Source organism: Staphylococcus microti, assembly GCF_000934465.1.
GTDB lineage: Bacteria > Bacillota > Bacilli > Staphylococcales > Staphylococcaceae > Staphylococcus > Staphylococcus microti.
Window position 1 is genome coordinate 1 of the sequence record NZ_JXWY01000019.1, and the last position, 57,671, is coordinate 57,671.

Sequence of the window (57,671 nt, forward strand, 5' to 3'; positions counted from 1 at the left end):
GATGTGAAATGATGATTAATGTAAATTTATGAAAACGTGTAATATCAAGCGTTATCAAGTGTTGTGAATTGATGAAAACCCCACGTTTTAAAATAACAAATTAATGAATTAAAAAACATATTGGTTGAAAAAGGTCAAAGATGGTCATATAATATAGTCAAAGATGGTCAAAAGGGGTGATATGATGCACAATATGTCAGATATCATAGAACAATATATTAAACAGCTGTTCGAGGAGGCAGAAGCGGATGTTGTAGAAATACAGCGTGCGAACATTGCCGAACGCTTTGATTGCGTACCATCTCAGCTCAACTATGTGATTAAGACACGTTTTACGAATGAACATGGTTATGAAATAGAAAGTAAACGTGGTGGTGGAGGTTACATTCGCATCACGAAGATAGAGACGAAAGATCATGCGAATTATATTAAACACTTGATGTCACTGATCGGTACATCGCTTTCGCAACAACAAGCGTACTATATTATTGATGGGCTATTAGAAAATGGCTTAATCAGTGAACGTGAAGCAAAAATGATTGCTGCAGTTGTTGATCGAGAGACGTTGAAAATGGATGTTGCCGCACGAGACATCATTCGTGCCAATATATTGAAACGCTTGTTACCAGTGATCAATTATTATTAGAGATGAGAAGGTGATGCGTCATGTATCGTCAAGAAAAAAAACAAAAATTGAAGCAAGGTCAGCCGGAAAAAACAATGGATATTCATTTGTATCAAGACCCGATTCACGGTCAATCAGATGAGCAATGGCATGAAGGCGATGATGTTGAAGGAACGTTTGTCATTCAACAAATCTTACAACATCTCGCTGCGAAACATGGACTCAATGTTGATAAAATGATGTATCGTGAAGAGAAACGCTGTCCAACATGTCAGATGACGTTGAAAGATATTGCACATGTCGGGAAGTTTGGTTGTCACGATTGCTACGACACATTTCGTGATGATGTTGCTGACATCGTCCGTCGTGTGCAAGGTGGACATCTTGAACATTCGGGTAAATATCCAAAGTCATCACATACAAAGCGTGCTTTGAAACGTCAAATTGAAGAAAAGCGTGCGTATTTAGAGACGCTCGTTGCACAACAAGCTTTTGAAGAAGCGGCTGTCGTACGCGATGAAATTCAAGCGTTGGAAGCGACGCAACAAAGTGAGGTGTCGAAACACCATGACGCATGAACATGATGCACCGTTGCAAAATGAGCAACAGCAAGAAGAGACACAACCAGTCGTGATGTCCTCACGCATTCGCTTAGCACGCAATCTGGAAAACTATGTGCATCCGCTGATGTTCCCGAATGAAGAAGAGGGGCATCGTGTAGTAAATGAAGTACAAGATGCTCTGACGGATTTACGCGTGCAACGACTTGCAGATATTGATCAGCAAAGTGCGTATAAGCTCGTGGCGAAGCATTTGATTAGTCCAGAATTGACGAAGCAACCGGCAGCAGCTGTTTTGTTGAATGACGATGAATCCGTGAGTGTAATGGTGAATGAGGAAGATCACGTACGTATTCAAGTGATGGGATCTGACTTATCGCTCGACACATTGTATCAACGTGCGTCTGATATTGATGATCAACTCGATGCAGAAGTGGCGATTAGTTATGATGAAACGCTTGGTTATTTGACGACATGTCCAACGAATATTGGAACGGGGATGCGCGCGAGTGTGATGTTACATTTGCCAGGACTTTCGATTATGAAACGCATGAACCGTATTGCACAGTCGATTAACCGCTTTGGTTTTACGATTCGTGGTATTTACGGCGAGGGATCACAAGTATATGGTCATGTGTATCAAGTATCGAACCAATTGACGCTCGGTAAGTCTGAACAAGAGATTATTGACGCACTCACTGAATTGGTGACACAAATTATTAATGAAGAACTGGATGTGCGTCAACGTTTGTTAGCACATAAAGAAACGGAGACGTTAGATCGAATTTATCGTTCGCTCGGTATTTTGAAATATAGTCGTCGCATTTCAGTAGAAGAAGCGTCGTATCGTTTGAGCGATATTAAGTTAGGTGTCGATTTAGGTGTGCTGGACATGCCGGCATTTGATTTTAATGCATTGATGATTGCAATCCAATCACCATTTTTAATAGATGACGAAACAACACAATCAATCGAATCAAAAAGAGCAGATATTTTAAGACAGAAATTATAAAAATTGGAGGTTGACTTATGTTATTTGGTAGATTAACAGAACGTGCCCAACGTGTGTTGGCGCATGCACAAGAAGAAGCAATTCGATTCAATCATTCGAATATTGGAACGGAACATTTATTATTAGGTTTGATGAAAGAACCTGAAGGCATTGCCGCTAAAGTATTAGAAAGCTTTGATATTACAGAAGAAAAAGTGGTCAATGAAGTTGAAAAATTGATCGGTCACGGTCAAGAACATATCGGCACATTACATTACACACCACGTGCGAAAAAAGTCATTGAATTGTCAATGGATGAAGCGCGTAAATTGCAACATAACTTTGTAGGAACAGAACATATTTTACTCGGGTTAATTCGTGAAAATGAAGGCGTTGCAGCACGTGTTTTTGCGAACTTAGACTTAAATATTACGAAAGCACGCGCACAAGTTGTGAAAGCATTGGGTAGCCCTGAAATGGCATCAAACAATGGTCAAGTGTCACAATCTAACAATACGCCGACATTAGACAGCTTAGCACGTGATTTAACAGTTATTGCGAAAGATGGTACGTTAGATCCAGTTGTTGGACGTAGCAAAGAAATTACACGTGTAATCGAAGTGTTAAGCCGTCGTACGAAAAACAACCCAGTCCTTATCGGGGAACCAGGTGTTGGTAAAACAGCGATTGCAGAAGGTTTAGCGCAAGCCATTGTGAACAACGAAGTGCCTGAAACATTGAAAGGCAAACGTGTGATGTCATTAGATATGGGAACAGTGGTTGCCGGTACGAAATATCGTGGTGAATTTGAAGAACGCTTGAAAAAAGTAATGGAAGAAATTCATCAAGCAGGTAACGTGATTCTCTTTATCGACGAATTGCACACATTGATTGGTGCAGGTGGCGCAGAAGGTGCGATTGATGCGTCTAACATTTTGAAACCAGCGTTAGCACGTGGTGAACTGCAATGTATTGGTGCGACAACTTTAGATGAATACCGCAAGCATATTGAAAAAGATGCAGCGCTTGAACGTCGTTTCCAACCGGTTCAAGTGGATGAGCCAAGTGTTGAAGATACCATTGCGATTTTAAAAGGTTTAAGAGATCGCTATGAAGCACATCACCGCATTAACATTTCTGATGAAGCGGTTGAAGCTGCGGCGAAGTTAAGTGATCGTTACGTCCAAGATCGTTTCTTGCCTGACAAAGCGATTGACTTGATTGATGAAGCGAGCTCAAAAGTGCGTTTGAGACATCATACGACACCAACGAACTTGAAAGAATTAGAGCAACAAATTGAACAAGTGAAAAAAGAAAAAGATGCTGCAGTACATGCGCAAGAATTTGAAAATGCGGCGAACTTACGTGATAAACAAACAAAATTGGAGTCACAATATGAAACGGCGAAAAATGAATGGAAAAACAACCAAGATGATCGTCAAACAACACTTGTCGCGGATGATATTTCTGAAGTGATTGCAGGTTGGACAGGTATTCCATTAACACGCTTGAATGAAACGGAGTCTGATCGTTTATTGAATCTTGAAGAGACGTTGCATGAACGTGTTATCGGTCAAAAAGATGCTGTGACGTCAATTTCTAAAGCAGTACGTCGTGCGCGTGCGGGCCTTAAAGATCCAAAACGTCCAATCGGTAGCTTTATCTTCTTAGGACCAACAGGTGTTGGTAAAACAGAACTGGCACGTGCACTTGCTGAATCAATGTTTGGCGAAGAAGATGCGATGATTCGTGTCGACATGAGTGAATACATGGAGAAACATGCGGTGAGTCGTTTAGTCGGAGCGCCTCCAGGATATGTGGGTCATGATGATGGTGGACAATTAACTGAAAAAGTACGTCGTAAACCATACTCAGTGATTTTATTTGATGAAATTGAAAAAGCACATCCAGATATTTTCAACGTCTTGTTACAAGTGCTTGATGACGGGCATTTAACAGATACGAAAGGTCGTCGTGTAGACTTTAGAAATACGGTGATTATTATGACATCAAACGTTGGGGCACAAGAATTACAAGATCAACGTTTTGCAGGATTTGGTGGCAAATCAGAAGGCAGCGACTATGAGACAATTCGCAATACGATGATGAAGAGTCTTAAGAATGCATTCCGCCCAGAATTTTTAAACCGTGTCGATGATATTATCGTATTCCATAAATTAGATAAAGAAGAATTGAAAGAAATCGTTACGAAAATGGTGGATCAATTAACAAAACGTTTATCAGAACAAAACATTCACGTTCAAGTGACGGAAGCAGCGAAAGAAAAAATCGCATCAGAAGGTTATGACCCTGAATATGGTGCGCGTCCGCTTGTACGTGCCATCCAAAAAACAGTCGAGGATAGCTTGAGTGAGTTGATTCTTGAAGGTGCAGAGTTGGATGGTAAAGACGTAACGGTTGATTACGATGGCGAAGAATTCCAATATAACGTGACAGAACGTAAGGAAGAAGAACCAACAGCATAATGCATGATGAAGAGTGAGACATGATAGGATAGGACAATATGAAATGTGCCCTAGGAAACTGAAAAATGGTATTCCCAAGGCAGGATTTACGGCAGAACAACCACGATTTCGGCAAAATTTGGGAGCACTACAGAAATCTTATGCACAAGCATTGATTTCGTCGTAGTGCCCCCGGCAAGGCTGATTAGATATGTATCAAGATTGTAAAACAATGATACATATCAAACAGCTACTGCCAATAATGTTAATTGACATTGTAGTGAATACACCGAAAACAAGTTTTAATCTGCTCGAATCCTAAGCGTTTTGTCCTAACCGCGTGTCTCATTTTTTTGTTGTTTTTTGATAGGGTTGTACTTCATAATTAAGTGGAATGATGATGATTGACAGTATAGAATAGATGAGATGGAGGTGTGTCGACATGGCGAAGAAGAAAGTGACTTTTGAATGTACCGCGTGTGGCTATCAAACGCCAAAATGGATGGGGAAATGCCCTAACTGTGGTGCGTGGAATAGCATGGAAGAGACGATTGAACAGAAAGCGACGAGTCCGAAACACGGTGTGCGCACACAATCAACAGCGAAAGTTCAGAAGTTGAATGATGTGAAACAAGAACAAGCACCACGCATTTTGACGAATAGTCGAGAATTGAACCGCGTATTAGGGGGCGGCATCGTCCAAGGTTCACTCGTGTTAATCGGTGGCGACCCGGGAATCGGGAAGTCGACTTTATTGCTACAAATGTGTGCCTCATTGTCTAAAGAACGAAAAATTTTATATATTACGGGTGAAGAATCGCTTAATCAAACGAAACTACGTGCCGATCGTTTAGAAGAAGATGCAAGTGCGTTGAATGTGTTTGCGGAAACAAACTTGGAAGTGATTCATGATGCGGTGAAGAAGTTAGAGCCAGAGTTGATTGTTGTCGACTCGATTCAAACGATTTTCCATCCTGAAATTACGTCAGCGCCGGGCTCTGTGTCGCAAGTGCGCGAAAGTACACAAAGCTTAATGCATATTGCGAAACAGATGAACATCGCCACGTTTATCGTTGGGCACGTAACGAAAGAAGGGCAAATCGCAGGACCACGTTTGCTCGAACATATGGTAGACACTGTACTTTATTTTGAAGGGGACGAACATCATGCGTACCGTATTTTGCGTGCGGTGAAAAACCGTTTTGGCTCAACGAATGAAATGGGTATTTTTGAAATGAAACAATCCGGCTTGCAAAGTGTTGTTAACCCGTCAGAGATGTTTTTAGAAGAACGTTCCTCTAACGTACCCGGTTCAACGATTGTTGCGACGATGGAAGGTTCTCGCCCATTATTGATTGAAGTACAGGCATTGGTGACACCGACGACGTTTAACAATCCGCGACGTATGGCGACAGGTATTGATCACAACCGTTTGAGCTTGTTAATGGCGGTGTTGGAGAAGAAGGAAGGCTATTTACTTCAACAACAAGATGCGTATATCAAAGTAGCGGGCGGTGTGAAATTAACAGAGCCAGCGGTGGACTTAGGTATTATTATTGCAACTGCGACGAGTTTTAAAGATCGTGCTGTCGATGGTTTGGATTGCTTTATCGGTGAGGTCGGACTGACTGGCGAAGTGCGACGTGTGTCACGTATTGAACAACGTGTACAAGAAGCGGCGAAGTTAGGTTTTAAACGTGTCATTATTCCACAAACGAATATTGGCGGTTGGACTTTTCCAGAAGGTATTGAAGTGATTGGTGTGACATCCGTGCATGACGCATTGAAACATGCATTGAAGGCATCATAGAATAGAAAGTGGCTCTTGTATAGATGTGCGTTTGGCACGACTGATGTTTGTGTTGCTTTAAACGTGAGTCTCTTATACGATTTGAGTGTTATAAAGTGAAAAGGTGGCGACGGTAATGACGGGTTATCATGTGATTATCCCAGCGGCAGGTAAAGGAACGCGAATGGGGCGTACATACAATAAATTATTTATTGAAATTGAACAACAGACAATTATTGAACATACCGTGCGTGTCTTCCAACAAGATCCGGCGTGCGAAGGGATTTATCTTGCTGTGCAACCGGAAGACCGTGAACGTTTAATGACGTTGCTTGCACGCTTTGATAAAGTGAAAAAGTTTGTTACAGGTGGTCGAGAACGTCAAGAAAGTATTCATAAAGTCATTGATGATTTAGACTTGGCGGCAAATGAAGTTGTACTTGTACATGACGGCGCACGTCCTTTCGTGACGCAATCAACCATTCGTACGCTTGCAGATGCTATTAATCAGCATGGTGCGGCTGTTGTTGGTGTAAAAGCGAAAGATACGATTAAAGTTGTGCGTGACCAATTTGTTACAGAAACGTTGGATCGACAATACCTTTGGCAAGTACAGACGCCACAAGGAGCGACATATGAAGTGCTTAAAGGAGCGTATGATAAGGCACAGGCAAATGACATTGTCGGTACGGATGATGCTTCGTTACTGGAGTATGCAGGACATTCGGTGTTTATGGTAGAAGGCAATTACGATAATATTAAAGTAACGACGGAAGAAGATTTAACAAATGCACAAGCGATTATTGAAAAAAGGAGAGAAACAGATCATGTTTAGAGTAGGCTTAGGTTACGATGTTCATGCGTTTGATGAGACCCGCCCACTGATTATTGGTGGTATTGAAGTGCCCCATACACACGGCTTAAAAGGGCATAGTGACGCAGATGTATTGTTACATGCGATTACAGATGCTATGTTAGGCGCATGCGCACTTGGAGATATTGGTAAATTATTCCCAGACACAGATAGTCAATTTAAAGATGCCGATTCTAAAATTTTGTTAAAAGAAGCGTATGAAGAAGTAAAAGCGCTCGGCTATGTCATTAATAATGTAGATGCGACGATTATTGCAGAACGTCCAAAATTCCGCCCGCACATTGATACGATGCGCCAAGTGATTGCAGATTTATTTGATATAGGTATCGAATGGGTTAATGTGAAAGCAACGACGAGCGAGAAATTAGGCTTTACAGGCCGCCAAGAAGGTATCGCAGCACAAGCGATTGTATCAGTCGTTCAAACACAAAGTTAAGTACTTGAGAGCGAAGCGTCAGCAGATGACTGAATATCGGCGCTTTTTCCAAATGGAGTCTAGAGGAACGAAGTCAATTTTTTAAAATTTGATTTCTGTCCCACTCTCTCACATGCTATAATATAACAATTGAAGATAAAAACAGGAGTGAATACGATGAGTGAACGAGTAAGAGTAAGATATGCGCCAAGTCCAACAGGATATTTGCATATCGGGAACGCACGTACAGCATTATTTAACTATTTATTCGCGAAACATTACGGTGGCGATTTTGTAATTCGTATTGAAGATACAGATTCAAAGCGTAATTTAGAAGACGGCGAATCATCACAATTTAACAACTTGCAATGGCTTGGTCTTGATTGGGATGAGTCTGTAGATAAAGACAAAGGTTACGGACCTTACCGTCAATCAGAACGTGGTCATATTTACCAACCATTAATTGACCAGTTATTAGCAGAAGATAAAGCGTACAAGTGTTATATGACGGAAGAAGAGTTAGAGGCTGAACGTCAAGAGCAAATCGCACGTGGCGAAATGCCAAGATACGGTGGCAAGCATGCACATTTAACAGATGAAGAACGCGCACAATTTGAAGCGGAAGGTCGCAAACCATCTATTCGTTTCCGTGTCCCTCAAGATCGTACGTACAAATTCGATGACATGGTAAAAGGCGAAGTGTCATTTGAATCAGACAATTTCGGTGACTGGGTTATCGTGAAAAAAGATGGTGTGCCAACGTATAACTTTGCCGTTGCGGTAGATGACCATTATATGGAAATTACAGACGTGATTCGTGGGGACGACCACATTTCGAACACACCAAAACAATTGATGATCTATGAAACATTTGGTTGGGAACCACCGCGTTTCGGTCATATGACGTTAATCGTTAACGAACAACGTAAGAAGTTAAGTAAACGTGACGGTCAAATTTTACAATTTATCGAGCAGTATCGTGATCTTGGCTACTTACCTGAAGCGATTTTTAACTTTATCGCATTGTTAGGTTGGTCTCCAGAAGGCGAAGAAGAGATTTTCTCTAAACAAGAGTTTATTGACATCTTTACTGAAAAACGTCTATCAAAATCACCGGCATTTTTCGATAAACAAAAGCTTGAGTGGATTAACAACCAATACATGAAAGAAAAAGATGCTGAAACGGTATTTGAAATGACATTGCCACATATGATTAAAGCAGGGTTATTACCGGAATCACCATCTGAAGCGGATCTTGAATGGGGACGTAAATTAGTAGCTTTATATCAAGAACAAATGAGCTATGCGGGTGAAATTGTGCCGCTTTCTGAATTGTTCTTCCGTGATGAAAAAGCGTTAGATGAAGCAGCTCAAGAAGTGTTAGACGGCGAACAAGTGCCTGAATTAATGCGCGTATTGAGTGGCAAGTTAGAAGCGTTGGAATCATTCAAAGCAGAAGATATTAAAAAAGAAATCAAAGCGGTACAAAAAGAAACGGGTATTAAAGGGAAACAACTCTTTATGCCAATCCGTGTTGCTGTAACAGGACAAATGCATGGTCCAGAATTACCGAACACAATGGAAGTACTCGGTAAAGATAAAGTATTGACACGCATTCAAAAGTTACTGTAATTCGTGTTAAGTATTTAACTTGATATCAGCGGTCAAATCGACTACTATTAAAGTGAATTTGGAATAAAGGATTAGTAAGCTACTACAAGTGTCTCAGAGAGTGTACGGTTGCTGCGAGTACACCACATGTATAGTCGAATGCACCTTTAGGATAACAGTATTATACAACCAATGAGTGAATATACGTAGCATGTGGATGTTGGCGTATATTAATGAGAGTGGAACCGTGCAACAGCACCTCTGACAATTTAATGTTAGAGGTGCTGTTTTTACGAGGCGACAACAAAACCTTGAGAAGAGAGGGAGAACATAAATGTTACGACGTATGATGGATGATGTAAAAATGGTATTTGAGCAAGATCCGGCTGCACGCTCATCTTTTGAAGTCATTACGACATATGCAGGGTTACATGCTGTATGGAGTCATTTGATCGCGCACAAATTGTATCAAAAGAAGCACTACATTTTAGCACGTATTATTTCACAAGTATCACGCTTTTTTACAGGGATTGAAATACATCCCGGTGCCAAGATTGGTCGTCGTTTATTTATCGACCACGGGATGGGCGTGGTTATCGGTGAGACATGTACGATTGGCGACAATGTTACGATCTACCAAGGTGTTACATTAGGTGGGACGGGTAAAGAAAAAGGGAAGCGTCACCCGGACATTGGCGATAACGTACTGATTGCAGCAGGCTCAAAAGTACTTGGTAACATCAAAGTGCATTCTAATGTCAATATCGGTGCGAACTCAGTTGTATTACGAGATGTCCCAAGCTACACGACGGTTGTCGGTATTCCAGGACGTATTGTGAAACAAGATGGTAAACGTATCGGTAAAACATTCGACCACTTGAACTTACCGGATCCAATTTTTGAACAAATTAAGCAGCTTGAAAAACAACTCGAACAAACGAAAAACGGGGAGATTAAAGATGATTACATTATATAATACATTAACGCGTCAAAAAGAGCCGTTTAAACCGATTGAACCGGGCAAGGTAAAGATGTATGTATGCGGCCCTACTGTTTACAACTATATTCATATCGGTAATGCGCGCCCAGCAATCAATTATGACGTAGTGAGACGTTATTTAGAGTATAAAGGTTTTGAAGTTGATTACGTATCGAACTTCACAGATGTTGATGATAAATTAATTAAACGTGCACAAGAATTAGGCGAAACAGTGCCTGAAATTGCGGAGCGTTATATTAAAGCGTTCCACGAAGATACGGGTGCGTTGAACGTTAAACCAGCGACGTCAAATCCACGTGTGATGGATCATATGGACGAGATTATTGCCTTTATTAAAAAGTTAGTGGATGAAGGGTATGCGTATGAAAGTGGCGGCGATGTGTATTTCAGAACACGTAAGTTTGACGAGTATGGCAAGTTGAGCCATCAGTCGCTCGATGATTTGAAAGTGGGCGCACGTATTGAACAAGGTGAAAACAAAGAAGATGCGTTGGACTTCACACTTTGGAAAAAAGCAAAACCGGGTGAAATTAGTTGGGATAGTCCTTTTGGTGAAGGACGTCCGGGCTGGCACATTGAATGTTCTGTTATGGCATTTGAAAAATTAGGCCCAACGATTGATATTCATGCAGGTGGTAGTGACCTACAATTCCCACATCATGAAAATGAAATTGCACAATCAGAGTGTCACAACCATGCCCCATTTGCGAATTACTGGATGCATAACGGCTTTATTAATATTGATAATGAGAAGATGAGTAAATCACTCGGTAACTTTATTTTAGTTCATGATATTATTAAAGAAGTTGACCCAGATGTGTTGCGTTTCTTCATGATTAGTGTGCATTATCGCAGTCCAATCAACTACAACTTAGAGCTTGTCGAAGCGGCGAAAAGTGGTTTGACACGTATTCGCAATAGTTACGATGCATTGCTTGCGCGTGAAGCGGTTGTGACGGACCTTGTCGTGGCACAAGATTATATCGATCAAATTGATGCGATTTTAGCGCAGTTTGAAAAAGTAATGGACGATGACTTCAATACAGCAAATGCGATTACAGCTTGGTACGATTTAGCAAAACTAGCAAACAAATATTTGTTAGAAGATAATACGGCAACAGCTGTGATAGTACGCTTTAAAGAAGTGTTCCAAATCTTTAGCGATGTCTTAGGTGTACCGTTACAATCGGCACAAGCAGATGCATTGCTAGATGCAGAAGTAGAAGCGTTAATTGAAGAACGTAATGAAGCGCGTAAAAATAAAGACTTTGCACGTGCAGATGAGATCCGCGACCAACTCAAAGCACAAAACATTTTATTAGAAGATACGCCTCAAGGTGTGAGATTTAAACGTGTCTAAGCCAATTGATTTTAAATTGCTAAGCCCTTTAACGCTTGCATATATGGGCGATGCAGTGCTTGACCAGTTTGTACGTGGGCATATTATTTTAAAGCACCAAAGTAAACCGAACCGTTTGCATCAAGAAGCCAAACGGTTCGTTTCTGCTAAAAGTCAAGCACAGACGTTAGAAGAATTACTCGCAGATGATTGGTTTACAGAAAGCGAGTTAGCAATTATTAAGCGTGGTCGCAACGCAAAAAGTCATACAAAAGCAAAAAACACAGATATTCAAACGTATCGCAAAAGTTCAGGACTTGAAGCGCTTATTGGCTATTTACACTTAGCACAGGAAACAGATCGAATCATAGAGTTATTGTATGAAATTGTAAATCGTGTAGAAAAGAGGTGTTAATCGATGGAATCAGAAGTGATTGTAGGGCGTCATGCCGTTCGTGAAGCGATTACGAGTGGTCATGCTGTGAATAAGGTCATGATCCAAGAAGGAATTAAAAAGCAGCAAATTGACGATATTTTAAAACATGCGAAAGATTTAAAACTCGTCGTTCAAACTGTGCCAAAATCGAAATTAGATCAAATTTCAACAGCACCGCATCAAGGTGTTGCTGCTTATATCGCACCGTACGAGTATGAAACGCTAGAACATTTTTTAGAACAACAAGCGAATAAGGAATCACTTTCAACTGTCTTAATTTTGGATGGCTTGGAAGATCCACACAATTTAGGATCAATTCTTAGAACAGCAGATGCAACGGGTGTAGATGGTATCATCATTCCAAAACGTCGCTCGGTGGCACTTACACAAACCGTTGCTAAGGCGTCAACAGGTGCGATTCAACACGTACCAGTCATTCGAGTGACGAACTTGTCGCAAACGATTGATGTGTTAAAAGATCAAGGTTATTGGGTCGCAGGAACAGAGGCAAACAATGCGACAGACTATCGTCAAATGCAAGCCGATATGCCGCTTGCTATCGTGATAGGCAGTGAAGGGCAAGGGATGAGTCGCCGTGTGAAAGAGAAATGTGATTTTTATATTAAGATCCCAATGGTTGGGCATGTGAACAGTTTGAATGCGTCAGTAGCAGCCAGCCTCATGATGTATGAGGTGTTGAGAAAGCGTCAACCTATCGGCGGTGACAAGTAACCGATGAAAGATTATTACGTGATTATTGACGGTTATAACATGATTGGACAGTCACCAGAATTAAGTCGTCTTGCCAAGGAAAACTTGGAAGAGGCAAGGGAGCAACTGTTGATAGAAATTGCGAACTATAACGCACTCGTTAAAGGACGTATTATTTGTGTGTTCGATGCGTATGAGCAAGGGACGCCACAAGCAGAAACAGTCTATCACGGTGTGCATGTCATCTTTACGAAAGAAGGCGAAACGGCAGACAGCTTTATCGAACGTTATGTCTACAATATTTACAACAAGCACATTACGCATATTACAGTTGTAACGAGCGATATGAGTGAGCAACACGCCATCTTTGGGACAGGTGCATATCGCATTTCATCACGTGAGATGTGGCGTCATTTGAAAGAAAACAAAACGGCTGTGTCTAAGACAATTTCATCGTTTGAAGCGCAAAAACCGCGCACACGTATGCACTTGTCGGAAGAAGTTTTGACAGAGTTTGAGAAAATAAGACGTGGTGAATGGCAATAATTGAGAAGTCTCGATTTGCTTTTTGAAGGAGATGTTCATACGATGAATGAGCAATCTTTTATTAAAGCGAGGCGATCTCGATGCGTTACATTGAATCCGACACACCCAACACATGTCCCCCGTCTCAACAGCCCTCAACAGCACAGATACATTTGCTAGAGCATCAGCTCAACGATATCCGACAACGTGCGACACATTGTTTCAACGATTATAGTGTGCATGAATATGACCGTGAAGATCTTGTGCAAGAAACAGTATTCGCGTTGTATAACAAATTGCGCGCTGGCGTTGATTATGAACGTGGTCCCATTGAGCATTATATTAATCGGACGATACGTCGTCGCAAGCTGGACTATCGACGCAAAAAGGTAAATCGACAGCGCATTTTTGAAACATACGTACAAAAGATGATGTATCAAAATCAATACAATCATCAAGTGCACGGCGATCCAATTGATTCAGCCCTTCGCAGTGGCATGCTTTTAGAAGTGTTCAACGAGGTACTAGCAACGATGACGCCAATGGAACGGGAAGTATGTCAGTATTTATATCAAGAATGGAAACCAGCAGAAATCGCACAAGCCATGGCGGTAGATTCCAAAAAAGTTTACAACGCTATTTATCGCGTGCGTCAAAAGTTGAAAGCAGCATTACAATCGAATGTTGATTGACAATTGAACATGACCTTATGTATAGTTAATGAGTATTATAGGATTAAGGTGAGTTAAAGTGAAAAAAGTACCGCTTAGTTGTGAGAAATGTGGCAGCCGTAACTACCATGTTCCGAAATCTGCGAACCGAACAGATCGGTTAGCGTTGAAGAAGTTTTGTGCGGCATGTCAAACACATACACTTCATAAAGAATCCAAATAATTGGAGGTAAAGACGAGAATGGCTAAAAAAGAGAGCTTCTTCCAAGGTGTTAAGTCAGAAATGGAAAAGACAAGTTGGCCAACAGGTCCCGAACTTGTGAAATATACGTCAATCGTAGTATTTACAGTAGTATTCTTCTTGCTATTTTTCTACGGTTTAGATATTGGTATTGGTCAAATAATTGAAATGATAAAATAGTGAGTGAGGAGATGTCAGCATGTCTGAAGATTTAGGTGCGAAACATTGGTATGCAGTTCATACCTATTCAGGATATGAAAACAAAGTAAAACAGAACTTAGAAAAACGTGTCGAGTCTATGAACATGACAGAACAAATTTTCCGCGTTGTGATTCCTGAAGAAGAGGAAACACAAGTGAAAGATGGTAAAGCGAAAAAATCAATGAAGAAAACATTCCCTGGCTATGTATTAGTCGAGTTAGTGATGACAGATGAGTCATGGTACGTTGTGCGTAATACACCGGGTGTGACAGGCTTTGTTGGTTCAGCAGGTGCAGGTTCTAAGCCGAATCCATTATTGCCTGAAGAAGCACGTTTTATCTTGAAACAAATGGGCATGAAAGAAAAAACAATCGATGTTGAAGTTGAACTTGGTGAACAAGTACGCGTAACTTCTGGACCATTCGCGAACCAAGTGGGCGAAGTGGAAAGTATCGAAGCAGATAAATTCAAATTGACAGTATTAGTAGACATGTTTGGACGTGAAACACCTGTTGAAGTTGAATTTGATCAAATTGAAAAACTTTAGTCCGGTGTAAAAAGGAAATAAAGTTTTGTGTTGTAATCTAATAATCTAAATGCTATAATAACGAAGTCGCGCATTTATAGCGCTACATTTCGTCACGAAATGTTAAGAGTGGGAGGGCAAAAAAATGAGCCCTGTGACCACATCACGATATCAAGGAGGTGCACATCGTGGCTAAAAAAGTAGAAAAAGTAGTTAAGTTACAAATTCCAGCAGGTAAAGCAAACCCAGCACCACCAGTTGGTCCTGCACTAGGTCAAGCCGGTGTGAACATTATGGCTTTCACAAAGGAATTTAATGCACGTACGCAAGAACAAGTAGGTTTAATCATTCCAGTAGAAATTTATGTATATGAAGACCGTTCATTTACATTCATTACAAAAACACCACCTGCAGCTGTATTACTTAAAAAAGCAGCAGGCGTTGAAAAAGGTTCTGGTGAGCCTAACAAAACAAAAGTTGCTACTGTAACAAAAGACCAAGTACGTGAAATTGCTAACACTAAAATGCCAGACTTAAACGCTGCTGACGAAGAAGCGGCTATGCGTATCGTAGAAGGTACTGCACGTAGTATGGGTATTGTTGTTGAGTAATTAAATTAACGTCAACACGCAATGAAACGAACAAATGATAAATTTTGTAGTGAACGCAGATAGACCCCTTTGTTATATGAGATGACATCGAAAAAAGCGTGCCAACGCATTGGGCTATCTGCGCTCAACTTGCTATTATGGCAAGTAAACGTGGGAGGACATTCCGATAACACCACTAAAGGAGGACAATAATAATGGCTAAAAAAGGTAAAAAGTATCAAGAAGCAGTTAGCAAAATTGATCGCCAAGCATTCTACGCGATTGAAGAAGCGATTAAATTAGCTCAAGAAACTTCAGTTGCTAACTTCGATGCTTCAGTTGAAGTAGCATTCCGTTTAGGAATTGATACACGTAAAAACGACCAACAAATCCGTGGCGCAGTTGTATTACCGCACGGTACTGGTAAATCACAACGTGTATTAGTATTCGCTAAAGGCGACAAAATTGCAGAAGCAGAAGCAGCAGGCGCTGACTACGTAGGCGACGCTGAATACGTGAATAAAATCCAACAAGGTTGGTTTGACTTTGACGTAGTTGTTGCGACACCTGACATGATGGGTGAAGTTGGTAAATTAGGTCGTGTATTAGGACCTAAAGGTTTAATGCCTAACCCTAAAACAGGTACTGTAACAATGGACGTTACAAAAGCTGTTGAAGAAATCAAAGCTGGTAAAGTTGAATACCGTGCTGAAAAAGCAGGTATCGTACACGCGTCTATCGGTAAAGTATCATTCGATACTGACAAACTTGTAGACAACTTCAAAACATTATTAGATGTTTTAACAAAAGCGAAACCAGCTTCAGCTAAGGGTACTTACTTCAAGTCTGTTTCAGTAACGACTACAATGGGCCCTGGTATCAAAGTAGATACTGCAACTTTTAAACTTTAATTTGACGATATGAGCGTAAAATGATCAACTGGTTATTTTACGCTTTGTCATAAACAACTTTAAAATAACTGTTGACTATTACAGTGAAAACAGTTATATTTAGTTTTGTTGAATATTTTACCTAAGACAGTAGGAGCATCTAAGTGCTTAATATTTCATCCTACCGAGGCTAAATTGACTTGAACGTGTAAACATTCAAGCACTTTTTGCCCAGGGTAAAAAGTGCTTTTTTTATTCGAGAGACATCTTGGATATATAAAAGCATAAAAATTATCTATGGAGGTGTCTAAATGTCTGGAATCATTGAAGCGAAAAAACAACAAGTTGACGTAATCGCAGAGCAACTTAAAACTTCTGTTTCTACAGTAGTTGTTGACTACCGTGGTTTAACAGTAGCTGAAGTGACAGAATTACGTAAGCAATTACGTGAAGCAGGCGTACAATACAAAGTTTACAAAAACACATTGTTACGTCGTGCGGCTGAACAAGCTGGTATCGAAGGTTTAGATGAATTTTTCACTGGCCCAACTGCAGTTGCATTCACAACTGACGATGTTGTAGCGCCAGCTAAAGTTATCGCTGGATTCGCTAAAGAACACGAAGCTTTAGAAATTAAGACAGGTGTCATGGAAGGTAGCGTAATCACTGCTGAAGAAGTTAAGACAGTTGGTTCTTTACCATCACACGACGGTCTTGTATCAATGCTTCTTTCTGTATTACAAGCGCCAATCCGCAACTTCGCTTATGCAGTTAAAGCTGTTGGTGAAAACAAAGAAGAAAACGCAGAGTAATTGATAAATTAAATTTAAACATTTAAAAATTGGAGGAATATTAACATGGCTAATCAAGAGCAAATCATTGAAGCAATTAAAGAAATGTCGGTTTTAGAATTAAACGACTTAGTTAAAGCAATCGAAGAAGAATTTGGTGTAACTGCAGCAGCACCAGTTGCAGCAGCAGGTGCAGCAGGTGGAGACGCAGCAGCAGAAAAATCTGAATTTGACGTTGAGTTAACTTCAGCTGGATCTTCAAAAATCAAAGTTGTTAAAGCAGTTAAAGAAGCAACTGGTTTAGGATTAAAAGATGCAAAAGAATTAGTTGACGGTGCACCAAGCATCATCAAAGAAGCATTACCTAAAGACGAAGCTGAAAAACTTAAAGAAGCTTTAGAAGAAGTTGGCGCTTCAGTAGAATTAAAATAATTCATTGATAAGTGAAAACCCGCTATTTCATGAAAATAGCGGGTTTTTGAATATGTATAAGGATTTGTTGAGAAACTTATTGCTGTACACATGATAAGCGATTTGCTCAATGTCTCCTAAAACAATTTATATGTAGATAAGGTGTGAGAGTCAATGAGTCATTATTATGACGCACATCCTGATGCACAATCTGATGAAAAAGACATCATCTATACGTGTTATCAACAACAACTAAACTTAACGACAGATGCAGGGGTTTTCTCAAGAGATCAAGTTGATTTCGGATCGGATTTATTAATTCGTACTTTTTTGAGTGAGCGCCCACCTGGTCAGTCTAAACGCATAGCGGATGTTGGTTGTGGCTATGGTCCAATCGGATTATTGCTTGCGAAAGTAGCACCGCATGATCAAGTTACCATGCTTGATGTGAATCATCGCGCGCTTGAACTTGCCCGCAAAAACGCTAAGCGTAATCATATTGATAATGTCACGATTCAAGAAAGTGATGGTTTGACTGAAGTGTCGAATGCGTCACAAGATTATATTTTAACGAATCCGCCAATCCGTGCAGGGAAACAAGTGGTACATCAAATGTTGGAAGATGCGTACGACAAGTTAGTAGAAGATGGCGCTCTGTACGTTGTCATTCAAAAGAAACAAGGCATGCCTTCAGCTAAGAAAAAGATGGCGGCAGTTTTTGGCAATGCGGAATCAATTAAAAATAGTAAAGGTTATCACATATTAAAGAGCGTTAAATGTTGATTTCAAATGATATGTATGGTAAAGTAATAAGATGAAAAATTTATGTTCAACAAGTGTGTACTTTTACGGGTAAAGTTTCATTGTAACATTGAAAAATAGCGTGATTAGAACAGAAAATGGTGTCATCAAGTATATGCTACCGTTTTCTTTTTGTCTTGATATGCAATGTTATTGTAAAGTACGACACAATATTTGAGGGGTGAATCTGTTTGGCAGGTCAATTTGTCCAATATGGAAGACATCGTAAACGTAGAAACTACGCAAGAATCTCTGAAGTACTAGAGTTACCAAACTTAATTGAGATTCAAACAAAATCATACGACTGGTTCTTAAAAGAAGGTCTTTTAGAGATGTTCAGAGATATCTCGCCAATCGAAGACTTTACAGGCAACTTGTCTTTAGAGTTCGTTGATTACAGACTAGGCGAACCTAAGTATGATTTAGAAGAGTCTAAAAACCGTGATGCGACGTATGCAGCACCATTACGTGTGAAAGTTCGTTTAATCATTAAAGAAACAGGCGAAGTGAAAGATCAAGAAGTCTTTATGGGTGATTTCCCATTAATGACAGAAACTGGTACTTTCGTTATCAATGGTGCAGAACGTGTAATCGTATCACAATTAGTCCGTTCACCATCTGTATACTTCAACGAAAAATTAGATAAAAATGGTCGTGTGAACTATGATGCGACAGTAATTCCTAACCGTGGTGCATGGTTGGAATACGAAACAGACGCTAAAGATATTGTTTATGTGCGTATCGATAGAACGAGAAAACTCCCATTAACAGTATTATTACGTGCTTTAGGTTATTCAACAGATCAAGAGATTATCGACTTGATTGGAGATAACGAATATTTACGTAATACTTTAGAAAAAGACAGCACAGAAAATACAGATCAAGCATTATTAGAAATTTATGAGCGTTTACGTCCAGGTGAACCACCAACACTTGAAAATGCGAAGAGCTTGTTATACTCACGTTTCTTCGATGCAAAACGCTATGACTTAGCGAGTGTTGGTCGTTATAAAGCGAACAAAAAGTTACATTTAAAACACCGTTTATTCAATCAAAAATTAGCGGAACCAATCGTTAACACAGAAACTGGTGAAATTGTTGCAGAAGAAGGAACAGTTCTAGATCGTCGCAAGTTAGACGAGATTATGGACGTTCTTGAATCAAATGCAAATGCACAAGTGTATGAATTGCCAGATAGCATTGTTGACGAACCGGTTGAAATTCAATCAATCAAAGTATACGTACCGAATGATGAAGAAGGTCGTACGACAACTGTCATTGGTAATGCATTCCCGGATTCAGAAGTGAAATGCATCACACCAGCTGACATTGTTGCGTCAATGTCATACTTCTTCAACTTATTACACGGTATCGGCTTTACGGATGATATCGACCATCTTGGTAACCGTCGTTTACGTTCTGTTGGTGAGTTATTACAAAACCAATTCCGTATCGGTTTATCACGTATGGAACGTGTTGTGCGTGAAAGAATGTCAATTCAAGATACTGAATCAATCACACCACAACAATTAATCAATATCCGTCCAGTTATTGCGTCAATTAAAGAGTTCTTCGGTAGCTCTCAATTATCACAATTCATGGACCAAGCGAACCCACTTGCTGAGTTGACACACAAACGTCGTCTATCAGCATTAGGACCTGGTGGTTTAACGCGTGAACGTGCACAAATGGAAGTGCGTGACGTTCACTACTCACACTATGGCCGTATGTGTCCGATTGAAACACCTGAGGGACCAAACATTGGTTTGATCAACTCATTATCTAGTTATGCGCGTGTCAATGAGTTTGGTTTCATTGAAACACCATATCGTAAAGTTGATATTGAGACGAATACAATTACAGATCAAATCGACTATTTAACAGCGGATGAAGAAGATAGTTATGTTGTGGCACAAGCGAACTCTCGCTTAGATGAAAATGGCCGTTTCATTGATGATGAAATCGTATGTCGTTTCCGTGGTAACAACACAACAATGGCGAAAGAGAAAATGGACTACATGGACGTATCGCCGAAGCAAGTTGTTTCAGCAGCGACAGCATGTATCCCATTCCTAGAAAACGATGACTCGAACCGTGCCTTAATGGGTGCGAACATGCAACGTCAAGCGGTACCATTGTTAAACCCTGAATCACCATTCGTTGGTACAGGTATGGAACACGTGGCAGCACGTGACTCTGGTGCAGCAGTGATTGCGAAACACCGTGGTCGTGTAGAGCACGTTCAATCTAAAGAAATCTTAGTAAGACGTTTGATTGAAGAGAATGGTCAAGAGTATGAAGGCGAACTCGATCGTTATCCATTAGCGAAGTTCAAACGTTCTAACTCAGGTACTTGTTACAACCAACGCCCAATCATTCAAGCTGGCGATGTTGTTGAGAAAGGTGAAATTTTAGCTGATGGTCCTTCAATGGAACTTGGTGAAATGGCACTTGGACGTAACGTTGTTGTTGGCTTCATGACATGGGACGGTTATAACTACGAGGATGCCGTTATTATGAGCGAACGTCTTGTGAAAGACGATGTGTATACCTCTATTCACATCGAAGAATATGAGTCAGAAGCACGCGATACGAAGCTTGGACCGGAAGAAATCACACGTGACATTCCAAACGTATCTGAAAATGCACTGAAAAACTTAGACGACCGAGGTATTGTATACGTTGGTGCAGAAGTTAAAGATGGCGATATTCTTGTTGGTAAAGTAACGCCTAAAGGTGTAACAGAGCTTACAGCAGAAGAACGCTTGTTGCATGCGATCTTTGGTGAGAAAGCCCGCGAAGTGCGTGACACGTCATTACGTGTACCACACGGTGCTGGCGGTATCGTTTTAGATGTTAAAGTGTTCAATCGTGAAGAAGGCGATGACTCACTTTCTCCAGGTGTTAACCAATTAGTACGTGTTTACATCGTTCAAAAACGTAAAATTCATGTAGGGGACAAAATGTGTGGTCGTCACGGTAACAAAGGTGTCATCTCTAAAATTGTTCCTGAAGAAGATATGCCGTACTTACCAGACGGTCGTCCAATCGATATCATGTTGAACCCACTGGGTGTACCATCTCGTATGAACATCGGACAAGTATTAGAGCTACACTTAGGTATGGCTGCTAAGAACTTGGGCATTCACGTTGCATCTCCAGTATTTGATGGTGCGAATGATGATGATGTTTGGTCAACAATTGAAGAAGCTGGTATGGCACGTGACGGTAAAACCGTTCTTTACGATGGACGTACAGGTGAACCATTTGATAACCGTATTTCTGTCGGTGTTATGTACATGTTGAAACTTGCGCACATGGTAGACGATAAACTTCACGCACGTTCAACTGGACCATACTCACTTGTTACACAACAACCACTTGGTGGTAAAGCACAATTCGGTGGTCAAAGATTTGGTGAGATGGAGGTATGGGCACTTGAAGCATACGGTGCTGCGTACACATTACAAGAAATCTTGACTTACAAATCAGATGATACTGTTGGTCGTGTTAAAACGTACGAAGCGATTGTTAAAGGTGAAAACATCGCAAGACCAAGCGTTCCTGAATCATTCCGCGTATTGATGAAAGAACTTCAAAGTTTAGGTTTAGACGTCAAAGTGATGGATGAGCAAGATCAAGAAATTGATATGAGCGATATGGAAGACGATGACGCACCTGATCACAAACTTAACGCACAACAACCAGCAGCAGCTCAAGAATCACCAGTAGAAACGAACGAATAATCACTAACTATCAAATAGACTGGCAAAGGTTGAGGTACAGTTCAGTACCCAACCTCTCTGCCATAACGATAAAAGTAAGACGTTGTTATCAATCAATTTGCATAGCTAATTTAAACTAAAGGAGGTAGGCTCCTTGATTGATGTAAATAAATTCCATTACATGAAAATAGGGCTCGCTTCACCAGAAAAAATCCGCAAATGGTCAAAAGGTGAAGTTAAAAAACCAGAAACAATTAACTATCGTACGCTAAAACCAGAAAAAGATGGTTTGTTCTGTGAAAGAATCTTCGGACCAACAAAAGACTGGGAATGTAGTTGTGGTAAGTACAAACGTGTACGCTACAAAGGCATGGTATGTGACCGATGTGGTGTAGAAGTCACGAAATCAAAAGTACGTCGTGAACGTATGGGTCATATCGAATTGGCGGCACCTGTATCACATATTTGGTACTTCAAAGGTATCCCAAGTCGTATGGGCTTATTATTAGATATGTCACCACGTTCTTTAGAAGAAGTTATCTACTTTGCGTCATATGTTGTTGTAGATCCAGGTCCAACTGGCTTAGAAAAGAAAACATTACTTTCTGAAGCAGAATATCGTGACTATTACAGCAAGTTCCCTGGTCAATTCACAGCTAAGATGGGTGCAGAAGGTATTAAAGACCTATTAGAAGAAATTGACTTAGACGAAGAGCTTAAGTTACTACGTGATGAGTTAGAATCTGCAACAGGTCAACGCTTAACACGTGCGATTAAACGTTTAGAAGTTGTTGAATCATTCCGTAACTCAGGTAACAATCCGGCGTGGATGATTTTAGATGTACTACCAATCATTCCACCAGAAATTCGTCCAATGGTACAACTTGATGGGGGTCGTTTCGCTACAAGTGACTTGAACGACTTATACCGTCGTGTTATCAACCGTAACAACCGTTTAAAACGTTTATTAGACCTTGGTGCACCTGGCATCATCGTACAAAACGAAAAACGTATGTTACAAGAAGCTGTTGACGCATTAATCGACAACGGTCGTCGTGGTCGTCCAGTGACTGGACCAGGTAACCGTCCACTTAAATCATTGTCACATATGCTAAAAGGGAAGCAAGGACGTTTCCGTCAAAACTTACTTGGTAAACGTGTTGACTACTCAGGTCGTTCGGTTATCGCGGTAGGACCTAACTTGAAAATGTATCAATGTGGTTTACCGAAAGAAATGGCGCTTGAATTATTCAAACCTTTCGTTATGAAAGAATTAGTGCAACGTGAAATTGCGACAAACATTAAAAATGCGAAGAGCAAAATTGAGCGTATGGATGACGAAGTATGGGATGTTTTAGAAGATGTTATCATTGAACACCCAGTATTACTTAACCGTGCACCAACGCTTCACAGATTAGGTATCCAAGCATTCGAACCAACACTTGTCGAAGGTCGTGCGATTCGTCTACACCCACTCGTTACAACAGCTTATAACGCTGACTTTGACGGTGACCAAATGGCGGTTCACGTACCATTATCTAAAGAAGCACAAGCAGAAGCACGTATGTTAATGCTTGCGGCTCAGAACATCTTGAACCCTAAAGACGGTAAGCCAGTCGTTACACCATCTCAAGATATGGTACTTGGTAACTACTACTTAACTTTAGAGCGTAAAGATGCAGTGAATACTGGTATGTTGTTTAACGATACGAATGAAGTATTAAAAGCATATGCGAATGGTTATGTGCATTTACACACACGTATCGGTGTGCAAGCAGCATCATTCAACAACCCAACATTTACTGAAGAACAAAATCGTAAAATCTTAACAACATCTGTTGGTAAAGTAATTTTCAATGAAATCATTCCAGATTCATTTGCATTCATTAACGAACCAACAGCAACAAACTTAGAGAAAAACACACCAGATAAATATTTTGTTGATCCAACTGAACTTGGTGAAGGTGGCTTAGCAGCATACTTTGAAGAAGCAGAGCTGGTTCCACCATTCAACAAAAAATTCTTAGGAAACATCATCGCTGAAGTGTTCAACCGTTTCAGCATTACAGATACGTCAATGATGCTTGACTTGATGAAAGACTTAGGATTCAAGTATTCATCAAAAGCCGGTATTACAGTAGGTGTTGCTGACATCGTTGTATTACCAGACAAACAAGAAATTCTTGACGAGTCAGAAAAACTTGTTGAACGTGTACAAAAACAATTTAGCCGTGGTTTATTAACAGAAGAAGAACGTTATAACGCGGTTATTGAAATTTGGACACAAGCGAAAGATAGAATTCAAGAGAAACTGATGAAATCTCTTGATAAAACAAACCCAATCTTTATGATGAGTGACTCAGGTGCCCGTGGTAACGCATCTAACTTTACGCAACTTGCCGGTATGCGTGGTCTGATGGCCGCTCCATCTGGTAAAATCATCGAGTTACCAATCACATCATCATTCCGTGAAGGTTTAACAGTGTTAGAGTACTTCATCTCAACACACGGTGCGCGTAAAGGTCTTGCCGATACAGCACTTAAGACTGCCGACTCAGGTTACTTAACACGTCGTCTCGTTGACGTTGCACAAGATGTTATCGTCCGTGAAGAAGACTGTGGTACTGACCGTGGTTTACTCGTTTCAGATATCAAAGAAGGTACAGAAATGATTGAACCATTTATCGAGCGTATTGAAGGTCGTTACTCTAAAGAAACGATTCGTCATCCAGAGACAGATAAAGTTATTATTCGTCCAGACGAATTAATCACTGCAGAAATCGCTAAAGAAATTACGGATGCAGGCATTGAAGAAATGTATATCCGTTCAGCATTTACATGTAACACACGTCACGGTGTATGTGAAAAATGTTACGGTAAAAACTTGGCAACAGGTGAAAAAGTTGAAGTGGGTGAAGCAGTTGGTACAATTGCAGCCCAATCAATCGGTGAACCAGGTACACAGTTAACAATGCGTACGTTCCATACAGGTGGGGTAGCCGGTAGCGATATTACACAAGGTTTACCACGTATCCAAGAGATCTTTGAAGCACGTAATCCAAAAGGTCAAGCTGTGATTACTGAAATCGAAGGTGTGGTAGACAACATTACAGTTGGTAAAGATAGACAACAAGAAATTGTGATTAAAGGTGCCAACGAAACACGTTCTTACCTTGCATCAGGTACTTCACGCTTAAAAGTAGAAATCGGTCAATCAGTTGAACGTGGTGAAGTGTTAACTGAAGGTTCAATCGAGCCGAAAAACTACTTAGCGATTGCAGGTTTAACTGCAACGGAAGCTTACTTGCTGAAAGAAGTACAAAAAGTTTACCGTATGCAAGGGGTAGAAATCGATGACAAACACGTTGAAGTAATGGTACGTCAAATGTTACGTAAAGTACGTATTATTGAAGCTGGCGATACGAAGTTATTACCAGGTTCATTAGTAGACATCCATCACTTTACAGATGCCAACCGTGACGCATTCAAAGAGCGCAAACGCCCAGCGACTGCGAAACCAGTATTACTTGGTATCACAAAAGCATCACTTGAGACAGAAAGTTTCTTATCTGCTGCATCATTCCAAGAAACAACACGTGTACTTACAGATGCTGCAATCAAAGGTAAACGAGATGACTTACTCGGCTTGAAAGAGAACGTTATTATCGGTAAATTGATTCCAGCTGGTACAGGTATGAAACGTTACAGTGATGTGTCAATCGAGAAAGAAGAAACAAAAGAGAACTTAGAAACTCAATTGATTACAGAGTAGTCATAATGATATAGAGTATGGGGCATGTGATTGTCCCATCTCTTTTCTTTGTTTTCATCAAAGTGTTAACGCCACTTTAAGGGAAGAAACTTAGTTTTGTATTAAAAGCAATTGTGCGTACTGCATAACAATAAATTCATATGTTTATTGATGATAAGTGTTGACGAACTGTTTAGAGAAATGATAATATAGTAAAGGTTGATGCAAGCAGTACTTTGGAGGATATGCAAATGTCTAATGAAAAAGTCACACGCTTAAGTTTAGACGAACAAGCTCATGTTGTCGGGCTCAAAGAGACGCTTAAAGCGCTCAAGAAAGATCGAGTCGCACAGCTGATTGTCGCTGAAGATGTGAATATACATCTATTAGCACGCGTGTTAAGCTTTGCCAATCAAAATATGATACCTATGACGTTCTTTTCAAGCCGTCAAGCGCTTGGAGAATACGTTGGTATAAAGGTAAAGGCAACGGTTGTTGCTTTACTCAAATGAGATTAGTAAGTGTATGCTTACTAAATTTTATTTAACTTAAAAATGAACCACCTGGATGTGTGGAATTAAGAGAACAAGAGAGGAGGACAATCAATGCCTACTATTAACCAATTAGTACGTAAACCAAGACAGAGCAAAACTAAAAAATCAGACTCACCTGCTTTAAATAGAGGTTTCAACAGTCAGAAAAAACAATTCACTAAATTGAACTCACCACAAAAACGTGGTGTATGTACTCGTGTGGGTACTATGACACCTAAGAAACCAAACTCTGCGTTACGTAAATATGCGCGTGTGCGTTTATCAAACAACATTGAAATCAACGCATACATCCCTGGTATCGGACATAACTTACAAGAACACAGTGTTGTACTTGTACGTGGTGGTCGTGTAAAAGACTTACCTGGTGTGCGTTACCATATCGTACGTGGTGCATTAGACACTTCTGGTGTTGAAGGTCGTATGCAAAGCCGTTCATTATACGGAACTAAAAAACCTAAAAAATAAGTTTGAGCGACTTGTGACTCAAACAGACTATAAAACAATTATAATAGGAAGGGAGGACTTGTATTATGCCTCGTAAAGGATCAGTACCTAAAAGAGATGTGTTACCAGATCCAATTCACAACTCTAAATTAGTTACAAAATTAATCAACAAAATTATGTTAGATGGTAAGCGTGGGACTGCTCAACGTATTCTTTACTCTGCATTCGACTTAGTTCAAGAACGTTCAGGTCGCGATGCAATGGAAGTATTCGATGAAGCAATCAACAACATTATGCCAGTACTTGAAGTTAAAGCACGCCGTGTAGGTGGTTCAAACTACCAAGTACCTGTAGAAGTTCGTCCAGAGCGTCGTACTACATTAGGTTTACGTTGGTTAGTAAACTATGCGCGTCTTCGTGGTGAAAAAACTATGGAGGAACGTTTAGCTAACGAAATCTTAGACGCAGCCAACAACACTGGTGGTGCCGTTAAGAAACGTGAAGACACACACAAAATGGCTGAAGCGAACAAAGCATTCGCTCACTACCGCTGGTAAGATAAACGCTAATCCCCTGAGCACATATCGTATAAACATCTATCGACACGCTGCATAGCTGTTTGATTGTTTGGTTTATGCATGCTTAGGGTAAAGCTATATCTGACTATATAATCCATTATTCTGGAAGGAGAAAGAATACCCATGGCAAGAGACTTTTCGTTGAAGAACACGCGTAATATCGGTATCATGGCTCACATTGATGCTGGTAAAACGACGACTACTGAACGTATTCTTTATTACACTGGCCGTATTCATAAAATTGGTGAAACACATGAAGGTGCTTCACAAATGGACTGGATGGAACAAGAGCAAGACCGTGGTATCACAATCACATCAGCTGCAACAACAGCTGCATGGAATGGTCACCGCGTAAACATCATCGATACACCTGGACACGTAGACTTCACTGTAGAGGTTGAACGTTCATTACGTGTACTTGATGGTGCGGTAACAGTACTTGATGCACAATCAGGTGTAGAACCTCAAACTGAAACAGTTTGGCGTCAAGCTACAACTTATGGTGTACCACGTATCGTATTTGTAAACAAAATGGACAAAATGGGTGCAAACTTCGACTACGCAGTAAGCACTTTACATGAGCGTTTACAAGCGAACGCAGCACCTATCCAATTACCAATTGGTGCTGAAGATGAATTTGAAGCAATCATTGACTTAGTTCAAATGAAATGTTTCAAATACAACAACGACTTAGGTACGGAAATCGAAGAAATCGAAATCCCTGCTGATTACCAAGAGCGTGCTGAAGAAGCGCGTGAAGCGTTAATCGAAGCCGTTGCTGAAACAAACGATGATTTAATGGAAAAATACTTAGGTGGAGAAGAATTAACTGTTGAAGAGCTTAAAGACGCAATCCGTCAAGCTACTACAGACGTTGAATTCTACCCAGTATTATGTGGTACAGCATTCAAAAACAAAGGTGTTCAATTAATGTTGGACGCTGTTATTGACTACTTACCATCACCATTAGATGTTAAACCAATCGTTGGTCACCGTGCTGACAACCCTGAAGAAGAAGTAATCGCTAAAGCTGACGATGACGCTGAATTCGCTGCATTAGCATTCAAAGTTATGACTGACCCTTATGTTGGTAAATTAACATTCTTCCGTGTGTACGCAGGTACATTAACTTCAGGTTCTTATGTTAAAAACTCAACAAAAGACAAACGTGAACGTGTAGGTCGTATCTTACAAATGCACGCAAACTCACGTGAAGAAATCAGCACTGTATACTCAGGTGATATCGCTGCTGCAGTAGGTCTTAAAGACACTGCAACTGGTGACACGCTTTGTGGTGAGAAAAATGACATCATCCTTGAGTCAATGGAATTCCCAGAGCCTGTTATCCACTTATCAGTTGAGCCTAAATCAAAAGCTGACCAAGATAAAATGGCACAAGCTTTACAAAAATTACAAGAAGAAGACCCAACATTTAAAGCACACACAGATGAAGAAACTGGTCAAGTTATCATCGGTGGTATGGGTGAGCTTCACCTTGACATCATTGTTGACCGTATGAAGAAAGAATTTAATGTAGAAGCTAACGTTGGTGCGCCAATGGTATCTTACCGTGAAACGTTCAAACAAGCTGCTGCAGTACAAGGTAAATTCTCTCGTCAATCTGGTGGTCGTGGTCAATACGGTGATGTTCACATCGAATTCACACCTAACGAAACTGGTGAAGGTTTCGAATTCGAAAACGCTATCGTTGGTGGTGTTGTTCCTCGTGAATACATCCCATCAGTTGAACAAGGTCTTAAAGACGCAATGGAAAACGGTGTCTTAGCTGGATATCCATTAATCGATGTAAAAGCAAAATTATTTGATGGTTCATACCATGATGTCGATTCATCTGAAATGGCCTTCAAAATTGCTGCATCTTTAGCACTTAAAGAAGCTGCTAAAAAATGTGAACCAGTTCTTTTAGAACCAATGATGAAAGTTACAATCGAAATGCCTGAAGAATACCTAGGCGATATCATGGGTGACGTAACAGCACGCCGTGGTCGTGTAGATGGTATGGAAGCACGCGGTAACGCACAAGTTGTTAACGCTTATGTTCCACTTTCAGAAATGTTCGGTTATGCAACATCATTACGTTCTAACACGCAAGGTCGCGGTACTTACACAATGTACTTCGATCACTATGCAGAAGTACCGAAATCAATTTCTGAGGAAATCATTAAAAAGAACAAAGGTGAATAATTCACTGCGTGATTAATCCCTTGTTTATAAATTGATTTTTTCAGCAAAATGCTTTATAAAGGTAATAAAGAAAATATGTCTCATGTTGGTGAGTAACTTTCATGAGATATATTTAAAAATTTAATTCTTAATTTGAATAGGAGAGATTTTATAATGGCAAAAGAAAAATTTGATCGCTCAAAAACACATGCCAATATTGGTACTATCGGTCACGTTGACCATGGTAAAACAACTTTAACAGCTGCTATCGCAACTGTATTAGCAAAACACGGTGACAGTGAAGCACAATCATACGACATGATTGACAACGCACCTGAAGAAAAAGAACGTGGTATTACAATCAATACTTCACACATCGAATACCAAACTGACAAACGTCACTATGCACACGTTGACTGCCCAGGTCACGCTGACTATGTTAAAAACATGATCACTGGTGCTGCACAAATGGACGGTGGTATCTTAGTAGTATCTGCTGCTGACGGTCCAATGCCACAAACTCGTGAGCACATCTTATTATCACGTAACGTTGGTGTACCAGCATTAGTAGTATTCTTAAACAAAGTTGACATGGTTGACGACGAAGAATTATTAGAATTAGTAGAAATGGAAGTTCGTGACTTATTATCTGAATACGACTTCCCAGGCGATGACGTACCTGTAATCGCTGGTTCAGCATTAAAAGCTTTAGAAGGCGATGCTGCATACGAAGAAAAAATCTTAGAATTAATGAACGCTGTTGACGAGTACATTCCAACTCCAGAACGTGACTCTGACAAACCATTCATGATGCCAGTTGAGGACGTATTCTCAATCACTGGTCGTGGTACAGTAGCTACTGGCCGTGTTGAACGTGGTCAAATCAAAGTTGGTGAAGAAGTTGAAATCATCGGTTTAACTGAAGAATCAGCTAAAACAACTGTTACTGGTGTAGAAATGTTCCGTAAGTTATTAGACTACGCTGAAGCTGGTGACAACATTGGTGCATTATTACGTGGTGTTTCACGTGAAGATGTACAACGTGGTCAAGTATTAGCAGCTCCAGGTTCTATTACACCACACACAAAATTTAAAGCGGAAGTTTACGTATTATCAAAAGACGAAGGTGGACGTCACACTCCTTTCTTCTCTAACTACCGCCCACAATTCTATTTCCGTACTACTGACGTAACTGGTGTTGTTAACTTACCAGAAGGTACTGAAATGGTTATGCCTGGCGATAACGTTGAAATGGAAGTTGAATTAATTTCTCCAATCGCTATCGAAGACGGTACTCGTTTCTCAATCCGTGAAGGTGGACGTACTGTAGGATCAGGCGTTGTAACTGAAATCCACGAATAAGATTAACTCTTATCTTTGAGATAGAAAAAGCTAGCACATTTGTGCTAGCTTTTTTGAATACTGTTTTTAGTAAGATTAAACATCTCAAAACTTATGATAAGAGCAGGTATATTTGTTATAAGTAGGTTTCTAATATGTATGCAGAAGTGAGTTGCCTAAAAAAAGGACTTATGTTACATTAAAAATATAGAAGGGACATGCGGTAACATGCCCCAGAGCCCGTTAAAAAGACGGTGACTAATTATAATAGTGCAAAGACCATCACACTTCAGCCAAAGTTAGTGATGGTTATTTTTTTATTGCAGAGAAAAATTTTAAAAGCCCTTAAACTTCTTTCGATGAGGTTTAAGGGCTTTTAACCGTTTAAATAACGCCTTCTAATTCTAATATTTTCATAAATGTACTCACAGTATATTTCATGGCGGCCACATCAATATCAAAGTTTGGACTATGATGTGGCCAGTCTGTTTGCTTTTCTGGGTTACCACAACCGGTAAAGAAAAAGGCACCTGGTAAAGCATGTAAGTAATACGAAAAGTCTTCACCAATCATCATTAAATCAGCGTCATGATAGCGGAAGTTCAAAGCGTTTGCAGCAGTTTTTACAATGTCTGCAGAAGTTTCGTGATTATATACAGGCAAGTAACCGTTAATGTAATCTAAGTCATAAGTAATGTCATTCGCTAGTGCCAATCCTTGTAACAATTTATCTAGTTTTTGATGAATATGTTGCTGAACGGACGGGTCAAATGTACGAACGGTGCCACGACAATGTGCTGTATCTGGGATAACGTTATCGGCATCGCCAGCTTCAATTTTACCGAACGAGATGACGGCTTGCTTCACTGGATCAAGTGTACGTGACACAATTTTTTGTGTGCTTAGAATGAACTCTGCCATAATGACGATCGGATCGATGGTTTCATGAGGTTTCGCACCATGTCCGCCTTTGCCATAGATGGTAATATTAAATTCATCAGGTTGTGCCATCATTGCACCAGGACGTGTGTGAATTGTCCCTGTTGGATAGCCACTCCACAAATGGTTGCCATACACTTTATCTACCCCAGCGAGCGCATTGTCAGCAATCATTCCTTGTGCACCGCCCGGCATTTCTTCTTCGCCATATTGAAAGATTAGTACGACTGCGCCTTTTAATTGTGCTTGATGTTCATGTAGGAGTTCGGCGACTATTAATAAAATCGCTGTATGACCATCATGACCGCACGCATGCATGACACCGGGTACTTTTGAGCGATAAGAAACATCTTTCATATCTTCAATGGGTAATGCATCAAAGTCCGCACGTAACGCGATAGTTGGCCCTTTTTCAGTATCTCCAATGGTTGCGACAATCCCGTTTTGACCGACACGTTCCCGAATTGTAAAGTCTAGTCGCTTTAATCGCTCAAGAATATAAGCATGTGTTTGCTTTTCTTGAAATGAGCGTTCTGGATATTGGTGTAAGTGACGGCGTATCGTAATGGTTTCTTGTTCTTTCTCGCCTGCACGTTGGAACCAATCAGTCATGGGGGTTCACTCCTTCGTAAAGATTATGATAATATTATACACTTGCTTTTCAGTTTGTTCAAAATACGTTATGATAAAAGAGTATTAGCAAATAGGAAAGGGGAATGAATCGTGGTACAAATGCTACACGACTTTCTAGAAGAAAATATTAACTATTTGAAAGACAACGGTTTATACAACGAGATCGACACAATTGAAGGGGCTAACGGTCCAAAAATTAAAATTGCAGGTAAAGAATATATCAACTTGTCATCAAACAACTATTTAGGCCTTGCGACAGATGCAGATTTAAAAGCAGCAGCGAAAGAAGCGATTGACTCACATGGTGTAGGTGCTGGTGCGGTGCGTACAATTAACGGTACCCTTGATTTACACGATGAGTTAGAAAAAACATTAGCAGAATTCAAAGGCACAGAAGCAGCAATTGTGTATCAATCAGGCTTTAACTGTAATATGGCTGCGATTTCAGCAGTTATGAACAAAAATGATGCGATTTTATCAGATGAATTAAACCACGCATCTATTATTGATGGTTGTCGTTTATCAAAAGCGAAAATCATTCGAGTAAACCATTCAGATATGGATGATTTACGTAAAAAAGCAAAAGAAGCTGTTGAATCAGGTCAGTACAACAAAGTGATGTATATTACTGACGGTGTATTCAGTATGGATGGCGACGTTGCGAAATTACCTGAGATTGTTGAAATTTGTGAAGAATACGGCATTATGGTTTATGTCGATGATGCACATGGTTCAGGTGTTATGGGTAAAGGCGCAGGGACTGTGAAACATTTCGGCTTACAAGATAAGGTTGATTTCCAAATTGGTACATTATCAAAAGCAATCGGTGTTGTGGGTGGTTATGTAGCAGGTTCTCAAAAATTAATCGACTGGTTAAAAGTACAATCACGTCCATTCTTATTCTCAACATCATTGGCTCCTGGCGATACAAAAGCCATCACGACAGCTGTTAAAAAATTAATGGCGTCTACAGAGTTGCATGATAAATTATGGGATAACGCGAACTATTTGAAAGAAGGCTTAAACAAGCTAGGCTTTAATACAGGCGAATCTGAAACACCGATTACACCTGTGATTATTGGTGATGAGAAGAAAACACAAGCTTTCAGTAAACGTTTGATGGAAGAAGGCGTTTATGTGAAATCTATCGTATTCCCAACAGTACCACGTGGCACAGGTCGTGTACGTAATATGCCAACTGCTGCACATACAAAAGAAATGTTGGATGAAGCATTAGCGGTATATGAACGTGTAGGTAAAGAACTCGATATTATTTCATAATTGAATAGATAATATTTTAAGCGCAGTCACCGTGTATGGGGGACTGCGTTTTTTAGGTTGTGCTAAATGTTAAATTTGGTTCATATTATATTGATGAATTTTGGTTAATATTTATAGGTAGTTTTTTAATCTTTTCTCCGTGGATGTTAACAATGGTTGTCTTAGCTTTGGTCTATGCTGTAGAGAAGAACGATGAATAGTAAGGTGCATGATTCTTATGGTTGTATAACAAATACTATTTTATATGTATGCTCTGTGTGTACAAGAAAGCGCTTCGATGTTATAATACGGTTGGATAAGTTAATAATGAGCATAACAAAAGAACATTTGTGTTTATCAGAGAGACAGTTAGGAGATGTAATCATTTATGAAAAGAATATTTATCACTGGTGCGTTAGGACAAATCGGAACAGAACTTGTTGCCAAATGTCGTGAAATTTATGGGAACGACAATGTATTAGCAACAGATATTCGCGAGCCAGAAGCAGGTTCTGTTGTTGCAGAAGGTCCATTTGAGATTTTAGATGTCACAGACGCAGAAAAAATGGAGCAGTTGATTGCTGACTTCAAACCAGACACAATGATGCATATGGCAGCTTTATTATCAGCGACTGCAGAACAAAAGCCATTACTCGCATGGAACTTAAACATGGGTGGCTTAGTAAATGCGTTAGAAGCTGCACGTAAATATGATTTACAATTCTTCACACCAAGCTCAATCGGTGCATTTGGTCCGAATACACCTAAGAAAAATACACCTCAAGTTACAATCCAACGTCCGAACACAATGTACGGTGTGAACAAAGTATCAGGAGAATTATTATGTGATTATTACTTCACTAAATTTGGTGTAGATACGCGTAGTGTACGTTTCCCTGGACTTATTTCTTATATTAAAGAACCAGGTGGCGGTACAACAGACTATGCGGTAGACATTTATTTCCAAGCAGTTCGTGAAGGCAAGTACACAAGCTACATCGATCGTGGTACGTTTATGGACATGATGTTTATGGACGATGCGATTGACGCGATTATTAAGTTGATGGAAGCGGACGGTGGCAAGTTGATCAACCGTAACGCATATAACTTAAGTGCCATGAGCATTGACCCAGAAATGGTAACAGCAGCGATTCAAGAACATGATCCGAACTTTACAGTAGATTATGATGTTGATCCTGTACGTCAAGGTATTGCAGAAAGTTGGCCTGATAGCATCGATACAAGCTGTGCACGTGCTGAGTGGGGCTTTGATCCGAAATACGACTTAGCAGCGATGACAACACGCATGCTGGAAGGTATTAAAGAAAAAGATAGTCAAAAAGCGTAATATATAAGCAAGTGAGACAGCGTATTGCATAATGAGCAGTGTAGCCGTCTCACTTTTTTTACACATAATTGAGGTTTAAGAATATATTAAATTTTCGCAAAACTCATTGAATTATGATGGTCGAATTGTTATAATGCTTTTATTACATTTACAATATACATAATTACAGGGGGCATTTATTATGACAGATTTAGTGAAATTAGAACAACGCCAATCGTTAAAAGAGAAACCAGATCAATCTTCTTTAACATTTGGTGAAGTATTTACAGATTATATGTTGAGCTTTGAATATACAGAAGGTCAAGGTTGGCATGATTTGAAAATCGTACCGTATGCGCCGATTGAAATCTCGCCAGCTGCACAAAGTGTACACTATGGTCAATCTGTATTTGAAGGATTAAAAGCATATAAACATAACGGAGAAGTCGTTTTATTCAGACCAGAAGAGAATTTCAAACGTATTAATGTGTCATTAGAGCGTTTAAAAATGCCACGAATTGATGAAGATTTATTATTAGAAGGTTTGAAACAATTAGTAGACGTAGACCGTGATTGGGTACCAGAAGGAGAAGGTCAATCATTATACATTCGTCCGGTTGTTTTTGCGACAGAAGGTATTTTAGGAGTAGCCCCGTCTAAAAATTACCGCTTATTAATTATTTTATCACCATCAGGTTCATACTATGGTGGAGATTCATTACGCCCTACGAAAATCTATGTTGAAGATGAATACGTGCGTGCAGTGCGTGGTGGTGTAGGTTTTGCGAAAGTTGCGGGTAACTATGCAGCAAGTTTATTAGCACAAGCGAACGCAAATGCACTCGGTTTTGACCAAGTATTATGGTTAGACGGTGTAGAACAAAAGTATATTGAAGAAGTAGGTAGTATGAACATCTTCTTCGTTATCAATGGAAAAGTTGTGACACCATCATTAAACGGTAGTATCTTGCCAGGTATTACACGTAAAACGGTTCTTGCATTAGCTGAAACGCTTGGTTATGAAGTGGAAGAGCGTCGTGTATCTATTGATGAATTATTTGAACACTATGAAAAAGGCGAATTAGAAGAAGTATTCGGTACAGGGACAGCAGCCGTTATTTCGCCAGTGGGTGAATTACAATTCAAAGATCAAAAAATGGTCATCAACAACAATGAAACTGGTAAGGTCACTCAAGCGTTGTACGATAACTACACAGGTATCCAAAGTGGCAAGTTAGACGATCCACATAACTGGCGTTTAGTCGTGCCACATTACGAAAGATAAGTTTGAAATGAGCAGTTAAATAGAAAGCGTTATATCCTCACATCATAGAAGTGTTATAATTTGGTGTGGGGTTATTATATTTTTGGAAAATAATGCAGTGTATTATGGTGGGTTTAGGTGTAAAGTTTTACTGGGTATAGGATTAGGAATAAAGCAAGGCAAGGGATATGGGAAACGTATTTGAAGTACTTAAAGATAAAAAATATTGCAAAGAAAAAACGAATGATATTCATTAAAGGAGATTACACATGAAGAAGGATATGAAAGAAAAAATTGTACAAATGCTTAAGGAACAATGGATAGAAGATATTTTGAACACCACTGAATTAGAGACACTTGAAAAACAGAATAAGTACTACTTAAAAACATTGAAAAATATAGAAATGATTGCCCTAGTAGACGATGTAGAAGTTGCACAGGATGCTGAGCCGATTGTAGAGAAAAAAGCAAACACAGACGAATATATCTTTGTACGTCATTTGTTAGGTGGCGAAGGATTGAATTCAGAGACAGGTCAGAAAGTATTTGTTCCGGAATCTGTTGTTAGAAACGAACAGCTTGAACAAGGGAATAAATTTATTTTTGAAGAAAATGGCAATGGTTATAATAGACACAGTTATCGTAAAATCAGTTCAGAAGTATTCGATACAACAGAAGCTTTTGAGATTGTTGGATATGATTATGCGATTGTCGATTATGATGATAGCATTCATAGATATGTTTGTAAGCGACATTTTGATGAAGGTCAGTTAACGAGTATCCCGACATGTCTATTGAATGAAAAAGATGTGATCAAGTTTAATATTAATGAAGAAGATATTATTAGCATTGCACATACGCCGAACCATGCGACAGCACGTATTAGATGGAAATACGATTCAGATGAAATTATGCCAACGCCTATTAAAAGAAAATCGTCTTATTATAAAGAGAGCCATGAACAAGACGAATTGGACGATACAGAAAAAGAATTATTTAAAGGCATTGAAGTAGGTATTATCGGTGCCAGTCAATTTATTAACAACTATATAGAAGAAGTGGAACAACGTGGCGGTAAGGTTCATCACACAGAATCAGACACACAGTTACAAGTAGAAACATTAGTGAGCAAATCAGATATTATCGTGATTCCTATTTTAACGGTAAGTCACGCTAAAGCAGAACAAGCCAAAGCGAGAGCGAAGAAAGAAGAGAAACCATTTATTATCTTGAAAAATAGTGGTAGAAGTAGTTTTGTCAGTGAATTGAGAGAACATTTACATTTAATTGAACCAAAAGAAGCGGAATAAATATAAGCGTAGAAAAGCGTCTGGACATGATAGAAATGTTCAGGCGCTTTGTTCTGGTGAATAAAATGACGGCGAATAGATGTTGAATATTGTTAGAGGCGTAAGAAATGGTCGGTTTGTATTTAAATGGATTGGGATTTATTCGGAAAAATAATGGTATGATAAATATAGTTCATATGATTTAAGAGGAGATATTAAGTTGCCAAGATAATTGTAATTTAAAAGGAGGAGTAGTAACAATGGAATCGAAACTTGATTTAATAATGGGGAGCATGTCAGTAGCAATGGCAATATTTGTTTATATACTGACGCCTGAACATATTGGGCTTCCAATAGTAATGTTTGTATCAGGTATGTCACTTATTTTAATTGGTATCAAAAATAAATCAAAAACTAAGACAAGTAAATGCGATGATAAATCTGAAGAAAAATGAATTTTGGACTACAGAAGTTGCCGAATCAATTCTAATATTTATTGAATAAATGTATGTGAAAGTGAATGAAACGACAGAAACAGGTGACGAAAATGGCGATAAAATGGTTATTATTTGATAAAGACGGGACGTTAATTCAATTTGATCAAAGCTGGGTCAAACTTGGTATTCAATTAGTCGATGATGTGTGTACGTATTTTGAAATTATGCAACATGATGCGGTGTATGATGCAATCGGTATTGAAGGGAATGCATTTCGACCGGGAAGTGTGATGGCATCGGGATCGCTTGAAGAAATGGCATGTATATTTGATCAATATACAGAAGTTCAAACGTATGAATGGGTATGTGCACGTAGCCAACAGTTGATTGATACACGTGTGCCTGAAAGTGTATTGTACGATGGTGTGCGAGAGACTTTAGTTACATTGAAAAAACGAGGCTATCAACTCGCAATTGTTACAGGTGATAATGCGCATGGTGTGTCACACTTTTTAGAACAGACGGTTTTTCAAGATATGTTCGGCTGTGTCATTTCTACAAATGGAGACAATTATGAAAAGCCTGATCCATGTCTTTTGGCACCACTATGGTCACGTGGTGTGACAGGTGATGAAATGGTAATGATTGGTGATACAGACTTAGATATGCAGACTGGGCGTCAGGCGCAATGTGCCAAGACGATAGGCGTGCGTACTGGATTAGGGCAAGAAGCGACTTTTGAAGAAGCGGATATTATATTAGACGATGTGACGCAAATATTGAATTATTTGAGTGAATAGCTAAATTATTGTTATAGCATATACTTTATTCTGCTATAATAATTGCATATGTATGATTCGAATGAGCTTTATGATAGAGAAATGAAAGCTTATACGTATATGTGCAGTAACTGAGTGATAGCAAATTATACATTGTTGCCATCCTGTCAATTATCTATAATCATTGACGTATATTATATTGAATAATGAAGAAAGAGTGAGTTTTATTGAAAAAGGGGTTTCCTTATCTTAATTGGCTTAAAATACTAAGTATGGCACTTTTTGTTGGCGCACTTGTTTATGCACCAGTTCTTTATCGCTTTTTAGAACATGGTGTTGTCTATAGTGGAAGATATGATGGTATTAAACAAATGATACCATTTCAAATGTTCTTGTATGAGCGAATGGCTAATTTCTCATCTTTTTATGACGTTGGTTTTGGTTTAGGTGGGGACTACTTTACAGATCTTGCCTATTACTATACGACTTCTCCATTGATGTATATTAACTTTTTCTGCATCAAAGTTATGGAAATACTCGGACTCGTTGACCCATCAAGCATTAATTTTTGGGCAGGAAACCAGCTTGTTATTGCCTATTTTAAATGTGTGCTTACTTTCATAGCCGCATATGGCATGTTAAAAATGTTTCAACTAGAAAAGCCCTATCGTTTTGTAGGTGCGATGCTTTATAGTGCGTCAACGATATTTTACTTTTTCAATTTTATATGGTCGTTTTTTGGAGATGTCATGCTTTATTTGCCGCTATCTATTTGGGGCATGGAACGTTTCTTTAAAAAACGTAAAATTGGATTATTTATTGTTGCGATTTCATTAACATTGTTTTCAAATTTTTATTTCAGTTATTATGAAGTAATTGCCTTAAGTGTTTATTTAATCTACCGTATGATAGATACCCATCCGGATGATATTGTGACACGTTGGAAAAAATTATGGCTACTATGTCCTGCCGTATTGATGAGTTTGTGTATTGCTTCATTTGGTTTTTTTACAGGCGTTCGTTCGTTTTTAAATAATGATCGTCAATTGATTGATTTTAAGGTACCGTTACTTGTTGATTTTTCGCAAAGGTTTCATATCTTTACAAATAGTTATGATTTTACAATTACTTTTATCGTATTAGTGGCACTTTTTTCATTTAAGCTTTATCGTCACTATTATTATCGCTTATTTGCAATATTTACATTGATTTTATTGTTAGCGTCACTTTCACAAATAACTGATAGCTTCTTTAATGGATTTTCATTTCCAGAAAGGCGCTGGGGTTACTTGTTAGTCCTATCGACCAGTGTCCTTATCGCATTATGGTTGAAATATCTGACAGAGTTAACATGGCGTAATTACTTGGTATCATTGGCACCACTTGTCCCACTAGCAATTGCAACGGTTATGTTTTCTGTAGGTCGTATGTGGTGGATGATTGTAAGTGCATTGATTTTATGCGTATTGGGATATTGTTTATATCGTCAAAAAAATATATCCAAAAGAATAACATATATTATTGTAGGATTATTTGTTGTTCAACAATTTGTGATGATATTGAATTATCGTACAAATCAACTAGCGCAGTATGAACCCAATATGGCACTTTTGCATAGTTCTAAGTATGATAGTCATATAATGCAAAATAAAATTGATGAAATTATGAAGAAACAATCACCTTTAGATCGCATTGATTACATAGAGCTATTTCCTATTAATTCAAGCATGATTTATCAATACAATGGTGTTGGTCTTTACTCTAGTATTTTTGATGGTGAGATATTAGATTACTATGACAAACAAATGCAAATTAATATGGAATATGATGGTAATAGTACATATCGACTGCTTGGAAACCGTGCCAATATATATGCGTTATGGGGTGTGACGGATCGTATAAAAAGAGAGGCAGATACAACACTGCCTTATGGTATGATGATTGAAAATACAATTAAAGATAGGGATGCCACTTGGATACATAGTCATAACGCTATTAATTATCCTGCAGCACATCTGACTTCGAAAGTTTTTGATGCTTCGGAGTTAAAATCACCGTTAGATCGAGAACATGCTTTTCTAAAAGGTGTTGTCGTAAATGGTGAAAAAAGTAATGCAGCCTTTCATTCGAATTCAAATCTTGTTAAATCAGCTAAAATTGCAACACGAGATGCGACACAGAAGGGAAATCAATTAGTCGTTTCAAAAGACCTTGGGGGATTAAATATTTCAATGCCTAGAGACTTATCCACGAAGTATAAAGACTATTATTTAGAGATGGATGTTGAATTATTAAATCCTAATATCGCACATTATTTAAAAGTAGATGATTATAATCAAAATCGTACTGCGCTTACTTATAAATATAGACGTTTTGTAACACCTGTCACAATCAGAGTACCTGCAAAAGAGACGATGAAACTCAAGTTGAAAAAAGGGACTTATCGTATGAATATCAAAGGGATTTATGGTGAAGATTATACGACATTAGAAAAGGCCAAAGAGGATGTAACACCAGTGAAGGTGACGAAAACCAAACGAGATATCCGTGTTAAAATGCAAACGAACAAAAAAGCATATCTTGTCTTGCCAATGCCATATCGAGAAGGCTTAAAAGCTGAAGTAAATGGTGTGGCAAGATCAGTGAAAAAGGGGAATGGTTTGCAAACAATCGTTCCGGTCAATAAAGGTGACAAAGAAGTCATTATACATTATGAATTACCATATTGGCCTTTGTATCTCATCATGACAACTTTGGGTATTATCGGTGCATTTATTTATCGTAAATATTTACGTTATAAACGTTAGATTAATAACTGAATATGTTGTGGACTCATATCAAAACCCTCATATTATTACATATGGGGGTTTTGATTATTTGAGCATATTTAATGGCTATCCATTTTTAAATTTTTGTCATTCGATAGAAAGATAACATAATTATACCTTGTACCTTTTGATACGTTCATCTATAATTCAGATGAATACGTATGATAGAAGTGCATTGAAGTATTAAATTAATAGACTATTGAAAGAAGGGTGAATACTGTTGAAAAAAGAAATTGCGTACCTTAAATGGCTAAAAGTATTAAGTATGGGCCTTTTTGTTGGTACTATCGTATGCCTACCAATCCTTTATCGCTACCTTGCTCATGGCATCGTTTATAGTGGTTCAGGTGACGGTTTCAAGCAAATGATGGTATTCCAACTATTTATTTATGAAAGAATGACTAATTTTTCATCATTTTATGACCTATCCCTTGGTTTAGGTGGGGACTATTTTACAGATCTTGCCTATTACTATACGACTTCTCCAATTATGTATATTAACTTTTTAGGCATTAAATTAATGCAAACTTTTGGTCATATAGACCCATCAGCAATTGATTTTTGGCCTGATAATCAAATTATTGTTGCATATATGCGTTGTGTCCTTACTTTCTTAGTAACTTATGGGATGTTTAAAGCGTTTAAAATTGAAAATCCCTATCGTTTTGTTGGAGCGATGCTTTATAGTACGTCAACGGTTCTATATTATTTTAACTTTGCAATGTCTTTTTATGGAGACGTATTGATTTATTTGCCACTTTCTATTTGGGGAATGGAGCGTTTCTTCAAGACACGTAAGATTGGGTTATTCATTTTTGCAATTGCCCTGACATTATTTTCTAACTTCTATCTTAGTTATTATGAAGCCATCGCATTAACTATTTATTTGATTTATCGCATGATTGACACACATCCGAAAGATATCGTTTCACGTTGGAAAAAGTTATGGCTGTTATGCCCAGCCGTATTGATGAGTTTATGTATTGCTTCATTTGGTTTCTTAACAGGTGTACAGTCATTTTTAAGTAATGACCGTCAACTTGGACATTATCATGTACCTAAACTAATTAGTTTTAATCAAAATTATCATATTTTTTCAAGTGGCTTTTTTATTACGATTACTTTTATTGCTTTAGTCGCACTATTTTCATTTAAGCTTTACCGTCACTATTATTATCGATTATTTGCTATTCTTACATGGATTTTACTGTTAGGTAGTCTGACACCTTATATGGATAGCTTTTTTAACGGTTTTTCATTTCCAGCAAGACGTTGGTCGTATTTGTTAGCTTTATCAACAAGTGTACTGATTGCAGCATGGTTGAAATACTTTACAGAGCTTACATGGCGTGATTATTTGATATCACTTATACCGCTCGTTCCGTTAGCCATTGCAACGGTTATGTTCTCAGCAGGTCGTATGTGGTGGATGGTCGCAAGTGCATTGATTTTATGTATTGTGGCATATTATCTCTATCATCAAAAAAATCTTTCAAAGAGAATGATGTACATAATTGTGGGCCTTTTTATTGTCCAACAATTTGTAATGCTATTGAATTATCGTACTAATTATATACTAGAATATGAAGCAGATATGAAGAGTGTGCAGAATCCTAAATATTATAGTCATGTGCTTCAAGAAAAAATTGACGAAATTACAAAGAAACAATCACCTTTAGACCGCATTGATTACATGGAGTTATTTTCGATTAATTCGAGTATGATTTATCACTACAATGGTGTTGCACTATACTCTAGTATTTTTGATAAAGAGATACTGGACTATTATGAGAACCAAATGCAAATAAATATGGAGTTTGATAGTAATAGTACGTATCGAATGCTTGGAAATCGCGCAAATATATATGCGTTATGGGGTGTGACAGACCGTATTAAAAGAGGAGAAGATACAACAATTCCTTATGGTATGGTACATGAAGATACAATTAAGGATCAAGATGCTACATGGTCACACAGCCGCAATCGCATTGACTATCCTGCAGCACATTTGACATCTAAAGTTTATGATGACAAAGACCTAAAATCCCCACTAGATCGAGAACATGCCTTTTTACAAGGTGTTGTAATGGAAGGGATCAAAGGAAATACATCTTTTGAGTCTAACCCGAACCTTGTAAAATCTGCTAAAATCACACCGCGTGATGCGACACAAAAAGGGGATGAGTTAACAGTTTCAAAAGATCTTGGTGGTTTAGATATTGCAATGCCAAAAGATTCGCTAAGTCAGCATAAAGATTACTATGTTGAAATGGATGTGGAATTACTCCATCCAAGTCAAGTACATTACTTAAAATTAGATGACTTTCATCAAAAAAGAACAGAGCTTACCTATAGATATAGACGTTTTGTCACACCTGTAACAGTTCGAGTACCTGCTAATGAACCAATAAAACTCAAGTTGAAAAAAGGTACATATCGCGTGAACATCAAAGGTATTTACGGCGAGGATTATTCAACATTAGAGAAAGCGAAAGATGATGTAATACCTGTGAAAGTGACGAAAACGAAACGTGATATTCGTGTCAAAATGAATCCAACGAAGAAGTCCTATCTTGTCATGCCAATGCCATATCGTGATGGTTTGAAAGCGGAAGTAGATGGCGAAGTAAGAGATGTTAAAAAAGGCAATGGCTTGCAGACAGTCATTCCAGTTAATAAAGGCGAAAAAAATGTTGTGATTTATTATGAATTGCCGCATTGGCGAATATATCTTGTGATGACAATTGTAGGTCTTATCAGTGCGTTTGTTTATCGCAAGTGGTTACGTCGTAGTATTTAGTCTGCTAATTGAATAGTGTTTAGATGGCACACCGATTATGTGATGATAATGTCTTATAATTGGTGTGTCTTATTTTATTGAAAGGCTTTAAAATAAAGTTATTCAGTGATATATTATTTTAAATGAATAATGAAAGAGTGAAAATGATTGAAAAAAGATATTCTGTATTTTAAATGGTTAAAAGTATTTATAATAGCCCTTTTTGTCGGCGCAGTTGTTTATGCCCCCATTCTTTATCGATATCTTGTACATGGTATTGTTTATAGTGGGAATATTGATGGTTTCAGACAAATGATGCCATTCCAATTATATTTATATGAAAGGATGGCGCATTTATCATCGTTTTATGATAGCGCCTTTGGTTTAGGTGGGGATTATTTCACGGATTTGTCTTATTACTATACGACTTCGCCAATCATGTATATAAATTTTTTAGGCATTAAATTATTTCAAGTGGTGGGGGCAGTCGACCCATCAACAATTGAATTTTGGCCTGGGAATCAAATTGCGATTGCCTATTTTAAATGTGTACTTACGTTTATAGCAGCGTATGGCATGTTTAAGATGTTTCAAGTTGCAAATCCTTATCGCTTTGTTGGTGCAATGCTTTATAGCACATCAACAGTTATGTATTATTATAATTTCGCATGGTCTTTTTATGGAGACGTATTGATCTACTTGCCACTTTCTATTTGGGGAATGGAACGTTTCTTCAAAACACGAAAGATTGGGTTATTCATCATTGCCATTGCGCTAACATTATTTTCTAATTTCTATCTCAGTTATTATGAAGCCATTGCTTTAACGATTTATTTAATTTATCGCATGATTGATACACATCCAGAAGATATGGTTCCACGCTGGAAAAAGTTATGGTTGCTATGCCCAGCCGTGTTGATGAGTTTGTGTATTGCTTCGTTTGGTTTTTTAACAGGCGTGCAGTCATTTTTACATAATGACCGTCAACTCAGTCATCATCATGTACCAAAATTAATTGACTTTAATCCAAATTATCATATTTTTTCAAGTGGCTTTTTTATTACGATTACTTTTATTGCTTTAGTTGCACTTTTTTCATTTAAACTTTATCGACACTATTATTATCGATTATTTGCTATTTTTACATGGATTTTATTGTTAGGTAGTTTGACACCATACATTGATACGATATTCAATGGTTTTTCTTCTCCAGTCAGACGATGGTCATATTTATTGGCTTTATCGACAAGTATCTTGATTGCCTTATGGTTGAAGCATATCACAGAGTTAACGTGGCATGATTATTTAATCTCACTATTTCCGCTTATTCCATTAGCGATTGCGACAATCATGTTATCTACAGGGCATATGTGGTGGATGGTCGCAAGTGTATTGATTTTATGCATTGTTGCGTATTATTTGTATCGTCAAAAAAATATATCGAAAAGAATCATTTATGTGATTGTTGGGCTGTTTATAATTCAACAATTTGTGATGCTATTAAATTACCGCACAAATTATGTCGTACAATATGAATCGGATATGAAAGCATTCTACAGTCCCAAGTATTACAGCCAGGTGCTTCAAGAAAAAATCAATGATATGACGCAAAGACAAACGCCTTTGGAGCGTATTGATTTTATGGGATATTATTCAATTAATTCAAACATGATTTATCATTACAATGGTGTTGCACTATACTCTAGTATTTTTGATGGTGCCATTTTGAATTATTATGACAAACAAATGCAAATAAATATGGAAAATAATAGTAATAGCACGTATCAAATGCTTGGGAATCGGGTTAATATATATGCGTTATGGGGTGTGACAGACCGTATCAAAAGAGGTAATGATACAACAATTCCTTATGGTATGAAGCTTGAAGATACTATTAAGGATAAAGGTACGACATGGTCACATAGTCATAATCGTATTGATTATCCTGCAGCGCATTTGACATCTAAAGTTTATAATGCGAAAGATTTAAAATCGCCATTAGATCGAGAACATGCCTTTTTACAAGGTGTTGTGTTCGATGGTGTTAAAGGAAATACATCTTTTGAGTCTAACCCGAATCTTGTAAAATCTGCTAAAATTACACCACGTGATGCAACACAAAAAGGGCAGCAGTTAACAGTTTCAAAAGATCTCGGTGGTTTAAATATTTCAATGCCTAACAATTTGTTGAACCAATATAAAGATTATTATGTTGAAATGGACATAGAATTATTGCATCCAGACATATTACATTATGTAAAGTTAGATGATTTTCAACAAGTGCGTAGAGAAAATGGATATAGATATAAACGTTTTGTGACACCTATCACGATTCGTGTCGCTGCCAAAGATGTGATGCAATTGAAACTGAAAAAAGGGACGTATCGTGTGAATATTAAAGGTATCTATGGCGAAGATTATTCAACTTTAGAAAAAGCAAAAGATGATGTAACACCAGTGAAAGTGACAAAAACGAAACGTGATATACGTATCAAAATGAATCCGAAGAAAAAGGCGTATCTTGTGTTGCCGATGCCGTACCGTGATGGTTTAAAAGCAGAAGTAGATGGCAAAACAAGAGATGTTAAAAAAGGGAATGGCTTGCAGACGGTTATTCCAGTGAATAAAGGCGAGAAAGAAGCAGTGATTCATTATGAATTGCCACATTGGCGTCTATTTCTTGCTATGACGCTATTTGGCATTATCAGTGCTTTCGTATATCGCAAGTGGTTACGTCGCAATATTTAATACAACAATACAAAAATCCCCTCGCTATGTGCATAGGCAGGGGATTTTTGTTATCTATCTTGAATCGACTTGACGATGTGTTTGAATAATATGTGCTATTTTCGCAATGACTTTATCAATGGAATCTGGATCGTCATAAAGATCATATTCGTTAATATTGACGCGTACGACAGGGCAAGCGTTGAATTGGTTGATCCAGTCATCATAGCGTTTGAACAACATTTGCCAATATTCCGGATCTGTATCCATTTCCATTTGACGGCCACGTGTGTTAATACGATCGATGACACTTTCATAGTCAGATTCTAAATAAATAAGTACGTCTGGTTTTGGGAAGTATGGCGTCATCACCATCGCATTGAAAAGATTTGAATACGTTTCAAAGTCTTCTTCTGTCATGGTCCCTTGTTCTTGGTGCATTTTCGCAAAAATATCTACGTCTTCATAGATTGAGCGGTCTTGAATAAAGCCACCGCCATATTCAAACATGCGTTTTTGTTCTTTAAAACGTTCAGCTAAAAAGTAAATTTGTAAATGAAAGCTCCAACGACGAAAGTCATCATAGAACTTGTCTAAGTATGGGTTATGGTCGACATTTTCATAAGATGTGCGAAAGTTTAAATTGTCAGCTAAAGCACGTGTTAATGATGATTTGCCGACGCCTACCGTTCCTGCAATCGTAATGACTGCGTCTGAAGGTATATTATAATGTGTCATGTGTTTGTCCTCCGATTAATTCGTTAATGCGTGATAATACGTGTTCATAATCTTCCGGATTGCTTACGAAGTCAATATCCGTCGTGTCAATCCATAGTACTTGATGCCCTTCATCAGACAATTGCTTATAGTATGTCGCATAGTCTTCTTTCAGTTTTAACAAGTAGTCATCTTCAATATGTGCCTCAAAACTACGGTCACGTTTCGCGATACGTTTTTTCAATATAGATAAGTCCGCATCCAGAATAATGGTATAGTCCGGTGTGATTAAATCTTCCGTCAAAATATCATAAATACGTGAAAATTTCTCGTATTCCGTTTGTGACAGTGTATTACGTGCGAAAATCTTATTTTTATAAATATGATAGTCGCATACAATACCTTCATGAAGTTCTGCCAAATCTTGATAAGCTTTGTAGCGATTACAGAGAAAGAACATTTCTGTTTGAAAGCTCCATTTGGAAATATCTTCGTAAAAGTCGGAAAGAAACGGGTTCTCACCGACGATTTCTTTTGCCTCATAAAAATGGTAAGATTGACTCAACTTGTGTGTGAGTGAGGACTTACCAACACCAATCGGTCCTTCAATAACAATAAAAGGTTTAGTCATATGTTTTCGCTCCATCTCATAGTAGTCAGTATTACAAATTTTAACATAAGTGAGGCTATTTCTGAATGAGAAGTCATGAATATTATATGTCACTTGCGCTTGAAGAAGCCTATCAAGCTGAACGCAAAGGGGAAGTGCCTATCGGGGCGGTCGTTGTTAAAGAGGATCGTGTTATTGCACGTGCGCACAATTTGCGTGAAACGTTACAACTGCCGACCGCACATGCAGAACATCTTGCTATGGAAGAAGCGGCACGTGTACTCGGGACATGGCGTTTAGAAGGCTGTACGTTGTATGTAACGCTAGAACCGTGTGTGATGTGTTCGGGGACAATCGTGATGAGTCGTGTCGAACAAGTGGTATATGGCGCAGAAGACCCTAAAGGCGGCTGTAGTGGTAGCTTGATGAATTTAATACAAGATCCGCAGATGAATCATCGCGCTAAAGTTGTACGTGGTGTGCTTGCTTATTCATGTAGTCAGCAATTAAAAAAATTCTTTAAAACGCTACGACAACGTAAAAAAGAAGGCAAGCAAAAATAAGTAAATGTGTTTTACGTTTGTATAAAAACAAATTTTTAAAAATCATAGGCGAAATCTGATAAACTAAGTATGTCTTGAAAAGGAAAGTAGAATAAATATAAAGTGAGGGAATGTGATGATTAAGTTAATCGCAACAGATATGGATGGTACATTGCTGAACGCCTCTCACGAAATTACCCCGGAGAATATTGAGGCGATTAAATATGCGCAATCTAAAGGTGTCACTGTAGTGATTGCGACGGGCCGAGCTTTTTATGAAGCAAATGGGCCTGTATCTGTAACAGATTTAAAAGTACCTTATATATGTTTAAACGGTGCGGAAGTGAGAGATGAAAGTTTCAATATTATTCATACGTCTTGTTTGAACAAAGAAATGTCTGACTTTATTCAAAACAAGTTAAAACAAGAAGGTATTTATTATCAAGTTTATACAAATAGAAGTATTTATACAGAAGATCCTGAGAAAGACTTGGCCATTTATGTAGATATTATTAAACATGCTGGCCAACATGCAGATGAAGCGATTATACGCCGACATATTCAGTCACGTATTGATAAAGGGACATTAAAAGTTGTGCCAAGTTATGATCAAATTGATGATGTGCCTGGCGAATTGATAATGAAAATACTCGCTTTTGATACAGATTTAGAAAAACTTGCACGTGTGAAACAAGAACTTGCGGAACATGTCAATCTTGCTGTATCTTCTTCTTCAGTAGGCAATATTGAAATTACAAATGCTGAAGCACAAAAAGGAACAGCGTTGGCAGCCATTGCAGAACAACTGCATATTGATATGAAAGACGTGATGGCAGTCGGCGACAATATGAATGATGCATCTATGTTAGAACGTGCAGGCTATCCAGTCGCAATGGCCAATGGTCTCCAAGCAATTAAAGACTTAGCAACATTCACGACAGATTCTAATGAAGAAAGTGGCGTTGCAAAAGCGATATATCATGTTTTAGAACAATCAGAACGATAAAAGGGGTTTTTGAGAGATGAAAGGACTTATTATTGTAGGAAGTGCACAACGTGGTTCACATACGAATGCGTTAGCACAATTTTTGAAAGATCAAATTGAATCACATCATGAAGAAGTAACGATTTTTGATTTAGCTGAACATCCAATTCATACGTTGGATTTTACAGGACAGAACCCTGTGCCAGAAGCTTATCAAAACAATGCAGAACGACTTAAAACGTTAGCACGTGAAGCAGACTTTATTATTTTAGGAACACCAAATTATCATGGGTCTTACTCAGGTATTTTGAAAAATGCGTTAGATCATTTAACGATGGATGATTTTAAAATGAAACCAGTGGGGCTTGTGAACAACAGTGGTGGTATTGTTAGTGCAGAGCCACTGTCACATTTACGTTTAATTGTACGTTCTCTATTAGGTATTGCGGTACCAACACAGATTGCAACACATGATTCAGATTATACGAGACGAGAAGACGGTACATTATATTTATCAAATGATGAATTCCAGTTACGTGCTAAACTTTTCATCGATCAAATCTTGTCATTTGCGAATAACAGTCCATATGAACATTTAAAATAAGATGTAAAAAGCGCCGATTAAGGATAAAAAATGCTTAATCGGTGCTTTTTAGTGGCTCAATATTTACGCAGTGGCTTTGTATCTCTAAAACCCAAATACATAAAATCCCCTCACGATGTTTGGTAGTGAGGGGATAGATATTTCTATTTTGGATATTACACAAATAAAACGCTAAGTGCTAAGTTATAACCGTAATTTTGTAAACCATCACTGCAAGATGATTAAGGTTTACGGTACGTTAATTTGGCAAAGGCATCGTGTTGATGAATAGATTCTTCATTACGACATTCAATATCAAAGCCTGTTAGCCAAGGTACTTCCACTAAGTCTGCAGCAATAAGACGAATAAGGTCTTCAACAAAGCGTGGGTTTTCGTAGGCACGTTCTGTGACACGTTTTTCGTCTGGTCTTTTTAAAATTGGATACAGCATGGAACTTGCGTTTGCTTCCATCGCATCTAATAAGACGTCCTTGTAGTCTGACGGCAGTGTTTGTACTTTATCAATATAGGCTTTAACAGTAATAATGCCACGTTGATTATGTGCGGAATACTCACTAATTTCTTTAGAGCACGGGCACAGTGTTGTCACAGCAGCTTTTAATGTCAAAGTTTTGCGTGTGACGTCGTTATCATGAACGGCTAAACCGTATGTCACATCGGCATGACCGACTGCTTTGATACCTGTAACAGGACTGAGACGATTGAAAAACCATTTGCCTTCTACATCAACACCAGCACTGTGCTGGTTCATACGTGTTTTGAGCGTGTTTAATAGTGTTGTCAGCGCATCAAAATCTAAACGAATACCGTTATCATATTCTGACTCGACCGCTTCTAAAATACGGCTCATATTAATCCCTTTTTCATCTTGATTTAAGCTTGTTGAAAAGCTAAAGTTACCGGCAGTTTGAAAGTTATCAATCCACACAGGATAAACGAGATTCTTAATGCCTACTTGTTCAATTTCAAACAAAAAGTTTTTATGTGTACTTTGAAGATCTGTCATTTCGGCTTTCGTTGTCGGTTTTGTCCCTTTAATAGGATCGACCGACCCAAAATGTTTCCAACGACCTTCACGCGTTGATAAATCAAATTCAGTCATGTTACTTCCTCCACTAAAATGTGAGGTTGGGACTTAAGGGAATGGTACTCTGGGAAACCGATAAACGGTGTTTCCAAAGCAGGATTCTCGGCAGAATTGCCACGAATTCGGCAAAAGTTAAAAAATCATTTTGCGCTGTGTTCGGTTCTGCTCAAATCCTAAACGTTTTTGTCCCAACCTCCAATTTATTTAAAACGATAAGTCCAGTAAATCTCTTTTGTTAAATAGGTTGCAGCGTCCTTTGGCGCACCTGCCACATCGCGGTCAGGGTTAGATAACTGTTCAAGAAACGGACCTGTTTGTGATGCGTGTGCTTTGAATGCACGTAATTTATGTTCTTTGTATGCAGACACGTCATTCACAATATCAGGTTCGCCAAGTGCCTCGACTGCATCATTACTAAATGCGACAAGCCATAATTTTGGTCGATCTGCTTCCGGTAAACGGCCTACTGTGCGAACGACCGCATCCGCTGTTGCTTCATGATCAGGGTGTACGGCATAGCCAGGATAAAATGAAATAATTGTTGTTGGTTGTGTTTCATCAATAAGTGATTGAACCATCGCATCCATCTCATCGTATGGTTCAAACTCTACTGTTTTATCACGCAAGCCCATTTTGCGTAAGTCTGTAATGCCAATTTCTTTCGCAGCTTGTTCAAGCTCACGTTCACGTATTGCTGGCAGTGATTCACGCGTCGCAAAAGGGGGATTGCCTAGGTGTCTTCCCATTTGTCCGAGCGTTAAGCAAGCATATGTCACCGGTACGCCTTCATCTATAAAGCGTGCCAATGTACCTGCTGAAGAGAATGTCTCATCGTCAGGGTGTGGAAAGATGACCAATACATGTTTTTCAGATGCCATAAATTTTCAACTCCCTTATTAAGTTTCAAATGGGCGATGGCTGATTTCGAGCGCTGCCGCTAGCTGCCCTTCATAGTTAAAGCCAGCAAGTAATAATTCGCCATTATCGTTTAATTCGTAATGTGTCAGCCCTTGAACATAGACCCAGCCATTGTTATCTAGCTTTAGACCAACACGAAATGGATCTTTATCGCCACCTTTTAGTTGTGCATGTTGATAAGTGACTTGAATATTGCGTAAAAACGTTCCTGCATTAAAAACACGTTGGTCAAAATGGTTCGCATAGGCCCCATTTGTTGTTTCAACGTGTAAGTAGACAGGCGTATTCGCAAATTGATTCAATAATGCTTGAACGGCTTCATTTGTAATCGATCGCAAAACTTTCACTGCCTTCCTCATATGGTTATCCATTTATTTTACTAAAAAGCATGATAAATTTATACACCTCTGCTCACTTTATTGCGTAAAAACAGCAAAATTTATGATTTACACCTATTTATTGCTATGTTTTGAAAGCAGTTCGTGATAACTATTTGAATAATGTTCGAGACGTGTAGGATCTTGCAGGAGGTGATAGCTGATGAGATCGATAATGAATTGATTGGACAGCTGGCTATTAATAAAGTAAGCATCGTGTGCGTGACGTTTATCAGCTGTTGTAATAATACGTGTACAATAACGTGTTAACGCCTCTGTTTCAAAATGAGACAGCGCAATTACTTTCGCACCACTCGCACGGCCATGTGCGATGCTCGCAATAATTTCTTTCGTTGCCCCACTATTTGTCAGTGCAATAATCGTCGTTTGCGCATTGCACATTTGACCGACGATGGACATAAGATGTGCATCTGTAATAGCAATGCTGTTAAAACCCATGCGCGCAGTACGGAAATACAATTCTTGCGCGCTTAAACCAGAGCTACCAATACCGATAAAAATAATTTTTTGACTTTGTTGAATCGCATGTACTAAATACATTAAATCTTCTTCAACAATAAATTCGCCGGTATGGTTTAAAATCGCCATATAATGCTGATGTAAAACTTGTATTGACGGGCTATTATCAATTTTCTCCGTTTGTAATTCATGCAGAACAGCAAAACGAAATGATTGAAAGCTATCATAGCCGAGCTTATAGACGAAGCGTGTAATACTTGAAGGCGACACATCAACAGCGAGCGCAATGCTATGAATCGCACCGATGTCCGTATTTTCTTCCAAATTTAAAATGTAATCTGCAATTTTTTGATCGGCTTTTGTTAAGGTATGACGACATTTTTGAATACGATTTTCAAGTTTCATCTGATTTCTCCTTTTTTATTAGTATATTTGAAAGAAAATTTCAATTCAATGCTTTATATTGAGAAAAAATTGCAGAGTGGTATATTTAAATTAACGATAGTATGACGACAATAAAATAGAACAGGTTGGTGAAGCAGTATGAGTAAAGTTTTCGACAAAGCGCAACAGTTTGGGAAGTCGTTTATGTTGCCAATCGCCATTTTACCGGCAGCAGGTTTATTACTTGGGATTGGTGGGGCTTTGAGTAATCCGAATACGATTAAAGCCTATCCAGTTTTGGACATCCCCTTGTTACAACATATTTTTGTGTTGATGAGTGCAGCAGGGAATATTGTCTTCCAAAATTTACCAGTGCTATTCGCCATTGGTGTTGCAGTTGGACTCGCGAAAAGTGATAAAGGCACAGCAGGTTTAGCGTCTATGTTAGGCTTCTTAATTATGAATGCGACAATGAACGCGATGTTGACGATTACAGATAGCCTTGCCGCAAGTGATCAATTAGCCAAAGCAGGTCAAGGAATGGCACTCGGTATTCAAACGGTAGAAACAGGTGTATTCGGCGGGATTATCGTCGGTATTCTAACGGCAGTCTTGCATAACAAATATAACAAAGTAAGTTTGCCACAATTTTTAGGCTTTTTCGGTGGTTCACGTTTCGTACCGATTGTGACATCGTTTGCCGCAATCTTTTTAGGTGTGGTGATGTTTTTTGTATGGCCAGCAGTACAATCGGTTATTTTCGGTGCAGGTGGCTTAGTGAATAAAACTGGTGTTATTGGCACACTTATTTACGGTTTTATTTTACGTATGCTTGGACCTTTCGGGTTACATCATATTTTTTACTTACCATTTTGGCAAACAGCGTTGGGTGGTTCATTAGAAATTAACGGAAAGCTCGTGCAAGGGACACAAAATATCTTCTTTGCACAGCTAGGTGATCCAAACGTTCAACATTACTATGAAGGTGTATCACGCTACATGTCAGGTCGCTTTATTACGATGATGTTTGGTTTATTAGGTGCCGCATTAGCGATTTACCATACTGCCAAACCTGAGAAGAAAAAAGTTGTAGGTGGCTTAATGTTATCTGCCGCGTTAACGTCATTTTTAACAGGGATTACGGAACCCCTTGAATTCAGTTTCTTATTCGTTGCACCACTGTTATATGTTGTGCATGCCGTATTGGACGGTTTCGCATTTATGATGGCGGATATTTTTAATATTACAGTCGGTCAAACATTCAGCGGTGGATTTATTGACTTTATTTTATTTGGTGTATTACAAGGCCAAGCGAAAACGAACTATTTATGGATTATTCCAATTGGTCTCATCTGGTTCGCCTTGTACTATGTGATTTTTAGATTTTTGATTACGAAATTTAATTTTAAAACGCCAGGACGTGAAGATGAAGCGGCGGTTGAAACAGTTGAAAAAAGTGAACGTGCACAAATGATTATCGAAGGACTCGGCGGTGCAGACAATATTGAAGTGGTAGATTGTTGTGCAACGCGCTTACGTGTGACGTTAAAAGATGGCACGCAAGTCGATGAAAACAAGTTAAAAGCAACAGAATCGAGAGGCATTATTCGAAAAGGCAATGGCGTTCAAATCGTTTATGGCCCACATGTAACGGCTATTAAAAATGAAGTAGAAGAAGCATTATAAAGGAGCGAATAAATTATGAAGTTACCACAAGGATTAATCGTATCATGTCAGGCATTAGCGGATGAACCGCTACATTCATCATTTATTATGAGTAAAATGGCACTTGCCGCAAAAGAAGGTGGCGCTGTTGGGATTAGAGCGAACTCTAAAGAAGATATTATTGCGATTAAACAAGAAGTTGATTTACCAGTCATCGGTATCGTAAAGCGTGACTACGACAATTCGTCTGTTTTTATTACAGCAACTAAAAAAGAAGTTGATGAATTGCTAGAAAGTGGCTGTGAAGTCATTGCGTTAGATGCGACATTGCGCGAACGACCAGCAGAATCCTTAGAAGACTTGGTGCAATATGCGAGAGAACAAGCACCAGACGTTGAATTAATGGCGGACATTGCTACATTAGAAGAAGCGAAAAATGCAGACCGTTTAGGCTTTGACTATATCGGTACAACATTGCATGGCTATACAGAAGAGACACAAGGGAAAGTGTTGTATGACAATGACTTCGCTTTCTTAACAGATGTCTTAGATAACGTAGACCAAAAAGTCATTGCAGAAGGAAACGTGATGACACCAGAAATGTTGAAAGCGGTATTTGATAAAGGTGTGTATGCCTCTGTTGTAGGTGGGGCTATCACACGTCCACGCGACATCACGAAGCGTTTTGTGCAAATGATCCAATAGGAGGGATGGCATGAAAATAACGAACTTAGGGACGAAAGAACGAGCTTCATTTTACGTTGCAACAGAGTTATATAAGCAAATATTGCATAAAAAAGAAAGTAAGCTAGGCTTGGCAACAGGCGGTACAATGATCGAGATGTACCAAGCGTTAGTAACATTATTAGCGAAAAATCAACTTGACGTCTCACATGTAGAAACATTTAATCTAGATGAATATATCGGGTTAGATGCAGAACATCCGGCAAGTTATCATCAATATATGAACAATATTTTATTTAACGAGTACCGTGGATTTGATCCACAAAAATGTCATTTACCGAATGGTGTTGCAGAAAATCCAGAATGTGAAGCGGAAAGATACGAAACATTGCTCGATGAAAAAGGCCCTGTTGATATTCAAATATTAGGTATTGGACAAAATGGACATATCGGTTTTAATGAACCGGGCACACCATTTGAGAGTGTGACGCATCGTGTCGACTTGACAGAGAGTACGATTGAAGCGAACAGTCGTTACTTTGACGACAAAACAGACGTACCCAAACAAGCCATTTCAATGGGCTTACGCTCGATTATGAAAGCAAAACGTATTATTTTATTAGCATTTGGCCCACATAAAAAAGAAGCCATCACACAATTGGCAGCGGGTCATATTACAACGGATGTCCCTGCAACGATTTTACATTTACATCCAAACGTTGAAGTTTATGTAGATGATGCAGCCATGCCAGACATAGTATAGAAAAGACCCTAACATACACAATAAAAAATGTGCGTGTTAGGGTTGTTTGTTTGGAGGCGGTTATAGTACAAATCATTCTAGTCTTCTAAAAATTCATGAACATGTGTAGAAATCCCTTTATAGTAGGGAAACTGCGTCTTTGAGAATTTTTGTTTCATATGCGTGTCACTACTATTTGACATGACGAATGCATGTTTCAAATAACTTAAAAATTCTTCGTCATTTCCACTATCTCCAAAACCAATGACATCTTTTTTAGAAATATTATAGCTGTCCATTAAAAACTGAGTTGCGTATAATTTGCCTGAATTTTTAGGTATAAAATCAATATCATAGGCATTTTCTGGGTCTCCTGCTAAAGGGTTACAGCGATTGTATTTAACCGTGTAGCCTTTACTTTGAGCGTATTCAACAAGGTCTCGTAAAATGATGCGATCTTTGTTTACATCTTTTAAAGAATGGAAGTAAAAGTTGTAATGTGTATCATTCTCACCAAATGCTTTTTGAGGTATAAAATCAACCTGATATTTAGTAGAGACTTTGTGTAATATG

Annotated in this window: 52 protein-coding genes and 1 other annotated feature (1 of these 53 running past the window's edge); of the genes, 44 read left to right on the forward strand and 8 right to left on the reverse strand. The window is 38.7% G+C overall.

All coding sequences use genetic code 11. The features are described from left to right. Positions 1-184 precede the first annotated feature (184 nt). The 29 genes from TP70_RS02995 (at position 185) to tuf (ending at position 31,061) form a co-directional block, all read left to right on the forward strand. Positions 185-646, forward strand: a complete 462-nt coding sequence (locus TP70_RS02995; protein WP_044359232.1) for a CtsR family transcriptional regulator — start codon at positions 185-187, stop codon at positions 644-646. Between the two features lie 74 nt (positions 647-720). Then, complete coding sequence (locus tag TP70_RS03000) at positions 721-1,203, forward strand: UvrB/UvrC motif-containing protein (protein ID WP_044359284.1); 483 nt, start codon at positions 721-723, stop codon at positions 1,201-1,203. After that, positions 1,193-2,197, forward strand: a complete 1,005-nt coding sequence (locus TP70_RS03005) for a protein arginine kinase (RefSeq protein WP_044359233.1) — start codon at positions 1,193-1,195, stop codon at positions 2,195-2,197. The genes TP70_RS03000 and TP70_RS03005 overlap by 11 nt, the downstream gene beginning before the upstream one ends. 17 nt (positions 2,198-2,214) lie before the next feature. Then, entirely contained in the window at positions 2,215-4,662 is a 2,448-nt protein-coding gene (locus tag TP70_RS03010; RefSeq protein WP_044359234.1) for an ATP-dependent Clp protease ATP-binding subunit, read from the forward strand. A 421-nt stretch (positions 4,663-5,083) separates the two neighbouring features. Next, positions 5,084-6,451, forward strand: coding sequence for a DNA repair protein RadA (gene radA / locus TP70_RS03015; RefSeq protein WP_044359235.1), 1,368 nt, complete (start codon positions 5,084-5,086; stop codon positions 6,449-6,451). 115 nt (positions 6,452-6,566) lie between these two features. After that, positions 6,567-7,265: a 2-C-methyl-D-erythritol 4-phosphate cytidylyltransferase gene (ispD, locus tag TP70_RS03020; RefSeq protein WP_044359237.1), complete on the forward strand. Its 699-nt coding sequence runs from the start codon at positions 6,567-6,569 to the stop codon at positions 7,263-7,265. Next, positions 7,258-7,740 carry a 2-C-methyl-D-erythritol 2,4-cyclodiphosphate synthase gene (ispF, locus tag TP70_RS03025; protein ID WP_044359238.1) on the forward strand — a complete coding sequence of 161 codons (483 nt, stop codon included), beginning with the start codon at positions 7,258-7,260 and terminating at the stop codon, positions 7,738-7,740. Before ispD ends, ispF begins: the two co-directional genes overlap by 8 nt. A 156-nt stretch (positions 7,741-7,896) precedes the next feature. Further along, the gene (gltX, locus tag TP70_RS03030; protein WP_044359239.1) at positions 7,897-9,351 is read left to right on the forward strand and encodes a glutamate--tRNA ligase; all 1,455 of its coding nucleotides are present in this window, start codon (positions 7,897-7,899) and stop codon (positions 9,349-9,351) included. Between the two features lie 313 nt (positions 9,352-9,664). Then, positions 9,665-10,306 (forward strand): serine O-acetyltransferase, encoded by a 642-nt coding sequence (cysE, locus tag TP70_RS03035; RefSeq protein ID WP_044359241.1) that lies wholly within the window; start codon positions 9,665-9,667, stop codon positions 10,304-10,306. Beyond that, positions 10,290-11,690, forward strand: coding sequence for a cysteine--tRNA ligase (gene cysS, locus TP70_RS03040; RefSeq protein WP_044359242.1), 1,401 nt, complete (start codon positions 10,290-10,292; stop codon positions 11,688-11,690). Before cysE ends, cysS begins: the two co-directional genes overlap by 17 nt. Before the next feature lie 43 nt (positions 11,691-11,733). Beyond that, positions 11,734-12,084, forward strand: coding sequence for a Mini-ribonuclease 3 (locus tag TP70_RS03045; protein WP_174221468.1), 351 nt, complete (start codon positions 11,734-11,736; stop codon positions 12,082-12,084). Between the two features lie 3 nt (positions 12,085-12,087). After that, entirely contained in the window at positions 12,088-12,837 is a 750-nt protein-coding gene (rlmB, locus tag TP70_RS03050; protein WP_044359244.1) for a 23S rRNA (guanosine(2251)-2'-O)-methyltransferase RlmB, read from the forward strand. Positions 12,838-12,840: 3 nt separating this feature from the next. Then, entirely contained in the window at positions 12,841-13,362 is a 522-nt protein-coding gene (locus TP70_RS03055; RefSeq protein WP_044359246.1) for an NYN domain-containing protein, read from the forward strand. An 80-nt stretch (positions 13,363-13,442) separates the two neighbouring features. Then, positions 13,443-14,033: a sigma-70 family RNA polymerase sigma factor gene (locus tag TP70_RS03060; RefSeq protein ID WP_044359247.1), complete on the forward strand. Its 591-nt coding sequence runs from the start codon at positions 13,443-13,445 to the stop codon at positions 14,031-14,033. Between the two features lie 58 nt (positions 14,034-14,091). Further along, positions 14,092-14,235: a 50S ribosomal protein L33 gene (gene rpmG / locus TP70_RS11915; protein WP_084207635.1), complete on the forward strand. Its 144-nt coding sequence runs from the start codon at positions 14,092-14,094 to the stop codon at positions 14,233-14,235. 18 nt (positions 14,236-14,253) lie between these two features. Then, positions 14,254-14,433, forward strand: coding sequence for a preprotein translocase subunit SecE (gene secE, locus TP70_RS03065; RefSeq protein WP_044359248.1), 180 nt, complete (start codon positions 14,254-14,256; stop codon positions 14,431-14,433). Positions 14,434-14,452: 19 nt separating this feature from the next. Next, the gene (gene nusG, locus TP70_RS03070; protein WP_044359249.1) at positions 14,453-15,001 is read left to right on the forward strand and encodes a transcription termination/antitermination protein NusG; all 549 of its coding nucleotides are present in this window, start codon (positions 14,453-14,455) and stop codon (positions 14,999-15,001) included. A 167-nt stretch (positions 15,002-15,168) separates the two neighbouring features. Continuing rightward, positions 15,169-15,591, forward strand: coding sequence for a 50S ribosomal protein L11 (rplK, locus tag TP70_RS03075; protein WP_044359250.1), 423 nt, complete (start codon positions 15,169-15,171; stop codon positions 15,589-15,591). Positions 15,592-15,785: 194 nt separating this feature from the next. Continuing rightward, positions 15,786-16,481: a 50S ribosomal protein L1 gene (gene rplA, locus TP70_RS03080; RefSeq protein ID WP_044359251.1), complete on the forward strand. Its 696-nt coding sequence runs from the start codon at positions 15,786-15,788 to the stop codon at positions 16,479-16,481. A 102-nt stretch (positions 16,482-16,583) separates the two neighbouring features. After that, positions 16,584-16,722: a sequence feature (ribosomal protein L10 leader region), on the forward strand. A 49-nt stretch (positions 16,723-16,771) separates the two neighbouring features. Continuing rightward, entirely contained in the window at positions 16,772-17,272 is a 501-nt protein-coding gene (rplJ, locus tag TP70_RS03085; protein ID WP_044359252.1) for a 50S ribosomal protein L10, read from the forward strand. Between the two features lie 45 nt (positions 17,273-17,317). Continuing rightward, on the forward strand, positions 17,318-17,683 hold the full coding sequence (rplL, locus tag TP70_RS03090; protein ID WP_044359253.1) for a 50S ribosomal protein L7/L12: 366 nt from the start codon (positions 17,318-17,320) through the stop codon (positions 17,681-17,683). A gap of 153 nt (positions 17,684-17,836) precedes the next feature. Beyond that, positions 17,837-18,445, forward strand: a complete 609-nt coding sequence (locus TP70_RS03095; protein ID WP_044359254.1) for a class I SAM-dependent methyltransferase — start codon at positions 17,837-17,839, stop codon at positions 18,443-18,445. Between the two features lie 209 nt (positions 18,446-18,654). Beyond that, positions 18,655-22,209 carry a DNA-directed RNA polymerase subunit beta gene (rpoB, locus tag TP70_RS03100; protein ID WP_044359255.1) on the forward strand — a complete coding sequence of 1,185 codons (3,555 nt, stop codon included), beginning with the start codon at positions 18,655-18,657 and terminating at the stop codon, positions 22,207-22,209. Positions 22,210-22,342: 133 nt separating this feature from the next. Continuing rightward, positions 22,343-25,960 carry a DNA-directed RNA polymerase subunit beta' gene (gene rpoC, locus TP70_RS03105; protein ID WP_044359256.1) on the forward strand — a complete coding sequence of 1,206 codons (3,618 nt, stop codon included), beginning with the start codon at positions 22,343-22,345 and terminating at the stop codon, positions 25,958-25,960. Between the two features lie 230 nt (positions 25,961-26,190). Then, positions 26,191-26,451 carry a ribosomal L7Ae/L30e/S12e/Gadd45 family protein gene (locus TP70_RS03110; RefSeq protein ID WP_044359257.1) on the forward strand — a complete coding sequence of 87 codons (261 nt, stop codon included), beginning with the start codon at positions 26,191-26,193 and terminating at the stop codon, positions 26,449-26,451. A gap of 93 nt (positions 26,452-26,544) precedes the next feature. Beyond that, positions 26,545-26,958: a 30S ribosomal protein S12 gene (gene rpsL, locus TP70_RS03115; RefSeq protein WP_044359258.1), complete on the forward strand. Its 414-nt coding sequence runs from the start codon at positions 26,545-26,547 to the stop codon at positions 26,956-26,958. Between the two features lie 65 nt (positions 26,959-27,023). Continuing rightward, positions 27,024-27,494 (forward strand): 30S ribosomal protein S7, encoded by a 471-nt coding sequence (gene rpsG / locus TP70_RS03120; RefSeq protein ID WP_014614746.1) that lies wholly within the window; start codon positions 27,024-27,026, stop codon positions 27,492-27,494. A 144-nt stretch (positions 27,495-27,638) separates the two neighbouring features. Further along, complete coding sequence (fusA, locus tag TP70_RS03125) at positions 27,639-29,720, forward strand: elongation factor G (protein ID WP_044359259.1); 2,082 nt, start codon at positions 27,639-27,641, stop codon at positions 29,718-29,720. Positions 29,721-29,873: 153 nt separating this feature from the next. After that, the gene (gene tuf / locus TP70_RS03130) at positions 29,874-31,061 is read left to right on the forward strand and encodes an elongation factor Tu (protein WP_044359260.1); all 1,188 of its coding nucleotides are present in this window, start codon (positions 29,874-29,876) and stop codon (positions 31,059-31,061) included. A 363-nt stretch (positions 31,062-31,424) separates the two neighbouring features. On the opposite strand, the gene TP70_RS03135 is transcribed toward tuf, so the two are convergent. Next, positions 31,425-32,591 carry an amidohydrolase gene (locus TP70_RS03135; protein ID WP_044359261.1) on the reverse strand — a complete coding sequence of 389 codons (1,167 nt, stop codon included), beginning with the start codon at positions 32,589-32,591 and terminating at the stop codon, positions 31,425-31,427. Positions 32,592-32,702: 111 nt separating this feature from the next. Between TP70_RS03135 and TP70_RS03140 the strand changes: the two genes are divergently transcribed. The 9 genes from TP70_RS03140 to TP70_RS03180 all read left to right on the forward strand — a co-directional run bounded on the left by TP70_RS03140 (position 32,703) and on the right by TP70_RS03180 (position 47,323). After that, complete coding sequence (locus TP70_RS03140) at positions 32,703-33,893, forward strand: glycine C-acetyltransferase (protein WP_044359262.1); 1,191 nt, start codon at positions 32,703-32,705, stop codon at positions 33,891-33,893. A gap of 367 nt (positions 33,894-34,260) precedes the next feature. Continuing rightward, positions 34,261-35,220, forward strand: coding sequence for an NAD-dependent epimerase/dehydratase family protein (locus tag TP70_RS03145; protein ID WP_044359263.1), 960 nt, complete (start codon positions 34,261-34,263; stop codon positions 35,218-35,220). A 181-nt stretch (positions 35,221-35,401) separates the two neighbouring features. Further along, positions 35,402-36,484, forward strand: a complete 1,083-nt coding sequence (locus TP70_RS03150) for a branched-chain amino acid aminotransferase (protein WP_044359264.1) — start codon at positions 35,402-35,404, stop codon at positions 36,482-36,484. 248 nt (positions 36,485-36,732) lie between these two features. Next, entirely contained in the window at positions 36,733-37,773 is a 1,041-nt protein-coding gene (locus tag TP70_RS03155) for a DUF2325 domain-containing protein (protein ID WP_044359265.1), read from the forward strand. Positions 37,774-38,012: 239 nt separating this feature from the next. After that, the gene (locus tag TP70_RS03160; protein WP_044359266.1) at positions 38,013-38,207 is read left to right on the forward strand and encodes a hypothetical protein; all 195 of its coding nucleotides are present in this window, start codon (positions 38,013-38,015) and stop codon (positions 38,205-38,207) included. 92 nt (positions 38,208-38,299) lie between these two features. After that, positions 38,300-38,989 (forward strand): HAD family hydrolase, encoded by a 690-nt coding sequence (locus TP70_RS03165; protein WP_044359267.1) that lies wholly within the window; start codon positions 38,300-38,302, stop codon positions 38,987-38,989. A 251-nt stretch (positions 38,990-39,240) separates the two neighbouring features. Next, the gene (locus TP70_RS03170) at positions 39,241-41,775 is read left to right on the forward strand and encodes a YfhO family protein (protein ID WP_044359268.1); all 2,535 of its coding nucleotides are present in this window, start codon (positions 39,241-39,243) and stop codon (positions 41,773-41,775) included. A 241-nt stretch (positions 41,776-42,016) separates the two neighbouring features. Beyond that, positions 42,017-44,596 carry a YfhO family protein gene (locus tag TP70_RS03175; RefSeq protein ID WP_240626967.1) on the forward strand — a complete coding sequence of 860 codons (2,580 nt, stop codon included), beginning with the start codon at positions 42,017-42,019 and terminating at the stop codon, positions 44,594-44,596. Positions 44,597-44,743: 147 nt separating this feature from the next. Further along, positions 44,744-47,323: a YfhO family protein gene (locus TP70_RS03180; protein ID WP_044359269.1), complete on the forward strand. Its 2,580-nt coding sequence runs from the start codon at positions 44,744-44,746 to the stop codon at positions 47,321-47,323. 54 nt (positions 47,324-47,377) lie between these two features. Here TP70_RS03180 and TP70_RS03185 read toward each other — a convergent pair whose 3' ends face one another. Both TP70_RS03185 and TP70_RS03190 read right to left on the reverse strand, forming a co-directional pair. Continuing rightward, a complete protein-coding gene (locus tag TP70_RS03185; protein WP_044359270.1) occupies positions 47,378-48,040 on the reverse strand; it encodes a deoxynucleoside kinase in 663 nt (220 codons plus the stop codon). Beyond that, positions 48,027-48,650, reverse strand: coding sequence for a deoxynucleoside kinase (locus tag TP70_RS03190; RefSeq protein WP_044359271.1), 624 nt, complete (start codon positions 48,648-48,650; stop codon positions 48,027-48,029). Before TP70_RS03190 ends, TP70_RS03185 begins: the two co-directional genes overlap by 14 nt. Before the next feature lie 65 nt (positions 48,651-48,715). On the opposite strand from TP70_RS03190, the gene tadA reads away from it, so the two are divergent. From tadA to TP70_RS03205, 3 genes are all read left to right on the forward strand, one after another. After that, complete coding sequence (gene tadA / locus TP70_RS03195) at positions 48,716-49,192, forward strand: tRNA adenosine(34) deaminase TadA (RefSeq protein ID WP_044359272.1); 477 nt, start codon at positions 48,716-48,718, stop codon at positions 49,190-49,192. A 115-nt stretch (positions 49,193-49,307) separates the two neighbouring features. After that, positions 49,308-50,177 (forward strand): Cof-type HAD-IIB family hydrolase, encoded by an 870-nt coding sequence (locus tag TP70_RS03200; RefSeq protein ID WP_044359273.1) that lies wholly within the window; start codon positions 49,308-49,310, stop codon positions 50,175-50,177. A 16-nt stretch (positions 50,178-50,193) separates the two neighbouring features. Continuing rightward, positions 50,194-50,760 (forward strand): NADPH-dependent FMN reductase, encoded by a 567-nt coding sequence (locus tag TP70_RS03205; protein ID WP_044359274.1) that lies wholly within the window; start codon positions 50,194-50,196, stop codon positions 50,758-50,760. Positions 50,761-50,981: 221 nt separating this feature from the next. Here the strand turns inward: TP70_RS03205 and folE2 are convergent, their stop codons facing one another. The 4 genes from folE2 to TP70_RS03225 form a co-directional block, all read right to left on the reverse strand. Further along, a complete protein-coding gene (gene folE2 / locus TP70_RS03210; RefSeq protein WP_044359275.1) occupies positions 50,982-51,863 on the reverse strand; it encodes a GTP cyclohydrolase FolE2 in 882 nt (293 codons plus the stop codon). A 185-nt stretch (positions 51,864-52,048) separates the two neighbouring features. Further along, positions 52,049-52,726: a bacillithiol biosynthesis deacetylase BshB2 gene (bshB2, locus tag TP70_RS03215; RefSeq protein ID WP_044359276.1), complete on the reverse strand. Its 678-nt coding sequence runs from the start codon at positions 52,724-52,726 to the stop codon at positions 52,049-52,051. 18 nt (positions 52,727-52,744) lie between these two features. Then, positions 52,745-53,104, reverse strand: coding sequence for a YojF family protein (locus TP70_RS03220; protein WP_169743598.1), 360 nt, complete (start codon positions 53,102-53,104; stop codon positions 52,745-52,747). 114 nt (positions 53,105-53,218) lie between these two features. Beyond that, positions 53,219-54,028, reverse strand: coding sequence for a MurR/RpiR family transcriptional regulator (locus tag TP70_RS03225; protein WP_044359277.1), 810 nt, complete (start codon positions 54,026-54,028; stop codon positions 53,219-53,221). A 138-nt stretch (positions 54,029-54,166) separates the two neighbouring features. Here TP70_RS03225 and TP70_RS03230 point away from each other — a divergent pair, with 138 nt between their 5' ends. The 3 genes from TP70_RS03230 to nagB are packed head-to-tail and all read left to right on the forward strand — an operon-like array spanning position 54,167 to position 57,119. Further along, positions 54,167-55,693, forward strand: a complete 1,527-nt coding sequence (locus TP70_RS03230; RefSeq protein ID WP_044359278.1) for a maltose/glucose-specific PTS transporter subunit IIC — start codon at positions 54,167-54,169, stop codon at positions 55,691-55,693. Positions 55,694-55,708: 15 nt separating this feature from the next. Next, on the forward strand, positions 55,709-56,377 hold the full coding sequence (locus tag TP70_RS03235; RefSeq protein ID WP_044359279.1) for an N-acetylmannosamine-6-phosphate 2-epimerase: 669 nt from the start codon (positions 55,709-55,711) through the stop codon (positions 56,375-56,377). Positions 56,378-56,387: 10 nt separating this feature from the next. Continuing rightward, positions 56,388-57,119 (forward strand): glucosamine-6-phosphate deaminase, encoded by a 732-nt coding sequence (gene nagB, locus TP70_RS03240; protein WP_044359280.1) that lies wholly within the window; start codon positions 56,388-56,390, stop codon positions 57,117-57,119. Positions 57,120-57,196: 77 nt separating this feature from the next. On the opposite strand, the gene TP70_RS03245 is transcribed toward nagB, so the two are convergent. Beyond that, positions 57,197-57,671 carry the 3' portion of an HAD-IIB family hydrolase gene (locus TP70_RS03245; RefSeq protein ID WP_044359281.1) on the reverse strand. Its footprint extends 329 nt past the window's final position, so the window shows 475 of its 804 coding nt (coding positions 330-804); its start codon lies beyond the right edge, outside the window — the gene reads right to left on this strand; the stop codon is at positions 57,197-57,199.

Bases quoted from the DNA above. Each gene is read 5' to 3' on its own strand.
- TP70_RS02995 (WP_044359232.1), top strand. From the start codon at position 185: ATGCACAATATGTCAGATATCATAGAACAATATATTAAACAGCTGTTC.
- TP70_RS03000 (WP_044359284.1), top strand. From the start codon at position 721: ATGGATATTCATTTGTATCAAGACCCGATTCACGGTCAATCAGATGAG.
- TP70_RS03005 (WP_044359233.1), top strand. From the start codon at position 1,193: ATGACGCATGAACATGATGCACCGTTGCAAAATGAGCAACAGCAAGAA.
- TP70_RS03010 (WP_044359234.1), top strand. From the start codon at position 2,215: ATGTTATTTGGTAGATTAACAGAACGTGCCCAACGTGTGTTGGCGCAT.
- radA (WP_044359235.1), top strand. From the start codon at position 5,084: ATGGCGAAGAAGAAAGTGACTTTTGAATGTACCGCGTGTGGCTATCAA.
- ispD (WP_044359237.1), top strand. From the start codon at position 6,567: ATGACGGGTTATCATGTGATTATCCCAGCGGCAGGTAAAGGAACGCGA.
- ispF (WP_044359238.1), top strand. From the start codon at position 7,258: ATGTTTAGAGTAGGCTTAGGTTACGATGTTCATGCGTTTGATGAGACC.
- gltX (WP_044359239.1), top strand. From the start codon at position 7,897: ATGAGTGAACGAGTAAGAGTAAGATATGCGCCAAGTCCAACAGGATAT.
- cysE (WP_044359241.1), top strand. From the start codon at position 9,665: ATGTTACGACGTATGATGGATGATGTAAAAATGGTATTTGAGCAAGAT.
- cysS (WP_044359242.1), top strand. From the start codon at position 10,290: ATGATTACATTATATAATACATTAACGCGTCAAAAAGAGCCGTTTAAA.
- TP70_RS03045 (WP_174221468.1), top strand. From the start codon at position 11,734: ATGGGCGATGCAGTGCTTGACCAGTTTGTACGTGGGCATATTATTTTA.
- rlmB (WP_044359244.1), top strand. From the start codon at position 12,088: ATGGAATCAGAAGTGATTGTAGGGCGTCATGCCGTTCGTGAAGCGATT.
- TP70_RS03055 (WP_044359246.1), top strand. From the start codon at position 12,841: ATGAAAGATTATTACGTGATTATTGACGGTTATAACATGATTGGACAG.
- TP70_RS03060 (WP_044359247.1), top strand. From the start codon at position 13,443: ATGCGTTACATTGAATCCGACACACCCAACACATGTCCCCCGTCTCAA.
- secE (WP_044359248.1), top strand. From the start codon at position 14,254: ATGGCTAAAAAAGAGAGCTTCTTCCAAGGTGTTAAGTCAGAAATGGAA.
- nusG (WP_044359249.1), top strand. From the start codon at position 14,453: ATGTCTGAAGATTTAGGTGCGAAACATTGGTATGCAGTTCATACCTAT.
- rplA (WP_044359251.1), top strand. From the start codon at position 15,786: ATGGCTAAAAAAGGTAAAAAGTATCAAGAAGCAGTTAGCAAAATTGAT.
- rplJ (WP_044359252.1), top strand. From the start codon at position 16,772: ATGTCTGGAATCATTGAAGCGAAAAAACAACAAGTTGACGTAATCGCA.
- rplL (WP_044359253.1), top strand. From the start codon at position 17,318: ATGGCTAATCAAGAGCAAATCATTGAAGCAATTAAAGAAATGTCGGTT.
- TP70_RS03095 (WP_044359254.1), top strand. From the start codon at position 17,837: ATGAGTCATTATTATGACGCACATCCTGATGCACAATCTGATGAAAAA.
- TP70_RS03110 (WP_044359257.1), top strand. From the start codon at position 26,191: ATGTCTAATGAAAAAGTCACACGCTTAAGTTTAGACGAACAAGCTCAT.
- rpsL (WP_044359258.1), top strand. From the start codon at position 26,545: ATGCCTACTATTAACCAATTAGTACGTAAACCAAGACAGAGCAAAACT.
- rpsG (WP_014614746.1), top strand. From the start codon at position 27,024: ATGCCTCGTAAAGGATCAGTACCTAAAAGAGATGTGTTACCAGATCCA.
- fusA (WP_044359259.1), top strand. From the start codon at position 27,639: ATGGCAAGAGACTTTTCGTTGAAGAACACGCGTAATATCGGTATCATG.
- tuf (WP_044359260.1), top strand. From the start codon at position 29,874: ATGGCAAAAGAAAAATTTGATCGCTCAAAAACACATGCCAATATTGGT.
- TP70_RS03135 (WP_044359261.1), bottom strand. From the start codon at position 32,591: ATGACTGATTGGTTCCAACGTGCAGGCGAGAAAGAACAAGAAACCATT.
- TP70_RS03145 (WP_044359263.1), top strand. From the start codon at position 34,261: ATGAAAAGAATATTTATCACTGGTGCGTTAGGACAAATCGGAACAGAA.
- TP70_RS03150 (WP_044359264.1), top strand. From the start codon at position 35,402: ATGACAGATTTAGTGAAATTAGAACAACGCCAATCGTTAAAAGAGAAA.
- TP70_RS03155 (WP_044359265.1), top strand. From the start codon at position 36,733: ATGAAGAAGGATATGAAAGAAAAAATTGTACAAATGCTTAAGGAACAA.
- TP70_RS03160 (WP_044359266.1), top strand. From the start codon at position 38,013: ATGGAATCGAAACTTGATTTAATAATGGGGAGCATGTCAGTAGCAATG.
- TP70_RS03165 (WP_044359267.1), top strand. From the start codon at position 38,300: ATGGCGATAAAATGGTTATTATTTGATAAAGACGGGACGTTAATTCAA.
- TP70_RS03170 (WP_044359268.1), top strand. From the start codon at position 39,241: ATGGCACTTTTTGTTGGCGCACTTGTTTATGCACCAGTTCTTTATCGC.
- TP70_RS03185 (WP_044359270.1), bottom strand. From the start codon at position 48,040: ATGACACATTATAATATACCTTCAGACGCAGTCATTACGATTGCAGGA.
- TP70_RS03190 (WP_044359271.1), bottom strand. From the start codon at position 48,650: ATGACTAAACCTTTTATTGTTATTGAAGGACCGATTGGTGTTGGTAAG.
- tadA (WP_044359272.1), top strand. From the start codon at position 48,716: ATGAGAAGTCATGAATATTATATGTCACTTGCGCTTGAAGAAGCCTAT.
- TP70_RS03200 (WP_044359273.1), top strand. From the start codon at position 49,308: ATGATTAAGTTAATCGCAACAGATATGGATGGTACATTGCTGAACGCC.
- TP70_RS03205 (WP_044359274.1), top strand. From the start codon at position 50,194: ATGAAAGGACTTATTATTGTAGGAAGTGCACAACGTGGTTCACATACG.
- folE2 (WP_044359275.1), bottom strand. From the start codon at position 51,863: ATGACTGAATTTGATTTATCAACGCGTGAAGGTCGTTGGAAACATTTT.
- bshB2 (WP_044359276.1), bottom strand. From the start codon at position 52,726: ATGGCATCTGAAAAACATGTATTGGTCATCTTTCCACACCCTGACGAT.
- TP70_RS03225 (WP_044359277.1), bottom strand. From the start codon at position 54,028: ATGAAACTTGAAAATCGTATTCAAAAATGTCGTCATACCTTAACAAAA.
- TP70_RS03230 (WP_044359278.1), top strand. From the start codon at position 54,167: ATGAGTAAAGTTTTCGACAAAGCGCAACAGTTTGGGAAGTCGTTTATG.
- TP70_RS03235 (WP_044359279.1), top strand. From the start codon at position 55,709: ATGAAGTTACCACAAGGATTAATCGTATCATGTCAGGCATTAGCGGAT.
- nagB (WP_044359280.1), top strand. From the start codon at position 56,388: ATGAAAATAACGAACTTAGGGACGAAAGAACGAGCTTCATTTTACGTT.